We start from the raw sequence: 57,671 nt of genomic DNA, 5'->3' as shown, positions 1-57,671 counted from the left end.
AAGGCGTCTCTTTAGAGGTTCCAGAGCATCAATTTCTTACCGTGATTGGATCTAATGGCGCAGGAAAATCGACGTTGCTTGGCGCGGTAACAGGCGAGACGCCGATGATAGGTGGTCAGGTGATCATTGATGGCAAAGACGTCACCAAGCAGACGGTTGCCCAGCGTGCGACGCAATGCGCACGAGTGTTTCAAGATCCATTGGCCGGAACCTGTGGAGAGCTAACGATAGAAGAGAACATGGCTTTAGCGTACATGCGTGGTAAAAAACGCAGTTGGGGTTTGGCGCTTTCAGCTAAACGTCGCAAGCTGTTCCAAGAGCGAATTAGCATCCTAGGGCTTGGTTTAGAAGATCGTCTGGGCGATAGCATTGGCTTACTGTCCGGTGGACAACGACAAGCCGTTAGCCTTGTGATGGCGACGTTATCGGAGAGTAAGTTGTTATTGCTTGATGAACACACGGCTGCGCTTGATCCTCGTATGGCGGCGTTTGTTATCGACTTAACTAAACGTATTGTCGATGAGTTCGATTTAACCGTGATGATGGTGACGCATTCGATGAAAGACGCATTAGCATGTGGCGATAGGACCGTAATGCTTCACCAAGGTGAAATTGTGCTAGATGTGGCTGGAGAGCAGCGCGCTAACATGCAAGTACCAGACTTGTTGGATATGTTCTCCAAAGTGCGTGGCGAAGAGCTTGCAGATGACAGTCTCTTGTTGAACTAAGCAGTATCCTACCAGTCACTACGCCTACTAAGTGTGATCCTCCTTGGGAAAATTGGCTGATATGTCAACTCGCAAGGAGGATTTCTTGTCTCTCATTCTCCAATAACATAGTGGCATATCCGATGACGAGGAGTGCCCATAATGAACCTGCCATTTATTTTTCATAGTCAAACTATTGATGGTTTAGCTTTTAATCAAGAGCAAGTAACAGTCAGACTGAAAACCGAGACATTGGATTTTGATTCCGTATATGTGCGTCTTGAGCCGGACAATGAAGAATATCTGGTCGACATGGCTCAAATTGGAACAGCTGGGGAATTGTTACTATGGGAAGCATCGTTCCGACCAAATCGAGATCGAGATGTCACACATTATGTGTTTAAGCTCCTCAAAGACGGACAACAATACTGGCTCGATGCACGAGGCGTACAAAAGCGTATTCCACCCAAAGAGTTCCACTTTAAGTTGAATGTAAACCATCAACCACCAAGCTGGGTCCAAGAGCAAGTGTTCTATCAAATCTTTCCTGACCGTTTTTCTGCTAGTAAAAGTGAATCTGACATTCGTAAAGCTTATGCTCAGCATGATTCAGAAGCGATCATTAAATCGTGGGGAGACGCGGTGGGATCTCACAAAAATACAGGAGCAAGAGAGTTTTTTGGCGGCGATCTCAAAGGTGTAGAGCAGAGGTTGGATTACCTTGAGCAGCTCGGCGTAACAGCGCTTTACTTCAATCCGATTTTTTCTTCACCAAGTAACCACAAATACGACACTACGGATTACTTCACTGTTGATCCTATGTTTGGCACCAATGCTCAGTTTGCAGAACTGTGTGAGAAGATTTGTGGTAAGAATATGAAGATTGTCTTAGACGCGGTGTTTAACCACACGTCAGTGCATCATCCTTGGTTTGATATCCAACAAAAAGGAGAAGGGGCGTATGGCAATCCGCAGTCAAAGTTCCGCGATTACTACTTTTTCGAAGACGAAACCAATCATTATATCGGTTGGAAGGGTATTGGAAACTTACCGGTTCTGAACTTCGAAAATGAACAAGTGCGTGACTATATCTATCAAAGCGAAGAATCTGTCATTAAGCACTGGCTTAACCCTCCATACTCAGTCGATGGTTGGCGATTTGATGTTATCCATATGCTTGGCGAAGGAGAGGGAGCGAAAAACAATGCTCATTATGTTGAAGCGTTTCGCCATGCGACGAAGTCAGTCAATCCGAATGCCTATGTGCTAGGTGAGCACTTTTTTGAAGCAACGCAGTGGTTGCAAGGTGATCAAGAGGATGGGGCGATGAACTACTACGGTTTTGCTCATCCAGTTCGAGCTTTTATCGCGCAGCAAGATATTATGTATGAACCAATCAACATTGATGGTTTGGAGTTTAAAGCATGGTTGGACGAAGCCAGAGCAAAAATTCCATTTTCGAATCAGCTATCGCAGCTAAATCAACTCGATAGTCATGATACTGCTCGTTTTATCACACTGGTTGATGGTGATAAGCGTAAAATGAACATCGCACTTGCTCTGCTCATGACATACGTCGGTACACCTTGTATTTACTATGGGAGTGAAGTCGGACTAGAGGGAGGGCTGGACCCGGATAATCGTCGCTGTTTCCCTTGGAATGAAATCGAAAACTCAGCATGGCTGTCGATTTACAAGCAATGGATTTCGATACGTAAACAGTACAAGTCTTTACAGTCTGGTAGTATTCAATGGCTGCATTGTGATACCAACGTGCTGGCTTATGCGCGCGTACTTGGAAGTGAAGCGATCGTTGTTGTGATGAATCTAAGTGGCGATGAGTGTTCAATTGACTTGCCTCTGTGGCAACTTGGTTTGGAGGCTACCCATCTTTCGTCACTACTGGATGTACGCGAACTTATTGATTATAAGGGTCATCTTTCTGTCAATATACCTGCACAGAGCTTCAAATTGTGGCGACTAAAGTGACACCACACTCTATATTGATTAAACTCCTTTAATATATAAACGGTCTCAAACAGCGCGCACTCATTTGTTTGGTCTCTTGTTATCTGGTGCTGTATTGCATGCGTCACCAGATAACGAGTATCAATTTAACAGCTGTCATAAGAGACTATTGACCTTTCATATGCATGGTACCCAATGGTAAACCAAAGGCGATTTAGCCTCTCATTTGTCATCTTTTTTCCTCTGGCACTATTTGTAGTGATTTTACTCGTTACAACGAAAAATTACTATGATGCGGTTAACCGCTATATTGATTCAGAGTATGCACGTATTGATCGTGCCATGTCCCGTGGTATTAAAGTTCTCACCGCCTTAGATTACAGCTTTACTAATTATACGAATTACGCTAACCCATTGTCTGAAGAGCACAATTCTTTAGTCAAAAAGGGGATTTGTTATATTTGGCCGATAGACGTTTTGTTGCTAGAGAGTGTCTATAGTGAGGGGTTACCTGCGGTTGATCTTGATTACATGATAGTGGGCGATGAAAGCTTATGTCAGCAAGGTTCAACGATTAACCAATCAGCTGAACAAAAGGCGGGTTTTGCACCGTCATTGTCTTTTCTGCACGATATTGAATCCCACATCGTTGGTATTCATTACATCGATAAGCGTGGTTACGTTATTTCGTCTCCTGACACGTACGCGAAAAACTTCACTAGAGAGCTTTGGTCAACGCTAAAAGCGCGCCCATTTTGGCAAAAAACCGCACAAGATAAAGTGAACATCACCTTGGCCGGACCTGGGCCGACGTTGGATTCGATGGAAGGTCAAACCATTAGTTTGACAGTGCCTGTTTACGAAAAAGGGAGGCATCAAGGAGTGCTGTCCATTGATTTTGATGTCAATGCGTTGATGGCTTCGTCGCTAGGTCTTGTTGGTAAGTTTCATTTGGTTTCCAATTTACAATCCATTCCTTCAAACAGTACACGGATCAAACCAGTCGAGTTAGAGCGATTGAGTGCGAATCACAGCATGTACTACGAGTACAACCTTTGGGATGAAGCTAAGAACCTAGCGGTTTTCGAAAAATACAGCCTTATTGTTGCGCTCTCTATTTACGTTTTGAGCACAGTCGTATTGTTCTATGTGAATATGCATAGTGAGCGTCGTTATTTCAAAGATCTCGCCGCCAGAGATCCGATGACGAGTTTGTTGAACCGTCGAGGAATGCAAACCGTGTGGCGCAATAAGATGACGAAAAAACAGGTTGCATTAGCAGTGTTCGATATTGATAACTTCAAGAAGATCAATGATACCTATGGTCATGATGTCGGCGATTCTGCGATTCAGCTAGTTGCAAAATGTATACGTGAAAATATTCGCCACACCGATGTCGCCTCAAGATTTGGTGGTGAAGAGTTCGTGTTGGCGATTTACGACGAAGACTCGGAAGGCATTAAGCTAATTTTAGAGCGGGTAAAAAAAGCCATAGACGAACGCTCGACACGCGTGACTAAAGAAGGCTTTACGATCTCTGGCGGTGTGGTGTTCAGTAAAGAGAACCGAGTGGAAAGCTTTGATGAGTTATTTAAAGCGGCGGATGAAAAGTTATATCAAGCCAAGAGTACAGGCAAAAATAAGATTTGCTACGAAGATCTAAGCGCTTAAAGGGCGAGCAGTTCGCCCTTTGCAATGCTCAGATTTTATGCAACCTGAGAATTTAACTCATCACGATAACGTTGAATATGCTCAACAATCGGCGCGGCTTTGTTAAACGTTCGGATTTCTCTGAATAGATCTTTTGCTTCAGGATAGGCCTGACGTAAGTAAGAGAACCATTGTTTTACACGGTTTGGATAGTACAAGCCTTTGTCGCCTTTCATCTCAAACTTGGAGTAGTAGATCAGTAGCTCAACCACCTCGGGCCATGACATTGGCTGATGGTTGTGTTTTACCATGTTGCCCAAGTTAGGGATATTGAAAGCGCCGCGGCACACCATCAAAGAGTCAACGCCAGTCGTTTCAATGCAACGTTGACCATCTTCATAATTCCAAATTTCGCCATTCGCAATAAGCGGAATATCAAAACGTTCGCGAATTTGGTTGATGTAATCCCATTTTATCTCAGACGCTTTGTAACCACCCTGCTTAGTCCGAGCGTGAACGGTGAGTTCATTTGCACCAGCAGATTGAATGGCATCAACAATTTCAAAGCAATCTTCAGGGTTTTCCCAGCCAAGACGAATTTTTGCGGTCACAGGAATAGCCTCTGGAACAGCTTCTCGACAAGCTTTAACCACACGGTGAATTAGCTCAGGATGCTGAAGTAGAGCAGCACCGCCCTTACTTTTATTGACCATTTTGGCTGGGCAACCAAAATTTATGTCGATGCCTCTGGCGCCTAGGCTCGCCGCTTTAATTGCGTTCTCAGCCATCCAGTTTGGTTCTTGTCCTAACAATTGCACATGTACTGGCACACCTGATGCGGTTTGAGAACCTTGCAACAGCTCCGGGCATAAACGGTGAAATACATGATCGGGCAATAACTGGTCGATGACTCGAACAAATTCCGTAACACATAGGTCATAGTCGTTTATCTCGGTCAGGATTTGGCGCATCAAATGGTCTAAAACGCCTTCCATTGGGCCTAGTACAACTCGCATAGTTTGCCTAATACAGTTTGGTGATAAAAAGGAGGGCGATTGTAGCGATGTAAGCTAAGTTTGTCATTAAAAGACTCAAAGCACTCAATACAGTCAAACTCGCAACTCCCGGTTACGTGCTTTTATGCTCTGAGGTATAATGCCGCCAAATTTATGGGAAACCAGATGTCATGCAATACACATTGATTGAGAAAGGCGAAATTCACATCGATGAATCTTGCCTATTTATCGAAGGCGCAGTGCTCGCTGCTAATCTGACGACAAAACCACTCGCTCCTGAAAAGTGGTTAGAGCCGCTATTAGGTGAAGGATTCAAAGCGATTCAACCGGCAGTAGAAGAGCAAATTCACAAGCAGCACAACCGAATTCAACGAAACGAATATTCCGTGCTAGAGCTAACAGGCAAAGAACCTGAACAACTTGCTGATTTTGCCGAAGGCTTTATGTCTGTTTGGCCAATGATTGAAGAACAATGGCAAGACGTTGAGCTCAATGATGGATTGCAGCGTATGCTACAAGCATTACTGACCACTTTGATGCTGGCTATCGATGAGTCGGCAACGCAGCAACAGATGCGCGACGCCGGTATTGAAACGCCTCCAGCTCTTGCAGATTTGGTCGACCAGCTTGATTTGATGGTAGGTGAAGTGGCGTTAGGTGCGGATGAGTTGATGGTAGGCAATAAGGCTCAAAGCCTAAACCCATTCAAAGGTATCGGGCGCAATGATCCTTGTCCTTGTGAGAGCGGCAAAAAGTTCAAGCAGTGTTGTGGTCAATCACGTGGTTGAGTTAACGTGGTTAAGTTAAATAGCCGCCATGTTTACTCAGTAAAAAGCCGACCATCTGGTCGGCTTTTTTCGTTATCATTTCTCTGAAGGATTAACGAATCGGATTAGTACGTCTTACTGGGAAGAATTGTGCGATCACAATTAATGCTAAAGCGATTAAATTGCCCGCGAAAATAACTACTAACCATTGTGGCATTGATAAATCGAGGAATTGCCAAACAATCTTCGAGCAATCGCCGTATGCTTCGAACATCCAAGGAACCCACTGATTAAGCGGAGCCCAGCTAGGGAATGTTACGAATAAATCACAAGTCGCGAATGGTGATGGGTTAAACTGATAATCAACGTGCTGCTGAGCAAGCAACAGTCCTTTGTAAGAGCTTAATCCCCAGCCAATCAAACCTAGCCAACGGAAAACTGGGTTATTTGGTGCCATAAGACCAACGATTGCAGCGACACCCACTCCCATCATCGCGACTCGTTCGTAGATACACATGACACATGGTGCAAGCATCATGACGTGCTGAAAATAGAGGGCACATGCTTCAAAGAAAACGACGAATAGCAGAAGCAGCAGCCACGATAAGCGTCCCTTCGAAAACTGGTTAAGTGAATTTAAAATAGTCACGTTTTTGTTCCTGTCTGAAATAGAAAAGCTCTGAATACTCAGAGCTTTTTAACGTGGATAAGTTTCCTAATCAACTCAAATTTTAGTGACCGCCAGAGACTACGGGAGTCAGATCACCACTATGAGGTAAAATCCAGCCTGCATCGTAGAAAGAAGCCGTTGCAGGCTCTAGGAAGAACATAATGCCCATTAGCCCGACAATCGCAAGAACGATGGTGTAAGGCAGCGCCATGATAACCATTCGACCGTAAGACAGACGAATTAATGGAGCGAGAGCCGAGGTGAGTAGGAATAGGAATGCCGCTTGACCGTTTGGCGTAGCAACAGATGGTAGGTTAGTACCAGTGTTGATAGCAACTGCCAGTAAGTCGAACTGCTCGCGAGTAATGAGACCTTCAATGAGTGCTGTTTTTACTTCATTGATGTAAACCGTACCGACGAATACGTTATCCGACACCATTGATAGTAAGCCATTCGCGACATAGAACAGAGCTAACTGAGTGCCTTTATCTTCAACGGCAAGCACCGCGTCGATAACTGGTTTAAACAACTCTTGGTCGATGATTACCGCAACGATCGAGAAAAATACCGCAAGTAGTGCAGTGAAAGGCAGAGCCTCTTCAAACGCTTTACCCATGGAATGCTCTTCAATGACGCCAGTGAAAGCCGTCGCTAAGATGATCACTGAAAGACCAATTAAGCCTACTGCCGCCAAGTGTAAGGCTAATGCCACGATCAACCAAACAGCAATAAGCCCTTGAACCCATAGCTTTGCAACGTCTTGATTGGTACGCGTTTTGCGCTCTTCATTGTCAAAGTCAACGAGGATTTGACGAACGTTGTTAGGAAGTTTTGCACCGTAGCCAAACACTTTAAGCTTTTCGACTAGAGCACAAGTGATGAGACCGCAGAAAAATACGGGTAGCGTCACTGGAGACATACGGATTAGGAATTCACCAAATAACCAACCCGCCTGGTCTGCAATAATTAAGTTTTGAGGTTCACCTACCATAGTGGTTACGCCACCTAGCGCAGTACCTACACCAGCGTGCATCAACAATGAGCGTAAAAAGGCGCGGTAATTTTCTAAGTCATCACGCGTTAACTCAGTGATCGTGTCATCTTGTGTGTGGTCATGGTCACCAATCGGGTTACCTGACGCCACTTTGTGGTAGATAGAGTAGAAACCGATCGCAACACTGATAACAACGGCGATAACCGTCAAAGCATCCAAAAACGCAGATAAAAATGCAGCGGCAAAGCAAAACGCAAGTGATAGAAGAGTTTTGGAGCGAATACCAAGTAAAATTTTGGTAAAAATGAACAGCAATAAATGCTTCATGAAGTAGATGCCAGCAACCATAAATACCAGCAGCAGTAATACCTCAATATTTGCCACCAACTCGTGCTTAACTTGCGCAGGGCTAGTCATGCCGATAGCGATGGCTTCAATAGCAAGTAAACCACCAGGTTGTAATGGGTAGCATTTCAATGCCATTGCAAGCGTGAAAATAAATTCAGCAACCAGCAACCACCCAGCAACAAATGGGTTTATTAGGAAGAATACAATCGGGTTAATTATTAAGAAGGCTATAATGGCAACTTTGTACCAATCAGGCGCTTTACCAAGAAAGTTCTTGATAAAAGCGTTTCCGAGCGATATCGGCATGATAATTCTCTTTATAACAAAATTATGAATAGACACTACAATAGTGCTTAAGTATCTGTTTGTGAGACTTATTAACTAGTCTTTTAAAACAATAACTTAGTAAAACAACAATCCTTTGTTTATTGCAGTCTTGCCAAGTTACTTCCCCTGAACTCAAGCACCGCTCACTTTCGACCGCAAACTCTACACTCAGGCATTTATTAGTCAATAACAAAACGTGATGCTACCGACTAAAATGACTTTTTAAATGTAATAACGCGATCAAAACGGCGTTACTATATCATGAAAGGCTCAAAAAAATCCTCTTGGATTTTAAATGACGGTCAGTGACGAGAAAAGGCAAATTAAGAAAGAATATTAACTGTGATATACAAAGTAATTTTTCATATTTTGAATATAAAATTGTGACGCAGTAGTCTTTATTTCTCCGCAATTTGTGAGCTGTTTAATTAAACGAAAATTAAGATTTTACCGCTTTCACTCGCACGTCAGACCGTCCTAGATTGACATAACATATAGAGTATTAACTCTATATTGTGGAATCGTTTCAATTATTGATCGTAAATTTTCTCAAACCGTTAAGTAGTGGTATGATGAGTAGTATCGACCCTCAGAAATCAATATTGGATAAAAAGTAGAATGGTCATAAAGGCGAAAAGCCCTGCGGGATTCGCAGAAAAATATATTATCGAGAGCATTTGGAACGGCCGTTTTCCTCCTGGCTCTATTTTACCTGCTGAACGCGAGCTGTCTGAGCTAATTGGTGTTACTCGAACGACTTTACGAGAGGTTCTTCAACGACTAGCCCGTGATGGTTGGTTAACAATCCAACACGGTAAACCAACTAAGGTAAACCAATTTATGGAGACCTCTGGTCTGCATATTTTGGATACGTTGATGACGTTGGACGTAGATAACGCAACAAACATTGTAGAAGATTTGCTTGCAGCACGTACCAACATCAGCCCTATCTTTATGCGTTATGCATTTAAAGCAAATAAAGAGAACTCTGAGCGCACGATCAAGAATGTAATTGAATCTTGTGAAGCTTTAATGAATGCTGCTTCTTGGGACGATTTCATCGCTTCTTCACCTTATGCTGAGAAAGTCTTACAGAACGTGAAAGAAGACAACGAGAAAGATGAAGCGAAGCGTCAAGAAATCTTGATTGCTAAAACGTTCAACTTTTACGACTACATGTTGTTCCAACGCCTAGCATTCCATTCAGGGAATCAGATTTACGGTTTGATTTTTAATGGCTTGAAGAAGCTCTATGATCGCGTTGGTAGCTATTACTTCTCAAACCCAGCTTCTCGTGAGCTAGCGCTGAAGTTTTACCATCAGTTGCTAGAAACTTGTGAAAGTGGTCAGCGTGAACAACTGCCAGTTGTGATTCGTCACTATGGTATGGAAAGCGCGCTAATCTGGAACGAGATGAAAAAGCAATTACCAACGAACTTCACAGAAGATGACAGCTAAGCGCTGAGAAGTTAGATGAATGAAAAACCGCAGAACCTAAGGTCTGCGGTTTTTTTGTTTTTACCTATAGATACCAGTTACGTTCCTGTTGTGACAATTGGCACGGCACTGTATAGAGCTTATCTTGCTACAGAGAGTTTGGGCAACGGTAGATACAATGCTTCAACGATGTCTGAAAGGACGTGGTCGTAAGTATTGAAGATGGTCAACGATAAGTCTGATGTGACTCCATAAAGCTCTGCTTCTGTTAAATCGACATGACTTCCTGTCACATAGCTATTTAATGTCTGTATTGAGCGTGTGGAAGCAGGAGAAACGATACTAAGCGGAGCGATAACTGCTAATTGATTTAGCTTACGTGTCATAACCGATGCGTAATTTTTGAAACGCTCATTCCCCCCTTGCTCTCCCAAGTCTTGAATGCTAATTCTCAATTGAGTCAGGGTTTCTAAGCTATCCATGATGTTTTGCCAGTTCATGTGGTACTCATTATGTAGATCATCTCGTTGTTCTACCGCTAACCAAGCAATCGTGACTTCATCCATCAAGAACAAGCAATGACGAATTAACTTACCATGCTCCATCTGGTTCCTTGCAACACTGTGATCGTTCCATTGTTCAAGCAGTTTTCCTACTTTGATCTGCAGCACGCGATACATGGGTTTATTTTCAAAGCGTGAGGTTTCGACCAAAAGATGCAGTTTGTTGGTGAGATCGTTATGAAGGACTTCTAATTCTTGTTCGTTATTTTGTTGAAATTGAAGTGAGTAGTGCGTCGCGGCTCGATGGCGTCTCAGCAGATGAACAACATCTCTCAATAATGTTAACAGCTGATATTTACGCGCGTGTTGCTGCTCTCGTTTAGAAGATAAGTGATATATTCCGGCTAAAATAGCGATAGATAATAATGTGGAAATCAAAACAAACATAACCAACTCCTTGTTAGTGTTTGGACCTAGCAAGGAAGATTGCAGTTTTGATGCCAAACAAAAATTAAATTAAAACAATTGGTTATATTAAATGTTCTTTTTGAACGGTCGTTATTGGTGCATGGATTCACCAAAGTTGTGAATATGATCAAAAAAAATCCCTGCCAAATTGGCAGGGATTTTATAGTGTTATATTTGGAATGCGACTTACATTACACGCATGCCAGGTTGAGCGCCTTCGTGCGGCTCAAGAATCCATAAGTCGCTACCACCAGGGCCCGCTGCTAGGATCATGCCTTCTGACATACCAAACTTCATCTTACGAGGTTTTAGGTTTGCTACCATTACCGTTAGTTTGCCTTCTAGCTCTTCAGGTTTGTACGCTGACTTGATGCCAGAGAACACTTGACGAGTTTCACCACCGATGTCCAGTTGGAACTTAAGCAGTTTGTTTGCTTTTGGCACTTCTTCACAAGAGATGATACGAGCGATACGCATATCTACTGCTGCAAAAGCGTCGAACTCAATCTCTTCAGCGATTGGCTCTTTGTCTAGCTCAGTTTGGCTAGCCTTGTTCTTTTCCGCTTCTGCTTTCTCTTTCGCCGCCATTTCTGCCGCCGCATCTTCTTTAGATGCTTCGATCATCGCTTCAACATTCTTCGGATCGATACGGTTGAATAGTGCTTTGAACTTAGTGATCTCGTGGCCTGTTAGTGGCGCAGCGATGTTTTCCCAAGTCAGCTCTTGGTTTAGGAATGCTTCAGTACGTGCAGCAAGTGCAGGCATCACTGGTTTCAGGTAAGTCATCAGTACACGGAACAGGTTGATACCGACAGAACAGATGTCTTGTAGCTCCTGATCTTTGCCTTCTTCTTTTGCTACAACCCACGGTGCTTTTTCATCAATGTATTGGTTAGCTTTGTCTGCCAATGCCGTGATTTCACGGATTGCACGACCAAATTCACGTGTTTCGTAAAGCTCAGCGATACGGTCAGCCGCAGCAACAAATTCGTTGTAAAGCTCAGGCTCTGCAAAGTTGTCAGACAGTTTGCCTTCAAAACGTTTCGCGATGAAGCCTGCATTACGCGATGCGAGGTTAACGATCTTGTTAACAACATCAGCGTTTACGCGCTGAGTGAAGTCTTCAAGGTTAAGATCTAGATCGTCGATACGGCTGTTTAGCTTCGCAGCGTAGTAGTAACGTAGACACTCAGGGTCTAGGTGCTCTAGGTAAGTGCTTGCTTTTACGAAAGTACCTTTAGACTTCGACATTTTCGCGCCGTTTACCGTTACGTAGCCATGTACGAATACGTTGTTTGGTTTACGGAAGCCGGAACCTTCTAGCATTGCTGGCCAGAATAGGCTGTGGAAGTAAACGATGTCTTTACCGATGAAGTGGTACAGTTCTGCTGAGCTGTCTTTCTTCCAGTACTCGTCGAAATCTAGGTCGTCGCGCTTGTCACATAGGTTTTTGAAAGAGCCCATGTAGCCGATAGGTGCGTCTAGCCATACGTAGAAGAATTTGTTCTTCTCTCCTGGGATTTCGAAGCCAAAGTATGGCGCATCACGTGAGATATCCCATTGCTGCAAACCAGATTCGAACCATTCTTGCATTTTGTTCGCTGTTTCAGCTTGTAGCGAGCCAGAGCGAGTCCACTCTTTTAGCATGCTTTCAAACTGAGGTAGGTCGAAGAAGAAGTGCTCAGAATCTTTCATTACTGGCGTCGCACCAGAAACCGCAGATTTAGGATTGATCAGTTCTGTTGGGCTGTAAGTCTCACCACAGTTGTCACAGTTGTCACCGTACTGGTCTTCTGACTTACATTTTGGACACGTACCTTTTACGAAACGGTCCGGTAGGAACATCTCTTTTTCTGGGTCGAACAACTGAGAAATTGTGCGGCTAGAGATAAAGCCGTTTTTCTTCAGCTCAAGATAAATGTGTGACGCTAGCTCACGGTTCTCATCTGAGTGTGTGCTGTGGTAGTTATCAAAGCTGATATCAAAGCCAGCAAAGTCTTTCTGGTGCTCTTCGCTAACTGCGGCAATCATTTCTTCAGGAGTAATACCCATCTGTTGCGCTTTAAGCATGATTGGCGTGCCGTGAGCATCGTCAGCACAGATGAAGTTTACAGTGTTGCCGCGTAGGCGTTGGTAACGAACCCAAATGTCCGCTTGGATATGCTCAAGCATATGACCAAGGTGGATCGAACCGTTAGCGTACGGAAGGGCACAAGTTACCAGCATTTTCCTTGACGGAAAGTTTCTTGGATCGTTTGCCATACTTAATATTCGCTTTTCTTGATAGGTATAAATAAATTTTGATGGATAATACTACCCCATGAACTCACTAACTCCAAGGTGTCAAACTGCGGAATGCCTTAGTTTTTTTGGGGTTCTGGTTGAGGCAGGACGGTGTTAGCATGACATCTAAAAGGAGGACTTATGCATCAGTTCACTTCAAAACAAGATTTTTGTCACTGGTTTAACCAATTCCAGCATCCACAGTTGGTGGAAAATTGGGCAGATATTCATGGCGCAATTTCGATTACGGCACAAGGTTCTGTTGAGATAACGTTGCCATTCGCAAGTAATGAGCTTCAAACCATATTGCATGACTGGATTAAACAGCAACAAACCGCAGGTAAAGTGGCTGAATTCCCATTCAATATTCGCCTTGGAGTTAAAGCATTAGAAACTCAAGTGGCCAATCCGGTTAAAGGTGTAAAGAACATCATTGCCGTTAGTTCTGCGAAAGGTGGGGTCGGTAAATCAACGACTGCGGTTAACTTAGCGTTGGCGATTGCTCAATCTGGGGCAAAAGTGGGATTGTTGGATGCGGATATCTATGGACCTTCCGTCCCTATGATGTTAGGGCAAGAAGATGCAAAACCAGAAGTTCGTGATGGTAAGTGGATGGAGCCCATTTTCGCTCACGGCATCTATACTCACTCTATCGGCTATTTAGTGGACAAATCAGAAGCGGCAATATGGCGCGGTCCAATGGCTTCAAAAGCGTTGTCGCAGTTATTAACGGAAACAGACTGGCCCGATTTAGATTATTTGGTGATTGATATGCCGCCAGGCACGGGTGATATACAGTTAACGTTGTCACAACAGATTCCGGTAACAGGTAGTGTGCTAGTCACTACACCGCAAGACTTGGCGCTTGCCGATGCAAGAAAGGGAGCGGCAATGTTTAACAAAGTTCATGTCCCGGTTATCGGTGTTGTGGAAAACATGAGTTATCACATTTGTAGCCAATGTGGCGCGAAAGAGCATATTTTTGGCATGGGTGGTGCAGAAAAAATGTCGCAAGAGTTTGGCTTAGCACTGCTAGGACAAATTCCGCTTCATATCTCTATGCGCGAAGATATTGACGCTGGCGTGCCAACGGTAGCAAGGCGTCCAGAAAGTGAGCATGCAGGGTATTACAAGCAGCTTGCCGATCGCATATGTAGCACGATGTTTTGGCAAGGCAAAGCAAAACCAGATGCGATTAGCTTTACAATGGTGAACTAAGTTTACTATGCCTGTTGGTTGATAATTGCACATTTTAACGTTTGCTCGGAGGTTAATCCTCTGAGCAGGCAGAAACTTATGACTAAACCCTAATTCCAGCTAGTAACTATGGGGTGAACTCCCTATAATCAGGCAGTTTATCTTTTTATGTGACTAGAAATCATCATCGGGTGCAAACTAATGTCTGATAATAATCAATGCGTCATCGTAGGTATTGCTGGCGCTTCTGCTTCTGGAAAAAGTCTGATCGCGAGCACTATTTATAATGAGCTTCGCGCGAAAGTAGGCGATCATCAAATCGGTGTCATCACGGAAGATTGCTACTACAACGACCAAAGCCACCTAAGCATGGAAGAGCGAGTAAAGACGAACTACGATCACCCGAGTGCGTTGGACCACGACCTACTGTGTGAGCACCTTGAAAAATTGGTACGTGGTGAAGCAGTAGAAGTACCTGAGTACAGCTACACTGAGCACACAAGAACAAGTAACACGACCACAATGACGCCTAAAAAGGTGATCATTCTAGAAGGCATCCTTCTTCTTACTGACCCTCGTCTTCGTGATTTGATGCACGCGACAGTATTTATGGATACACCGTTAGATATTTGCTTGCTTCGTCGTGTTAAGCGTGACGTGGAAGAACGAGGCCGAACTATGGAATCTGTTCTCAAGCAGTATCAACAAACAGTACGTCCGATGTTCATGCAGTTTATCGAACCTTCTAAGCAATATGCGGACATTATTGTTCCTCGCGGTGGTAAAAACCGTATCGCAATCGATGTATTAAAAGCTCACATTGCAAGACTTTTGAAAGCTTAAGCCTTTAGACGGCTATATCGCTTTATTTTTAAGAGAAGAAGTGGCACCTTAAGTGCCACTTCTTTTTTTGTTTTTAAATTAGTCAGTTGCAGGTTAAAACCAGACATTTTTCACGCTTTTGTGGAACTGTCAGCGGTAAATGGAGTCTGCGCTTATAATTGTAAAAACACTCGAGCAAGGAAAAACAAATGAAGAAACTGCTCTTAATTCTAGCAATACCGATTGTGGTCATTTTGGTCGCAATTTTAGCGTTAACCATCTTCGTCAATCCTAACCAGTTTAAGCCCCTTATTGTTGAGCAAGCGCAAAAGCAAACCGGTTTAGAGCTAGTGATTGAAGGAGATATCAGTTGGCAATTTTTCCCATCGATCGGCTTTGAGTTGGGACATACAGAATTGCGAAACCCACAAGGCTTTAGTAAACCCAATTTATTCAAAGTTGATACCGTTGGTGTAGACATCTCTGTCATGCCACTTTTTAGTCAGCAGCTTGAAATTGGAAACGTCACGCTTGATGGGGCTGAGTTCTATATCGAAACCAAGAAAGATGGCAGCAAGAATATTGACGCATTGACGAAAGCCCAAACACAACAAGCAGAGCAAGCGAGCGATACTGCGCCTACGCAAAATGGTGAAACGCAGCCTTCTGGCTCTGATTGGAGCATTAATCTTGCTGGTGTTACGGTTTCTAATGGTTCATTAGAAATGCAGGATAAGCAAGCCGGTAGTTACACCAAACTTTATGATATTTCATTAAACCTTTCCGAATTCGCTTTTGACAACTGGACAACGGCTGATTTTGGCGTGAAGGGCGAAATGAATGACCAAAAGTTCACCGCGAAAGGTCAGGTCGACTTTAAGCTAGAAAAAGGTTTGGCAAACTACGCGCTAAAGAACATCAACTTCGATGCGACATACTCTGACCCTGCCAATAAGATTGAATCGGCAACGATCGGTTTAGATACATTTGAATTCGATAAAGTAAATAACCTGACTTATGCCTTGAAGGGCGACGCTGGTGGTATGAAGTTAGATATGCAGGGTGCTGGTCAACTTGGTGTAGACAAGGCTATCAGCAAAGTGCAGTTGGATAAGTTAACTCTTAAATCGATTTTTGAGGGTGATGCATTACCTCAGTCACCGATGAAAGTCGACATGGTGTCTGATCTGTCTTTCGACCTGACGAAAAACCACCTGAGTTTTGTCCTAGAGAAGTTAACAGCGAATGCTATTGCCTTAGATGGTAAAGCAGATGTGACACTTGGTGATATTCCTAAAGTACGATTTGCTCTCCATAGCCCAAATATCGATCTTGATGAGTTCTTAGGGTTAGATAAGCAAGCTGCTGAAGGTAATAAGCCTGCTTCTGGTGGCGAGAGTGCTCCTGCCGGACCTGAGGTTGAGCCTGATTTGTCTGCGTTGAAAACGTTAGATGTAAAGGGTGACATTACCATCGACAAATTCAAAGCGGCAAATGCGAAGATGGAAGCGGTAAAAGCGAGCTTCACTGTAAATCGTGGCGTGTTTGAGCTTACATCATTTAGTTCGAAGTTGTACCAAGGCTCAATCTCAGCGACAGCGAAGTTAGATGCACGCCAATCACCAGCGACTTACAGTGTGAAAAAGTCAATCAAAGGCGTGAAAGTTCAACCGCTACTTATAGACGTTGCTGAAAACGACAAACTTGAAGGGACAGGTAACATTGATGTGAATGTTACCGGTAAGAGTCTCACGCCTACCGGTATCAAGAAGAATCTTTCTGGTACGGTTGTTATCAATTTTGCTGACGGTGCGGTAAATGGCATCAACGTTGCTCAGTTGATTCGTGAAAACTACGCAAAATTTAAAGGGCAAAAAGTCGAAGGCACCAATGAAGTTAAGAAAACAGACTTTAGTGCGATGACGGCGACATTGAAACTCAACAAAGGTGTAGTATCAACGGATAATATGCAAGCTCAGTCTCCATTGTTACGTGTTCGTGGTAAAGGTACCGCAAACTACATCAATGAAACAGTCGACTTTACTATCAGCACGTCAGTTGTAGGCAGCCTAGAAGGCCAAGGCGGCAAAGATATAGATGAGCTGAAAGATATCACGATTCCAATCAATGTGTCTGGTAAGTGGGCGGCTCCTAAATTCAAGCTCGTATTCGATGATGTTCTGAAGCAGAAAGCTCAGAAAGAAATCGATCGTGGCGTAGAGAAGCTAACGGACAAGATCAAAGACGAAAAAACCAAAGAAGCAGTCGATGGTTTGATAAAGAATCTATTCAATTAGATTCGAGCCAAAGCAAAAAGGGTTGGCATTAGCCAACCCTTTTTTAATTCTGCTGGTGAGCTTTACCAGTCGACACCTTTCAGCGCTTTGACGCCTGACTCAAATGCATGCTTTACATTCTTCACTTCAGAAACGGTATCAGCCATTTCAATCAGAGTGCGATGAGCGCCACGACCAGTAATGACAACCGACTGCATTTTAGGGCGGTTGTTCAGCGCTTCAACGACCTCGTCTAAATCAATGTAGCCGTAGCTTACCATGTACGTCAGCTCGTCAAAAAGAACCACATCGATAGATTCATCTTTGAGCATGCGCTTACATTCTTGCCATACGCCTTGCGCTGCTTCGGTATCAGCGGCTTTGTTTTGAGTTTCCCATGTAAAGCCGGTCGCCATTACTTGGAATTCAACGCCGAGTTTCTCAAGTAGGTTGCGCTCACCATTATCCCAAGTACCTTTAATAAACTGCGCGACAGCACAATTCAAACCATGACCCACTGCGCGTGCTATCGTACCGAACCCTGATGTCGATTTACCTTTACCATTTCCGGTAATGATCAGTAGCAGACCTTTTTCCTCTTGAGCAGCAGCAATTTTTGCGTCTACCTGTTCTTTGACTTTTTGTTGGCGAGCCTTATGGCGTGCTTCTTTATTTTCTTCGATAGACATAATACTTCCTCAATTCCTTTTCGTGCTGTGCCCAAGCTAATTTGGGTTCATTGATTTATCTCGCTATGATAGAACAACATATCGTGAAGAAAAACCACCGATAATTCAGGGAATAAAATGAAGAAAATACTTGTTGTTTGTATGGGAAACATTTGTCGGTCACCAACCGGAGAAGCAGTGTTAAGAGCGAAAGCTCAAGAGTTGGGTATTGCCGTGGAGGTTGATTCGGCAGGTGCGATTGGCTACCACGCAGGAAACCCACCGGATTCAAGGGCAATGGCCGCAGGAAAGCAGCGAGGTTACTCTTTTAAAGGAATGCGTGCGCGTCAAGTTACCATTGATGACTTTGAAAAGTTTGACCTGATATTAGCCGCAGATAAAGCAAATTTAGCCGATTTATTGGATATTTGTCCGTTGAAGTATCGACACAAAGTATCGTTATTTTTAAGTCATTCTGGGTCAGATTACGATGAAGTCCCAGACCCATATTACGGTGGAAAAGATGGCTTTGAACTGGTGCTTGATTTAATCGAAGAGGCATCAGAGGAGATTTTGAAGAAGCTATAATCGCCGGGCTTAAAGATAATAGGAAAAGGGATGAGCTGAGCCCATCCCTTTTTATTTGTATTAACCCGCTAAAATGTCGGTTGCCACTTTGTAGCTTGGGTCTTCCTTCACATTGATTTCAACCAAGCTGCCCGCTTTATCTAAAAGCTTGCGGCAATCTGGACTTAGGTGGCGAAGGTGCAGCGTTTTACCTTGAGAGTTGTAACGCTCTGCTAGTGTTTCAATCGCTTCAATTGCGGAGTGATCCGTCACGCGAGAGTCTGCAAAATCGACAATCACATCTTTTGGATCTTCAGGCGCGTTAAACAACTCCAAGAAGTTAGCGGCAGAACCAAAGAAAATAGGACCGTGAATCTTGTACTCTTTTGAACCTTCCTCGTTTAAGCACGTGTCGGCATAGATGTGCTTAGCGTGTTGCCATGCAAACATTAATGCAGAAACGATAACACCAACTGCTACGGCAACAGCAAGGTCAGTAAGAACAGTAACAACGGTCACAAGAACAATAACGAAGAAGTCTTGCTTCGGTACGCGGCGCGCTAGCTTAAATGTTGCCCATTCGAATGTACCAATTACAACCATGAACATCACACCAACCAGAGCAGCGAGTGGGATCATTTCAATTAGCGAAGAAGCGAATAAGATAAACATCAATAGAGCGATAGCAGCAACGATACCAGATAGACGACCGCGACCACCTGAGTTTACGTTGATCATCGACTGACCAATCATTGCACAACCACCCATAGCCCCAAACACAGAACAAGTCATGTTTGCCATACCTTGACCGATACATTCGCGGTTAGATTGACCACGAGTGTTCGTCATCTCATCTAAAACTGTCAGCGTTAGCAGAGATTCAATTAGACCAATGGCCGCTAGAATGATCGCGTATGGAAGAATGATTTGTAGAGTTTCTAGCGTAAATGGCACCGCCGGAATAGAGAAGGTCGGCAGTGAACCTGCGAGTGTTGCCGCTTCATCACCAGACATTGTACGCAAGAAGTCAACAACAGTGCGAGTTTCCAGATCCAAACCAACCACTAAAGCAGTCACCGTTACGATTGCAACAAGTGAAGAGGGTACAGCCGTTGTGATTTTTGGTAGAAAGTGAATGATTGCCATAGTTAGCGCAACCAAACCAAGCATTAGTAGCATTTGGTCTTGTGGTAGCCAAGTAAGCATGCCGTTGATATCTGGCGCTTTAAACTGACCCAACTGAGCTAGGAAGATAACAATAGCCAGACCGTTCACAAAACCAATCATCACAGGGTGAGGCACGATACGGATGAACTTACCCAATTTAAACATACCAGCGGCAATTTGAAGTATACCAGCGAGCATGATGGCTGCGAATAGGTACTGGACACCGTGAGTCGCGACAAGCGAAACCATTACGACTGCCATGGCACCTGTTGCACCAGAGATCATGCCGGGGCGACCACCGAAAATGGAAGTAATAAGACCAACGATGAATGCAGCGTAAAGACCGACCATCGGATCTACGCCTGCGACGAACGCAAATGCGACAGCTTCAGGAACCAATGCTAGCGCAACGGTTAAGCCTGATAGCACATCATTTTTTACGGAGTGCTTAGAAAATTGGGGAAATTCGAACATGTTTGTTTTTAAGTTCTCTTTGCAATGAGTTAAACCCGACACATATTCGTATTTGCACAAGCCACTGAGTGGTTGATTTCTAATCAAATATTGCAGTGTAAACCGTAGTATTAAAAGAGCAGCATCAGAATGGTGTCGAAAACTTGAGTCGGCGCATGCTACCGAAAAGTGTGATTAAGTTCAAGAATGATACGAATAATGGCGTACAAATGTGATCACGAATTGGTATTTATATGAACAATTTATTGGGCAAATATGAAGATAAAAAAAGGCTACCATCTGGTAGCCTTTAATTTATTTATGCCGTTAAGCAGTTGAACGTAATGATTTAGCCTAGTTAAAGTTAGGCTTTGTCATCTCTGCCGATGCGCGGTTTTTAGCCACTTGGCTACCCGCACCTTTAGCTTGGTAACGTTCGGTTTTGAACGGCGCTGCTGCAACCGTGATTTCGCGTAGCTCTTGAGGGCCAGGTGCTTTCGTCATCGGTGCGCTAGCGTTTAGCTTAGCCGCAACTTTAATGGCTTCGACTTTAGGCTCTGGTTTAGCTACTGGCGCTTCGGCTGCAATCTCTTTTGCTGCTTCAACCACAGGCTCTTCAGCTGGTGCCGTTTCTACAATGGCATCAACCGGTTCAGCATGTTCAGTTGCAGGAGTTTCAACGATAGGCTCTACAGAGGCTGTTTCTACTACTGCCGATTCAGTTTTTTCTGCGATTACTGCTTCCACAACAGGTGCTTCTACTGCTGGAGATTCAACTTTCGCTTCAACTGTTTCTTGAACCTTTGATTCAACAACTGGTGCTTCTGTTACAACAGGTTGCTCGCGGCGAATAATCACTTTACCCATAGCCATTTCTGGGCAAGCAAAACCACCTTGCATTGTAGGTACTGCTGCTACTGCTTCTTCCTTAACTTGCTCTTCTTTCTTAGGTGCTGGTTTCGGAATGTAGCGTGGCATTACTTTACCCATAGCCATCTCAGGAGAAGCTACACCACCTTTACGCAGGCGGAACGGGTTAGGACGGCGATCGCGACCACGGCGACGGCGCTGACCGCTTGCACGCAGGTGACGTGGCGAACGACGGTTACGACGTTGCTTAGACTCTGCTTGCTTGTTGTCTTGCTGTGCTTCTACCGCTGCTTCTGTTGGCTTCTCAACTTTGGTTTCAACTGTTTCTTGAGTCTTAACCGCCGTTTCTTCTGTTTTCTTCTCAACCGCTTCTTGGTCTTTAACGCGTACAGACTTGTTCAGTTTGCGACGTTGGCGACGCTCCTTCACTTTTTCTGCTTTCGTGTTTTGTTGCTTTGGTTTGCTCTCTTCTGGTTTTGTTTCAGTTCGAGCTTCCGCTGCTAGCTGCAGACCTTTTTCCGCTACTTTTGCATTTGCTTTTTGCTCTTGGGCTTTGTCTGCTTGTTGAGCTTTAGGCTTACGCTTTTGGTTGCGGTTTTGCTGTTTATTGGTTTGTTGTTGCGCTTCGTTTTGCTCATTCGCTTGCTCATCACGAGGCTTACGACGACGTCGGTTATCACGGTTATCACGATTGTCGCGGTTCTCACGATTATCGCGTTGGTTGTTATTGCGACGACGATCATTGCGATCACGTTTGTTGCGTCGATTATCGCGATTTGGCTTTTTCTCTTCCTGAGGTTTCGGTTCTTCTTTTACTTCTTCAGAACCGCCGAATAGGAAACTACCAAGTGCTTTAAACAAACGGCTGAACAGTCCAGGTTTTTCTTCTTGTTCAACTTTCTGTTCTTTCTTCTTCGCCTCAGGGGCAGGTTTAGCTGCTGGTGCAGGTGCCGTTTGAGAAGGAGCCGCAAAGCCTTTAAGAACAGGTTCTTCGATTCGTTTAGGTTTTACGTCAACTTCCGCTGGCTCTTTACCTTCCGCTTCTTTCATTGCTTCCAGTTTTTTAGGAAGTAGGTAAGAAATCAGATCGAATTCTTCACCTTCACGAACACGGATAACTTCGAAGTGCGGCGTTTCCATGTCAGAGTTTGGAACAACCGTAATCTTCACTTCTTGAATGCGTTCGATATGGTTAACTGAACGACGTTTTTCGTTCAACAAGTAAGAAGCGATAGGCACAGGTACAACTGCGAGAACTTGCGCTGTATTGTCTTTCAGTGCTTCCTCTTCGATTAAACGAAGTACAGAAAGTGCTAGAGATTCGTTGTCGCGAACGACTCCAGTACCGCTACAGCGAGGACAGATGTGGTGGCTTGCTTCTGCTAGAGAAGGGCTTAAACGTTGACGTGACATCTCCAACAAACCAAAGCGAGAAATACGACCGATTTGTACACGAGCGCGATCAAGACGAACGGCTTCACGTAGACGGTTTTCTACTTCTCGTTGGTGGCGAACAGGTGTCATATCGATAAAGTCGATAACCACTAAGCCACCCAAGTCACGTAGACGTAACTGGCGAGCAATTTCGTCGGCTGCTTCTAGGTTCGTGTTTAGAGCTGTTTCTTCAATATCGCCGCCCTTGGTTGCACGAGCAGAGTTGATATCGATAGACGTTAGTGCTTCGGTTGGGTCAATAACAATAGAACCACCAGATGGCAGACGCACTTCACGTTGGAAAGCTGATTCAATTTGGCTTTCGATTTGGTAGTGGCTGAATAGCGGAACTTCGCCTTCATATTTCTTAACGCGGTTAAGGAAATCAGGGCGCACCAATTGAATGTGCTCTTTTGCACGTTCGTAGATGGTGTTGCTGTCAATTAAGATTTCGCCAATATCACGACGTAAATAGTCACGGATTGCACGAACGATAACGTTACTTTCTTGGTGGATTAAGAATGGAGCAGGGTTAGAGTCCGCTGCACCTTTGATTGCACCCCAGTGGTTAAGTAGTACATTCAAATCCCACTCAAGTTCTTCAGCACTCTTGCCAACGCCAGCAGTACGTACAATTAGGCCCATGCCCTGAGGCAGTTCCAAAGTACTTAATGCGGCTTTTAGTTGAGTACGCTCGTCACCTTCGATTCGGCGAGAAATACCGCCTGCGCGAGGGTTGTTAGGCATCAGAACAAGGTAACTACCAGCAAGAGAAATGAAAGTAGTAAGAGCTGCGCCCTTGCTTCCACGTTCTTCTTTTTCCACTTGAACGATAACTTCTTGGCCTTCCGTTAGCACTTCTTTGATGCTTGGACGACCTTGGTAGGTGTAACCTTCAGGGAAATATTCGCGGGCAATTTCTTTGAGAGGGAGGAAACCGTGACGCTCGGCGCCGTAATCAACAAATGCGGCTTCTAAGCTTGGTTCGATACGTGTGATACGTCCTTTGTAGATATTCGCTTTTTTAGATTCATGACCTGGACTCTCGATATCAAGATCGAAAAGTCGCTGGCCATCAACCAGAGCGACACGCAACTCTTCTTTTTGAGTTGCGTTAATTAACATTCTTTTCATTGAAAATTCTCGTTGTCTTTTCTTTTATATCTTTCTTGTCGACTTGCCACTGTTTTTTCGCTCTTTCACGGTGCCTGATCCCATGGCTTGTATTTTGCAGCCTCCCGGCTGGAAGGGGATGCTCTCGGGCACTTCAGTCATCACAAGCCTCTTGCGGTTTCTGTTGGAAACGTAGACTTGTGACCCGCTATTTGGGCGGTAGGTACTCAACGTGAATATGCGAGGAGTAGGGTGGCAAGAGTGTTGAATTCGATGTGTCTCACGCCAATGCTGCACTCGACCTTCAACGATCTACTCACATTGCTTGAGGATAAATGATTGGTAATGAATAAAATGTAACCAAACCTTCCTTAGCAGCTGTGAACTATAGCAGTGCGCGTGGCTATCAGCAATCTGCTTTCACGCAAACGATAGAAAATTTGCCGCTAAACTCAAAATTTCTAATTTATAACTGGCTGTTTCATAAGCAATTGAGATGTGTAAACTGATCAAGACAGAAAACAAATTGAGAACTCGATTGAGAGTTTTAATAATTTAAACAAAAGCTTGGCGAAATTTAGACCAGTTCGTACTACCAAGTGTTTCTTTTACGACAAGAATAATGTGAAGTCGCGCGAAATTGAGTTTACAATACCGCCCATGAGCGAAATAAGAACAAAAGTCCAGTTCGTCGACATTGACGAAGATATGGCGGGTCAGCGCATTGATAATTTTTTGCGCAACCAATTAAAAGACATCCCTAAAAGCATGATTTACCGAATCGTGCGTAAGGGCGAAGTACGTGTAAATAAAAAGCGTATAAAAGCAGAGTACAAGTTAAAAGCAGGCGATCTCGTTCGTATTCCACCGGTGACAGTCGAGAAAAAAGATGACGATGTCGCGCCAAGTACGAAACTAAACAAAGTCGCAGAGTTGGAAGATATGATCATCTTCGAAGATGATCATATGTTGATTCTAAACAAACCATCTGGTACCGCTGTGCATGGTGGCAGTGGCTTAAAGTTTGGCGCGATTGAAGCGCTTAGAGCTCTGCGTCCTCAAGCTCGCTTTCTTGAACTTGTGCATCGTATTGACCGTGATACTTCAGGTATCTTGCTGGTTGCTAAGAAGCGTTCTGCACTTCGTCACTTGCAAGCCCAGTTTCGTGAAAAGACAGTGAAGAAGTTTTACTTAGCTCTTGTCATGGGACAATGGAAAAGCAGTTGTAAGGTTGTGAACGCGCCACTGCTTAAAAACGAAGTGAACAGTATTGTTCGTGTTAACCCTAACGGTAAGCCGTCTGAAACGCGTTTTAAGATTTTGGAAAAGTTTGAACAAGCAACATTGATTCAAGCGAGTCCGATTACTGGTCGAACTCACCAAATCCGAGTTCATACACAATATACGGGCCACCCAATCGCTTGGGATGATCGCTACGGTGACCGCCGCTTTGATGCTTACACAGGTCAAGTTGGTTTAGATCGTTTGTTCCTACACGCGGCAAACATCAAGTTCCAACACCCATCAAATGATGAGTGGATGGAAATCAACGCACCGATGGAACCGAAGCTAGAAAAAGTGTTGGCGGGTTTAAGAAACGCGTAACCATGTTTTCCTCGCGGATGCAAGAAGGGAGCCTGTGGCTCCCTTTTATCATATTTTGATCAAAGGACATCGAGTCCTTGAACATGCAACATATCAATCAAATCAATCAATGGTAGTCCGACAAGTGTGTTCGGGTCTTTCCCCACTAATTTGTTAAACAAACAAATTCCCATTCCTTCGCTTTTAAAACTGCCTGCGCAGTAAAAAGGTTCTTCCCTGTCGACGTAGCGCTCGATTTGTTCAAGCGTCAAATCTCTAAAGTGTACTTCGAAAGAATCAAAGCCGACTTCTGTATGGTTTGTGACGGTGTTATGTACCGCAAGACCAGTATAGAAAGTGATGACTTTTCCACTTTGAGACAAAAGTTGATTTATTGCGTTGTCTCTATTTAAAGGTTTGCCAACGATTTCACCATTAATGACACAAACCTGGTCACTGCCGATAACTAAACTTGCTTTATCCGTCTGGCAAGATGTTGCTTTCTCTTGGGCCAATCTTTGCACCAGTTCAAGAGGCGTTTCCTGGTCAAACGGTGTTTCATCGCAATCAGGTGATAAACAAATGAACGGTAGTGAAAGCTTTTCAAGCAGTTGTTTACGAAAAGGGGAGGTTGAAGCTAAAACCAGTTGGTAATTTTTCATTTTGAATTACAATTCGTGGGAGCATTTCCGATAGGATAATCGATCAAAAATGATTCTGGCTAATGCTCTGTATGTTAAGCGTAAAAAAGTACAACTTTTTTGCCTTTTTCTTTGACTAATTTTGATTTGGAAGATAATATTCGCGCCCTATGCAAAAGGTAAAAATACCGCGAACGGTTGACCCAGCGAAAGCTGCACAGAAACGATTAGATTACGATGGAATCATCCAAGCTAGTCTTTTCAAGCGCTTAGCGGAAACAACTGAAGGCGTAAAACGCGACGCAGAAGTCTCATTGTCATTTGGGATGGATGAACAGCGACTCGTTGTTATCTCTGGTAAAGCTAACATCGAAGTCGATTTAGAGTGTCAGCGTTGTAATGAGGTATTCGCACATGAGTGCGAAGTTGAATTCCTTTCTACTCCTTACTACGGTGAGAAAACGGAACAGGAAGCACCAGAAATTTATGATTTGGTAGATCTAAATGAATATGGTGAATTAGACCTTATACAACTGGTTGAAGACGAGTTCATCTTAGCATTACCTCAAATTGCGATGCACGATGAAGCGGATTGTAGCGTTGATTCAAATAACATGGTTTTTGGTGAGATTCCTGAAGAAATTGAGGAAGAAAAACCGAATCCATTCGACGTTTTGAAAAGTCTGAAAAAGTAATAGGTGTGGTAACCGATTCTTCTTCAGGTTTTTAACCCAATAGTATAGGAGTAGGGTCAATGGCCGTACAGAAAAACCGTAAAACTCGTTCTAAGCGCGGTATGCGTCGTTCACACGATGCGCTAACTACAGCTGCTCTATCTGTAGACGCGACTTCTGGTGAAACTCACCTACGCCACAACGTAACTGCTGAAGGTTACTACCGTGGTCAAAAGGTTATCAACAAGTAAGGTTGAACCTTTGCAAAGTATTACCGTTGCACTTGATGCAATGGGCGGGGATTTCGGTCCACGCGTAACAGTGCCTGCCGCCGTGCAGGCACTGTCTCATTTCCCAGAGCTAAAAGTGATTCTTATAGGTGATCAATCTCTGATCACGTCTCAATTATCTCAACTCGGTACCTCGACCAGTTCCCGCTTGACTATTCTTCATAGTGAGAAAGTTATCTCGAACTCAGAAAAACCTTCATTGGCACTACGTAATAGCCAAAATAGTTCCATGCGTATGGCTATCGATTTGGTTTCTGAGCAGAAGGCGGATGCTTGTGTTAGTGGTGGCAACACCGGTGCATTAATGGCACTATCGCGTTTCATTCTTAAGTTACTTCCTGGTATTGAACGTCCTGCTTTAGTTTCAGCTTTACCGACGATTACTGGAAAGCGTACTTGGATGCTAGATCTAGGTGCGAATGTATCGTGCGATGCTGATAGTTTGTTCCAATTTGCTGTAATGGGCAGTGCATTAGCAGAAGAACACTTAGGTTGTCCTCCTCGCGTTGCTGTACTCAATATTGGCGCAGAAGAGATTAAAGGTAACGATTTAGTCAAACGTTGCGCAGAAATGCTTTCTCAGACCGACGCGATTAACTTTGTTGGTTATATTGAAGGTAATCAAATTTTGCATGATGTTGCAGACGTCATTGTATGTGATGGGTTTGTCGGCAACGTATGCTTAAAAGCCAGTGAGGGAACAGCTCAACTTTTTATCGAAAAAATTAAAACCAGTATGATGGCGTCAACGATAAAGGGTTGGATTGCTAGAAAGTTGTTTTCTCGGCTATTTAATGAACTAAAAACACTGAACCCCGACCAGTATAACGGCGCAAGTTTGCTAGGATTGCGCGGCATTGTCATAAAAAGCCATGGAAGTGCGGATGTATCTGCGATTGTCAATGCACTTGGCGAGGCAGTACACGAGGTCAAACGACAAGTACCAAGCCGTATTAGCGATCGTTTGGAAGCGGTTTTACTCGAGAGGCATTATTAGTCTTCATGTATAGCAAAATTTTAGGTACTGGCAGCTACCTGCCATCTCAGGTGCGTACAAACGCAGATCTAGAGAAAATGGTAGATACAAGTGATGAGTGGATCGTTGCTCGCACGGGTATTAAAGAGCGTCGAATTGCTGCAGAAAATGAGACTGTAGCGGACATGGCATTCTACGCAGCTGAAAACGCTATCGATATGGCGGGTATTGATAAAAACGATATCGACCTGATTATCGTAGCCACAACGAGCAGTAGCCATACTTTCCCTTCATCTGCGTGTCAGGTGCAGGCAAAGCTTGGCATTAAAGGTTGTCCAGCTTTTGACTTAGCCGCTGCTTGTTCTGGTTTTGTGTACGCATTATCTGTTGCAGACCAACATATTAAATCGGGTATGTGTAAAAACGTACTTGTTATTGGTTCAGATGCTTTGTCTAAAACGTGTGATCCGACAGACCGTTCAACCATTATCCTATTTGGTGATGGTGCCGGAGCCGTTGTCGTAGGCGCTAGCCAAGAGCCAGGTATTATTTCTACCCACATATACTCGGATGGTCAATTCGGTGAGCTACTAAGCCTACCTGTACCTGAGCGTGGTCAAGATGCTGACAAATGGCTTCATATGGCAGGTAACGAAGTATTCAAAGTCGCTGTCACTCAGTTATCGAAACTAGTAAAAGATACGCTTGAAGCCAACAACATGCATAAGTCTGAACTAGACTGGCTAGTACCGCATCAAGCGAACTATCGAATTATTTCGGCAACAGCGAAAAAGCTTTCAATGTCTTTGGACCAAGTCGTGGTGACACTAGACCGACACGGGAATACTTCTGCGGCGACAGTACCGTCTGCGCTGGATGAAGCTGTGCGCGATGGTCGCATTAAACGCGGGCAGACTTTATTGCTAGAGGCGTTTGGTGGCGGTTTCACTTGGGGCTCTGCTCTGGTGAAGTTTTAAGTTTCACGAGAATTCAAAATTTAAGGTGCACTTGGTGCATCTTATTTCTTTTTACTTTGCTTAAAGGAAAACAACATGAGCAAGTTTGCTATCGTATTTCCAGGTCAAGGTTCTCAAGCTGTAGGTATGCTTGCAGAACTTGGCGAACAATATGAAGTAGTAAAACAAACATTTGCAGAAGCATCTGACGCACTAGGTTACGATCTATGGGCGCTTGTTCAAAATGGACCTGCAGAAGATTTAAACGAGACTTTCCGCACTCAACCAGCTTTGCTAGCTTCATCTGTTGCAATCTGGCGTGTATGGCAGGAGCTCGGTTTAGAGCAACCAGCAAACCTAGCTGGTCACAGCCTAGGTGAGTATTCAGCACTTGTATGTGCGGGTGTGATTGACTTTAAAGAAGCAATCAAGCTGGTTGAATTACGCGGTAAGCTAATGCAAGAGGCGGTACCAGCAGGTACTGGCGCTATGTACGCGATTATCGGTTTGGCTGATGATGCGATTGCAAAAGCGTGTGAAGACGCAGCGCAAGGTGAAGTGGTCTCTCCAGTAAACTTTAACTCGCCTGGTCAGGTAGTTATCGCGGGTAGCAAAGATGCAGTAGAGCGTGCGGGAGCACAATGTAAAGAAGCTGGTGCGAAACGTGCGCTTCCTCTTCCTGTTTCAGTGCCATCACACTGTGCGCTTATGAAGCCAGCAGCGGAAAAACTTGCAGTAGCTCTTGAGTCTATCGAATTTAACTCACCACAGCTTCCAGTTATCAACAACGTTGATGTGGTCGCTGAGACAGATCCTGCAAAAATCAAAGATGCGCTTGTTCGTCAGCTACATAGCCCAGTTCGCTGGACTGAAACAGTCGAGCTTATGCACGAGCAAGGGGTAGAACAGCTTCTTGAGCTTGGTCCTGGTAAGGTTTTAACAGGTCTAACAAAACGTATCGTGAAAACGCTAACTGCAGCAGCAGTGAATGATGTTGCGTCGCTAGACGCGGCGAAGTAATCCATCAAGCGATAAAACTTGCGATAAGAAAAGGAAACACAACATGATGAATCTAGAAGGTAAGATCGCGCTAGTTACCGGCGCAAGCCGTGGTATTGGCCGCGCGATCGCGGAACTTCTTGTAGAGCGCGGTGCGACGGTTATCGGTACGGCTACTTCTGAAAATGGAGCGGCTGCTATCAGCGAGTATCTTGGTGATAACGGTAAAGGTCTAGCTCTTAACGTGACCGATGTCGAGTCTATCGAAGCGACACTAAAAACGATCAACGAAGAATTTGGTGTGATCGATATTCTGGTGAATAACGCTGGTATTACTCGTGACAACCTATTGATGCGTATGAAAGATGATGAGTGGAACGACATCATCGATACCAACCTAACGCCTATCTACCGCATGTCTAAAGCGGTTTTACGCGGCATGATGAAAAAACGTGCGGGTCGTATCATCAACGTAGGCTCGGTTGTTGGTACCATGGGTAACGCAGGTCAAACTAACTACGCAGCAGCGAAAGCGGGCGTGATTGGTTTTACTAAATCAATGGCTCGTGAAGTTGCGTCTCGTGGTGTAACAGTGAACACTGTTGCCCCTGGTTTCATCGAAACTGACATGACAAAGGCACTAAATGATGAGCAACGTGCGGCAACGTTGTCGAACGTGCCAGCTGGTCGTTTAGGTGACCCACGTGAAATTGCATCAGCAGTAGTTTTCCTTGCTTCTCCTGAAGCAGCGTACATTACTGGTGAAACTTTGCATGTAAATGGTGGCATGTACATGGTTTAATGAGACAGTTTGTGCAAAATAAGCTATTTTACATTGTGAAAAATAGCCTATAGTTGCAGTTAACTGTCATGAACTTGTCATGCTTATGCGCAAGATTTGTGCATGATTTAAGTCAAAAATGTATTGAAATTCGGTTAAATTCGCTAATTTTGTGGTTTGACCAGCAAGGACCCCCTTGCAACTTTCAATAGTTCGAATAAACTACGGAATCATCGCATTAGGCGAAATCTGTAAAGGAAAAGAAAAATGAGCAACATCGAAGAACGCGTAAAGAAAATCATTGTTGAACAGCTAGGTGTAGACGAAGCAGAAGTTAAAAACGAAGCTTCTTTCGTTGACGATCTAGGTGCTGATTCTCTAGACACTGTAGAACTAGTTATGGCTCTAGAAGAGGAATTCGACACTGAGATTCCTGACGAAGAAGCTGAGAAGATCACTACTGTTCAAGCTGCAATCGACTACGTAAACAGCGCTCAGTAATTAGCTCTCCCAGGCGGTCTCCTAGACCGCCTGTGTTCTTTCTAACTTCTTCTATCCTCTCATAGAAATATTCAATTCCCGGAGAATTATATCGTGTCCAAGCGTCGTGTAGTTGTCACTGGCATGGGTATGTTGTCACCGGTAGGCAACACAGTAGAATCATCTTGGAAAGCCCTGCTAGAAGGTCAAAGTGGTATCGTGAATATCGAGCACTTTGATGCTACGAACTTCTCAACTCGTTTTGCAGGTCTTGTTAAAGATTTCGATTGCACAGAGTACATGTCTAAAAAAGATGCTCGTAAGATGGATCTTTTCATCCAGTACGGCATTGCAGCGGGTATTCAAGCTCTTGATAACTCTGGCTTACAAATTACCGAAGAAAATGCGGCTCGAGTTGGTGTTGCTATCGGCTCAGGCATTGGCGGTCTAGATCTGATCGAAACAGGTCACACTGCATTAGTAGAAAAAGGCCCTCGCAAAGTTAGCCCATTTTTTGTTCCTTCGACCATCGTAAATATGGTTGCAGGTAACCTATCTATCATGCGTGGTCTTCGTGGTCCAAATATCGCGATTTCTACAGCATGTACTACTGGCCTACATAACATCGGTCATGCTGCACGAATGATTGCGTACGGCGATGCAGATGCGATGGTTGCTGGTGGCGCAGAAAAAGCGTCTACGCCTCTTGGCATGGCTGGCTTCGGTGCAGCTAAAGCGCTATCTACTCGTAATGAAGAACCTCAAAAAGCGTCTCGTCCATGGGATAAAGGCCGTGATGGCTTTGTTCTAGGCGATGGTGCTGGCATGATGGTGCTTGAAGAGTACGAACACGCGAAAGCACGTGGCGCGAAGATTTACGCAGAACTGGTTGGTTTTGGTATGTCTGGTGATGCTTACCACATGACTTCTCCAAGCGAAGATGGCTCTGGTGGTGCACTTGCGATGGAAGCGGCAATGCGTGACGCGAACATCACAGGTACCCAAGTAGGTTATGTGAATGCTCACGGTACATCTACTCCTGCTGGCGACGTTGCAGAAATCAAGGGCGTGAAACGTGCTCTTGGTGAAGAAGGTGCGAAGCAAGTACTTGTATCATCAACTAAGTCTATGACTGGTCACCTATTAGGTGCAGCAGGCTCTGTTGAAGCAATTATCACGGTTATGTCTTTGGTTGACCAAATCGTTCCACCAACGATTAACCTTGATGATCCAGAAGAAGGTCTAGACATCGACCTTGTGCCGCACACTGCGCGCAAAGTTGAAGGTATGGAATACGCTATCTGTAACTCGTTTGGCTTTGGTGGTACAAACGGTTCTTTGATCTTCAAAAAGTTCGCTGAGTAACACTATCTAACCTTATTTAGATAAGCGAAACTTGTATTCTAACGGCTCGATGCTTAGCATTGAGCCGTTTTGTTTTATTTGTTGTCTGCTAATTTGAAGGTACGCGAATGTTTTGGGTAAATGGAGTTCCACAAACGCATGTAGAACTGGGTGATCGCTCATTCCAATACGGCGATGGAGGCTTTACCACCATCCTGACCCAAAACGGAGAGTTGGTTTACTGGCAAGAACACATTGAGCGTATGAAGTCCTGCCTTGACGTATTGAAGATCTCTTCCCCTGACTGGCAAGTTGTGCGTGATTGGGCAAGCAAAGCGGTTTTATCTGATGCACAAGCTGGGGTGAAAATTCACGTTAGCCGTGGTATTGGTGGGCGAGGGTATAGTCCTAATGGGATTGAAGGCCCTATCGTGACGATCTCCAATTTTGCATTTCCTTCTCATTACTCTTCTTGGCAAGAAAAAGGCGTGGATTTGGGCGTTTGTGAGACTCGTCTCGGGATCCAACCTTTACTTGCTGGACACAAGCACAACAACCGTTTAGAGCAGATTCTCGCCAAGGCTGAAATCGACGATACCGAGTTTGCAGATGCAATAACGTTAAATGTGCAAAACCATGTCATTGAAACTACAATGGCCAACCTTTTTTGGGTTAAAGGTAATAAAGTATTTACACCGGAACTGACCTTATCTGGCGTTGCGGGCGTAATGCGTCGTAAGGTGCTTGAGTTACTAAAAGTAAGTCATATTGAAGTCATCGAGGGACGTTTTATACTTCCAGATTTGCTGAGCGCAGACGAGGCTTTCATGTGTAACTCAATATTAGGTGTCGCACCAATTCGCAGCATAGTGGCATCTAACTCTAAGACTATATTTCCGATAGGAAAATTGACTCAACGACTGCAAGGGAATTTAACTACGTGATTAAAAAACTGTTGGCTTTTGTTGTGCTGATCGCAGTGATAGGCGCAGCAGCTGTTTTTTATATAATTTCACAGGCTAAACAATACGTTGAAAAGCCTATTCTATTGGAACAACCTCAGCTGTTTACTGTAGAAAGTGGTACAAGCTTTCATCATGTCATGCGCGCCTTAGTTGAAGATGAGGTAATTGAAACGTCGGAGTACATCCGTTTAATACCTCACTTATATCCAGAACTGTTGCAAGTACGAGCGGGCACTTATCAACTAGAGCCTGGTATGTCGCTTTCGCAAGCATTGGAGCACCTGAACACCGGAAAAGAATACCAGTTTGCGATCACTTTTGTTGAAGGCAGCCGCTTTTCTGAGTGGGTAGAGCAATTGAAAAGTGCTCCTTATTTAGAGCATGACTTAACCGATCTACCAGAAAAAGACATGGCAGCAAAGTTGGGTATTGAGCGAGAAAAGCTTGAAGGACTGTTTTTAGCAGAAACCTACCATTACACGGCGGGTGCAAGTGAAAGCCAATTATTAAAACGAGCGCATCGAAAACTTAATAAGATTCTGGATGCTAACTGGGAAGCTCGTCAAGAAAAGCTGCCATTGCAAGACAAATATGAAGCCTTGATTCTGGCGTCTATCATCGAGAAAGAGACGGCCATTGACTCTGAGCGTGAGCGCGTCGCTTCTGTGTTTATCAACCGATTGAACAAACGCATGCGTTTACAAACGGATCCGACGGTTATTTATGGTATGGGTGATGCTTACGACGGAAATATTCGTAAGAAAGATTTGCGCACGCCGACACCATATAACACCTATACCATCAATGGCTTACCTCCAACCCCAATCGCGATGGCAGGTGAAGCCTCTATTGAAGCGGCTTTGAATCCAGAAAGCAGTAACTATTTATATTTCGTAGCAAGTGGAAAGGGCGGACACGTATTTTCGAAATCCCTTGCAGAGCACAATCGTGCTGTTCGAGCCTATTTAAGAGAACTAAGAAAGAACAAATGATGAAAGCAAACTTTATTGTCGTTGAAGGCCTAGAAGGCGCGGGTAAAAGCACTGCGATTAAAACCGTTTTAGATACGCTAAAAGCGGCAGGTATTGAAAATATCGTAAATACTCGTGAGCCAGGAGGCACGCCGCTAGCAGAAAAGATGCGCGCTCTGGTGAAAGAAGAGCATGAAGGCGAAGAACTTAAAGACATGACGGAGTTGCTTCTTCTATATGCTGCACGTGTCCAGTTGGTTGAGAACGTGATCAAACCAGCTTTGGCGAACGGTCAGTGGGTGGTGGGTGACCGCCACGATATGTCGTCGCAGGCTTATCAAGGTGGTGGCCGTCAGATTGACGCGTCGCTAATGAAAAACCTTCGAGACACAACGCTTGGTGATTTTAAACCTGCTTTCACTCTCTATATGGATATCGACCCTCGCGTTGGGCTTGAGCGTGCGCGTGGGCGTGGTGAGCTCGATCGTATCGAGAAGATGGATATCAGCTTCTTTGAACGTACACGAGAGCGTTATTTGGAGATTGCTCATGCTGATCCTTCTATCATTATCATTAACGCTGAGCAGGCGATCGAAGACGTGTCGCGTGATATTCGGGACGCTCTTAACGAGTGGTTAGCTCGTCAATAATAAGTGAAACTTAAATTTAGGTGACTCATGTTAAATGATTATCCATGGTTGCAGCCATTATGGGATAACCTCAAAGTAGGGCTAGAGTCGGACAGAATACCAGGTGCGCTTTTATTGCAAAGCGAGCAAGGCTTAGGCATCGAAAAACTTATCGAGTTTTTTAGCCAAGCACTTCTTTGCCAAAATTACGCCAGTGAAGCGTGCGGTTTTTGTCATAGCTGTCAATTAAATCAATCACACAACCACCCAGATTTACACTGGATCAAACCAGAAAAAGAAGGAAAAGCGATAACGGTGGACCAAGTTCGAGCTTGCAACCGTCTTGCTCAGGAATCATCACAGCTTAATGGTTATCGCCTATTTGTTATAGAGCCAGCGGACTCTATGAATGAATCGGCATCGAATGCATTGTTAAAAACGCTAGAAGAGCCTGGGGCAAAGTGCTTGTTTTTGCTCGTTACCCACAATCAGGAGCGCCTGCTTCCAACGATTCGTAGCCGTTGCCAACACTGGGTTGTTGCGCCGCCGTCAACGGAACAAGCGATGCAATGGATGCGCGAACAAGGGGCGCAGCAAGTTCCTGCTTACGCCTTAAAACTGAATATGGGCTCTCCGATAAAAACATTGGATGCGTTAAATAATGGCGATCTCGATGCTTACTTGGCTTTTGAGCGCACTTTTATTAAGGCGATGTCTTCTCCTGCCTCAGACATTTCTGAGTGTGCTTCTTTAATGGCTAAACACTCGGAGCAATCACTAGACTGGGCGTGGTATTTACTGACAGACGCTCAGAAAGCGCAGTTTGGTGTATCAGAAGCACAAATGCTTCCTGGCGCTATAAAGTTTCAGCCGAACAACTACAACGGTTTGTACTCATCAGCGAAGGCGCTGATGGACCTCAAAGCTCAGGTGCAAGCCTTTCCTGGTCTAAACCTTGAGCTACTATCAATGAACTGGTTAATTGAATCACGAGAGGTATTATGTTCGTAGATTCTCATTGTCATTTAGACAAATTGAATTACGACGATCTCCACATCAATGTGGAAGACGTTATTAACAAAGCTAAACAAGCAAAGGTAACCGAGCTGCTTTCTGTGGGAGTTACGCTGGATTCTTTCCCTAAAATGATGGAAATGATTGAGCCTTATGAGAATGTTTATGCTTCGTGCGGTGTACACCCACTTGATGTTGAAAGCGACTTTTCGATGGACGTGCTACGTCACCACGCATCGAATGAAAAAGTCGTTGCCATTGGTGAAACAGGCTTGGATTATCATTATAAGCCAGAAACGGCAGCGTTACAGAAAGAGCGTTTTGAGCAACACGTTGATCTTGCGGTGGAGCTTAACAAACCTTTAATTATCCATACTAGAAACGCACGTGCGGATACTCTAGATATTTTGCGTAAGGGTGGGGCGGAGAAATGTGGTGGTGTTATCCACTGTTTTACAGAAGATCTTCCATTTGCTGAAGCTGCACTTGAGCTGGGGTTTTATATTTCTATCTCGGGGATTGTCACTTTCCGTCAAGCTACAGAGTTGAAAGAAGTGGTGAAGACTCTACCTCTAGAGAAGCTTCTCATTGAGACAGATTCTCCTTACTTGGCTCCAGTCCCTCACCGAGGTAAAGAGAATCAACCTGCTTATGTTGTCGAGGTGGCTTCTTATATTGCGCAACTCAAATCGTGCTCTCTTTCTGAAGTGGTACAAAAAACCACCGAAAATTTCCGAAATCTTTTTTTGCGATGAAAAATCAATAAGAGCATAAAAAAGGAGCGTACGCTCCTTTTTTGTTGATAAAAACAACAGATATACTCATGAGTTTAATGTTTACTAAAAATGTTGATTTAATAACATTCAAAAATCACAAATGTAATTTTGTTACTAAAAATAACATTGGAGCGTATTTTATTTACGCCTTAAAATTAATTATATAAATAATAAACTCTTTATAAAACAGTAATATAACTGCAATGCAAACCTTTTCATCAGCTGTTTTTGGGTGTGATCCAAGACTTGTTTTGAAACTAAATTTCGTAACTGTGTGGAAAGTTTGAGGGTCATCAATATATATTTAGAGCCGGAAAATATAATGCAGTTGTGGTTACATTTTCATTGGGTGCTAACCTTTAGGCTACGGGGGTGTGCCGTTAGTGCCCAAATAATACTTATAAATTTATCAGGAGCATAAACATGTTTAAGAACCTTTTTGCTAACCTGCAAAAAGTTGGTAAGGCGCTGATGCTTCCAGTATCAGTTTTACCAGTTGCAGGTATTTTATTAGGTGTGGGTGCTGCCCATCTAAGCTTTATTCCAGAGATCGTTTCTAATCTTATGGAACAAGCTGGTGGTTCAGTATTCGGCCAAATGGCACTTCTATTTGCAGTAGGTGTAGCTCTAGGCTTCACTAATAACGACGGTGTTGCTGGTCTTGCAGCAATCGTTGGTTACGGCATCATGACTGCAACGCTAGGTGTAATGGCGGGTGTTATGGGTGTTGAGAAAATCGATACAGGTGTACTAGGTGGTATCCTTGTCGGTGGTGTGGCTGCTTGGGCATTCAACCGTTTCTTCAAAATTCAACTTCCAGAGTATCTTGGCTTCTTCGCTGGTAAGCGTGCAGTGCCTATCATCACTGGTTTTGCAGCGATCATCCTTGGTGTTATCCTTTCTGTAATTTGGCCACCAATTGGCGGTGCAATCTCTGCATTCTCTGATTGGGCTGCGCACCAAAACCCACAACTAGCATTCGGTATCTACGGTGTTGTAGAGCGTTCTCTAATCCCATTCGGCCTACACCACGTATGGAACGTACCGTTCTTCTTCGAAGCTGGTTCTTGTGTTAACGCTGCTGGTGAAGCTCAAAACGGCGTACTAACTTGTTACCTAGTTGCTGATGAAGCATCTCGTGCTGCTGGTAATGGCTTCGGTCAGCTAGCGGGTGGTTACATGTTCAAGATGTTTGGTCTACCAGCTGCAGCAATCGCAATTGCTCACTGTGCTAAACCAGAAAACCGCGCAAAAGTAATGGGTATCATGGCGTCAGCTGCACTGACTTCATTCCTAACTGGTATTACTGAGCCTATCGAATTCTCATTCCTATTCGTTGCTCCACTACTATACGGTATCCACGCTCTACTAGCTGGTTCTGCATACATTGTTTCTAACACTCTAGGCTTTGTACACGGTACTTCTTTCTCTCACGGTCTGATCGACTTCCTAGTTCTATCTGGTAACGCTCAGAAGATGGGTCTAATGATTGCTGTTGGTCTAGTATACGCAGTGATTTACTACGTAGTGTTCCGTGGCGTAATCACAGCACTTGACCTAAAAACTCCTGGTCGTGAAGATGAAACAGAAAGTGCGGCAGCAACTTCTGGCTCTGACATGGGTGGTGAACTGGTTGCAGCGTTCGGTGGTAAAGCTAACATTACTGGTCTAGACGCATGTATCACTCGCCTACGTGTCGCGGTTGCAGATACAGCAGCTGTTGACCAAGACAAACTGAAACAACTTGGCGCTGCTGGTGTTGTAGTTGTTGCAGGTGGTGTACAGGCTATCTTCGGTACTAAGTCTGACAACCTAAAAACTGAAATGGATGAGTGGATCCGTAACCACGGCTAATCACCGTCATTCATAACAATGAATAAAAGGAGGCTTCGGCCTCCTTTTTTAGTTCCTCTCCCATTGCTAAAAGTGCTTTCTGAGTGTGATCCTAAACTCATCTTTACTTTTGCCAGTCTTTTCATACATCGCGCTTACTCATCGTTGACATATTGAAACACCACTATGTTTGAATAACGCATGATGTTTTTTTAATAATTGATAACGTGTATGAAGAGCAAATTAATTTTATTAGCAGGACTAGTTTCTAGTACCGCAATGGCGGCAAATGAGCCAACGAACTTGTCTGTTGGTATGGCTGTCGATCAACAGTTGAGTGTTGTTGTTGAGTTAGATAATAAGTATCGCGGCATTATCGGTAACGATGGTATGGCGTTTGATTACATAGCTAAACGTGGAACATTCGATCAAAACATGCCTGTGACCTGGTATGTTGGCGTTGGTGGTTGGTATGAATGGGATGATGAGTTTGGCGTGCGTGTACCTCTCGGTGTGAACTGGGATTTATCACGCGGCTGGGATCTTTATGGTCAAATACACCCAGAGCTAGATCTTTACAAAGGTGCTGACTTACAACTTGGTGGTGCCGTTGGCATCAAATACAGTTTCTAGAATAAAAGAAACATAAAAAAACGCCGGTATTTACCGGCGTTTTTTGTTTGGAATGCAATACTGCTATTGTTTATCCATGGCTCGCTTGATACAAACGGCCGCGCCGCCCCAAGTGATACCTAAACCAATAACCATCATAATAATTGCGCTGATTGTCATTTCGCTGTCTCCTTGCGATTCACTGCGTTAATCACTAGACCAAAGATAAATAGTGCGGCGATAAGTGCCCAGCCTACAGTTAGATCATAACCACCGTAGCCTTCAGTAAATAAAGCATAAAGCTTAGTCGCTAAGATAATGGCGAGCATAATCGGTGTTACGAAGCGTAAACAGATCTCAAACCATTGACCAATAGAGAAATCAGAGCGCTCATTTACGTAATTACGTACTTCAGGTACGCGTTTCAATAGCCACGCCATCAATACAATCTCAACCAAGCCGCCTACCATAATGCCAACGTTGTTTGCGAAGTGGTCTACTAGGTCTAGCAGCAATAGACCGCCATTTGTTGCGAACGCCATAGAAACCACAAAACCAGTTCCGATTACAACGTTTGCAGCTTTTTTTCGGCTCCACTTTAGCTTATCGATGATGGCGGAGGTTACGGCTTCCATGATAGAAATGTGCGAACTTAGACCAGCAACCACCAGTGCAAAGAAGAACAGAGGACCAAGAATATATGGTGCGGGTAATAAGTTAATTGCCGCAGGTAAAGTAACAAAAGCAAGGCCAACGCCTGCAGATACCACTTCTGTTAGCGGTTTACCTTGTTCTTGAGCCATGTAACCCAAGACAGAGAAGATCATAATACCAGCTAGGATGGAGAAGCCACAGTTGATCAACACGGTCATAAACGCGTTATTCGTGATGTCTGATTTTTCTGGCAGATAGCTAGAGTAAGCCAGCATGATCGCGAAGCCGATGCTTAGGGTAAAGAAGATCTGACCGTACGCAGCTGCCCATACTTTCACATCCCAAATTTTGCTGAAATCGGGTTCAAACATGTAGTTAACGCCATCCAAAGCTCCTGGCAAGAAAACCATACGTCCGATTAAAAAAATCACCATCAAGAATAGTATTGGCATCATGATTTTAGATGCGCGCTCAATCCCTGATTTCACGCCTTTGGCAATGGCGGTATAAGTAATGGCCCAAGCAATCACCATAGATAAGGCTATCTTCCATTGAATACTGCCTAAGTTTGTTGGTGAGTTGTCACCTAACTTTAGGTACTCGCTAAAGAAAAATGCGTTTGTATCGGTTCCCCAACCTTGAGTGAACGACAACCCAAAGTAAGAAATTGACCAACCGATAACTGCAACATAGTAAACGGCGATAACTGCTGCAACACCAACTTGGAACCAGCCAAGCCATTCAAATTTAGAATGAATTTTCGCTAGCGTTTTTGGTGCTGAGCCTCGGTACTTTTGTCCCATACTGAACTCAAGGATCATAAATGGAATACCGGCCGTGATCATGGCGAAAATGTAAGGAATAAAAAATGCGCCGCCACCGTTTTCATAGGCCATATATGGAAAACGCCAAATGTTTCCCAAACCGATAGCAGACCCGACTGCTGCTAAGATGAATCCCGCTCGGGATCCCCATTGTTCTCGCTTCATATTTGACTCCTATACGACTCCCTGAGGAATGAAGCTCTCTCCGTAACACAGTAATATTTGCGTAAACTGTTGGAAGAAAGGACCGCTGTTATCTATCAGCTTTTCTATCCTTAATTCTAGCTTATTATAATTTTCTAGAGCTATATTCTGGTTACTGTGAGAGAAAGTAGATTATTAATCTTAAAGTTTTGATGTGTGTTTGATAAAACTGAAATATTTATCTGTTTTCACTAATCAGACTAACTTCTAATAATACTTAGCGCAATAGAATCTAAATGTTAACTTAGATGCGTTATCTAGTTTTAATCTTGTTAAATTTGAGTTTGATTATGGTTTTGTGTGGGGGATTGGTTGGTTGTATGGAATAAATGACTAGAATCCAATAATCGACTTGGTGTTTAAAACTATTTTGATGAACTAGGGCGTACGGCTATCTTTTGCGCGCCCCGCTAGAGAATGCTTCGTTACTTTTCTAAGCGATGATGTCTAAATGATATTTTCTATCTGCTTTGTGTAGGACTCGCCCAGCACTCTTTGTGGCGAGTCCTACGAAGTGAAGTGTACAAAAAATTAGAAACGGAAACTAAAACCAATATTTGATTGGAATTGGTTCATCCAATCGGTATCGAACTTAATGATGCAGTTTGAGCCGTCATTAGGTAGGGTACAGGCTCCAGAGGTATCGTTATCAACGACCGTTCCTAACCATCTCAATTGGGCTGTCAACGCAAAGTTCTTTGAAAACTCATATTCCAGCCCTGCAAAAGCGCTAGCCGAAAATCCGTATTTTTTGTCTACCCAATCAACATCGGCGTAAGAGGCTCCCAAGCCAACACCAATATAGGTTTGCCAGTTTTCTGCAACAGGGTAGTACATGCTGCTTTGAAATTGCAGGTAATGGATGTCTGCCGAATTTGATAACTTTTCAAGTTCTGTTGATTGGTTGGAGTAAAATAATCCAATTCTTCCTTTCTCAAAAGGCGTCTCGATTGAAAGCGCGTAGTTCACTGCGGGATCGAGGTCGTATGTATTGCCACTTTCGTCTTCTACTTGACCGCCACCTGTATAGCCTATGAATGGAGTAACGATAATATTGGCTTGTGCACTTACCGCGGTGCTGAGCAGTATGCTTCCTACCAGCCAGCTGAGTTTTTGGTTCATGTCCTATCTCCTTATTATGACTAAGCTAATTGTGATGGGTTAGTCAAAATTGCGCGACTAAATTAAGCAAATCTTGAACATATTTCACACTGGTGTTATTAATTTGTTACATATTAAGGAGGTGTTTATGGAACACGATCTAAAATCCGCATTAATCATCGTGGTGACTGTTTTTGCAGTACTTTTGTCGTTTGGCATCATTGCGATTACAACGGCTTAAGATAACTACTTTTACCAAGTGTTTTAACAAAATGGCGTGAGCCTATGATACGTAACAGCGGTATAATCACAGAAAGCCATACTGAGCTTGATGTCAAAGTTTATGAGCATTTCAGGCATGGAAAAACTGCTTTAGTCACGCAAGGTGGAGGGCAGAGAGGGATTTTTACCGCTGGCGTATTAGACGCATTTTTACTTTCCAACTTTGATCCTTTCGATGAATTCTACGGTACCTCTGCTGGGGCACTCAATTTATGCTCTTACTTATGTCGTCAACACGGTATGGGCAAAGCTTTTATTACCGAGCTGACAACGTCTCCCGAATTTTTTAATCTGTTTCGTTATATTCGAAAGCAGCAGTACTTGGGTTTAGAGTGGGCGTTAGAGCGGATTCAAGATTTCCCTTACAAGCTTGATCTTGATTTAGGCCGCAGTGCACTAGGAGGACGAGGTGCGTTTGCAGCGGTAACAAATGTGGAGACGCTATCGGATCAATATTTACCAATCTTGGGTGACACGTGGTTTAACACCATGTTAGCAACATGCGCGATTCCTAAGTTGTACCACGGACCTGTCGACGTTAATGGCAATAAGTTTGTTGATGGTGGTGTGTCGGCTTCTATCCCTGTTCAAGAAGCGTGGCGTCAGAATGCTCGCAACATTATTGTCATCCGAACAGAACCGTTCTCGGAGATTGAAGCGAGAGCGCAAAGTGAAGTAGGGGATGTACCTGTCGAATGGTATCGAGAGTCTATCAATTCGGTGCAGCAATCATGGCAGCAAAAAGTGAATCGATGGAAGTTGGATTGGGCTTCGTTCTTCCAACAAAAAATTAATGCCGCCCATCAGTCGAAGCTTGCCGGAAAAATGCTATTGAATGGAGGCCGTTGGTTGTTCGGAGCTGATAATTTGTATCGTCTAAGCCATTTAATCGGTGAGAATTTTGACTCAGGTTTAGCCGACATGCTGATGATTCACTATCAAACATTTGAGCTCACTCAGGCCTTTATATCTGCTCCACCTGACGACACTTTCATTTTACAAATCGCGCCTAAAGAGGGGCTTCGTTCTTCTTCTTTGTTAAGTGACCAAGAATCACTAGAGCATGATTATCAACTCGGACTTCAGGCGGGGTTTAATCTGGTTCAACTCTATGACCAACTGAATATTGAAATTGATGGCAGAGAGAGTGCATAACCTTTTGTATTAACGACATACGCTAAATACAAAGTGAAGTGTAAATAAATGAGGCTCCGTTTCGGAGCCTCATTCGTGTGCGTACCTAATCTCTGTGGTTAATAGGGTTAGGTATAAAGGTTATGCTTGCAGAATTCGCATGCAGTTGGTTGAACCAACGACATCCATTACATCGCCTTGAGTGATCATGACTAAATCACCCTTGTGCAAGAATCCTTGTTCTTTAAGGCTGGCAATCGCAGCTTGAGCTGTCGGTAAACCTGCATCACTTTTTGACTCGAAATATACCGGTGTCACGCCTCGGTATAATGCAGCTCGATTGAGCGTGGATTCATTACGTGATAAGGCAAATATTGGTAAGCCAGAGCTTAAGCGAGACATCATCAACGCTGTTCTGCCAGATTCTGTTAACGAGATCATCGCTTTAATTCCTTCCATGTGATTCGCAGAGTACATGGTTGCCATTGCGATGGTTTCTTCAGCGGTTTCGAAGGTGCGATCTAAGCGATAAGTGGATAGGCTTGCCTCAGACATCTTTTCTGCGCCCACACACACCTCGGCCATGGATTTGACCGTTTCTACAGGGTATTTACCTGCTGCGGTCTCTCCAGACAGCATCACTGCGTCAGTGCCGTCTAGAACCGCATTGGCCACGTCCATCACTTCAGCACGCGTCGGCATCGGGCTAGTAATCATGGACTCCATCATTTGTGTCGCAGTAATTACGATGCGGTTTAAGCTGCGTGCTCGGCGAATCAGCTTTTTCTGGACGCCAATAAGTTCAGGATCGCCGATTTCTACCCCCAGATCGCCACGCGCAACCATCACCACATCGGATGCGAGAATAATATCGTCAATAGACTCATTAGTCGCGACGGTTTCTGCTCGTTCGACTTTGGCCACCAGCATGGCTTCGAGGCCCGCATCTCTGGCTAGGCGTCGAGCGTAATGCATGTCTTCGCCGTTACGTGGGAACGAAATAGCAAGGTAGTCCACTTGAATTTCTGCGGCGGTAAGAATGTCGGCTTTATCTTTCTCTGTGAGCGCATCGGCTGACAGTCCGCCGCCTTTTTTGTTGATACCTTTATTATTAGATAGTGGGCCACCAACAATCACACGTGTATGAACTTTATTGCCTTCGACGCTGGTGACTTGCAGTTGAACGCGTCCATCATCGAGTAACAGAATGTCGTTTGGTGACACATCTTGCGGCAGTTCTTTATAATCTAGCCCTACGGACTCTTGGTTGCCTTCACCTTTTGGTAAATCACTGTCTAATGTGAATTTATCGCCCACATTTAACATGACTTGGCCGTCTTTAAAGGTCGATACGCGGATTTTAGGGCCTTGCAAGTCACCAAGAATTGCGACCTGACGCCCAAGTTTTGCCGCAATAGTACGGACTTTTTTGGCGCGTTGAATGTGGTCTTCACTGGTTCCATGTGAGAAATTCATACGGACAACGTTTGCACCGGCTTTGATGATCTCCTCAAGTACATTGTCCTTATCCGTTGAAGGACCAAGCGTGGTGACAATTTTTGTTCGTCTTAGTTTGGAAGTCATAGATTCTCCGATGAATGTATGTGTAAAGGTAACTTGAACTCTATCCTTACTTTCCTCAATCGCTCTCAAGGTCTGCCTCGTTGCTGAGCCCACACCTTAAAGCTGCTTGAGTATAAGTATATGCACAGAATGTTTACATTAAGAGTAATCCCGGTAAAACAGACAGATAATCCATAGGTTTCAGCCCCTATTGATGAGAATGCGCTGGTGTAACAGGAGTTACTTCATAATTTAGTGAATAAAAATAAGTTATTTTTCAAACAATTTAACAGGAGTAGATTCTTCGTTATTTGATTGAATACACAAACAAACAGGTTTATACGTGATGCTTGTCACGGGGATTTATTAATTCACTTCACAATTAGTTCGCAAAGTAAAAAAATTGTCTCGTTATAGAATTTCGGAGTGCAAGATGTACATGGCTCAACCGGGCCATATTGATCATATCAAACAGGTCAATGCTGGTCGTGTATATAAACTAATTGACCTAAAAGGTCCTATTTCTCGAATTGATTTGTCCAAGCAGAGTGAGCTTGCTCCTGCCAGTATCACCAAAATCACTCGAGAATTAATTGAAGCGCACTTGATTCATGAAACCACAGTACAAGAAGCGACGAGTCGTGGTCGACCTGCCGTCGGTTTGCAGGTCAACAACGAAGGGTGGCAATTTCTGTCAATGCGTTTGGGGCGAGGTTATTTAACTATTGCTCTGCATGAGCTAGGTGGCGATGTGTTGATCGATACTAAAATCGAGATACACGAACGTGACCAAGACGATGTGCTTGAGCGTCTGCTCTACGAAATTGATGAATTCTTCCAAACTTACGCGGATCAACTTGACCGTGTTACCAGTATTGCAATTACGCTGCCTGGCCTTGTGAATTCAGAGCAAGGTGTCGTGCTGCAAATGCCTCATTACAATGTCGAAAATCTTGCTCTTGGACCAGAGATATATAAAGCAACGGGCTTGCCAGTTTTCATTGCCAATGACACGCGAGCTTGGGCATTAGCAGAAAAGCTTTTCGGCCATTCTCAAGACAATGACAACTCCGTTCTTATCTCTATTCACCATGGTTTAGGTGCCGGCATCATTCTGGATGGGCGAGTTTTGCAAGGCCGTCACGGCAACATTGGTGAGCTTGGGCATATTCAAATCGATCCAAATGGAAAACGTTGTCATTGTGGCAACATTGGTTGTTTGGAAACCGTTGCCAGTTCTCAAGCGATTCGTGAAGAAGTCGTAAGACGAATTGCTGATGGCGAAGACTCTATTCTTGCTGAGCAAGAAGAAATGAGTATTGAGAGCATTTGTGAAGCGGCAGCGAACGGTGATCCGTTGGCAGTTGATGTGATTGAAAAGCTTGGACGCTATTTAGGCTCTGCAATTGCTATTGTGATCAACTTATTTAACCCTGAGAAGATCTTGATCGGTGGTGTGATTAACCAAGCAAAAGATGTACTTTATCCTGCGGTGCGTCGCTGTATCGAAGAGCAGAGTTTACCAGTTTATCACCAAGATCTTGAGCTGGTGGAATCTCGTTTCTATAAGCAAGCCACAATGCCTGGTGCCGCGTTGATCAAGCAAGCGTTGTACGATGGTCAGTTATTGATGAAGGTTGTGGAAGGCTAATTGCTTCAAACATGATGAAGTGATTAGGTGTCGAGCCTATACATTTTTAGATGATTTAGGGTGAGGCTTAACAGCTCACCCTTTTTGATCGCCTATTACTAGAAGGTGAATTTGAGTTGTGCTGCATTGCTATATCTGCGCCATTCATGTAATTTCCTAAAAAGCTCAAGTAAATAAACCCAAATGGCTTTCAATGTGTAGAGTGACTTTGTGTCTGATACAAATAGAAGGGAAGTAATGCGCTAAAACCGTTGTACTTTCAAGCCATGCTCGAAAAACAAATATCTTAAGGTTACTTGGGCTTAGAACCTTAATGTGTCTGTATTGATTTCGAGTAAATAAGAATTATCCATAATTTAGGTAGTAGTATGTCCGGAGTGTTAAATACGGTTGACCAGCGTACAAACTTGGTTGGTGAAAACCGACTAGAGCTTCTGCTGTTCACTTTAAATAGTCGCCAATTGTTTGCGATTAATGTGTTCAAAGTGAAAGAGGTCATCAAGCTGCCACCGTTAACCAAGCTTCCTGGCTCACACTACAACATTCGTGGGGTCGCTTCTTTACGAGGTGAAGCAGTGCCAGTGATTGATTTGCGTGGCGCGATAGGTTTCCCAGCTTTGCGTGGTGAAGCGGAAGAAGAAAATTTGATCGTGACAGAGTACAACCGCACGGTGCAGGGCTTCTTAGTCGGTCCGGTCAAGAATATTATTAATACGGCATGGACTGAAATTCAGCCGCCTCCTTCCACGTCTGGTCGCTCGAATTACCTCACAGCTATCACGCAAATCAAAGAGGGGGATGTCTCTCAAATTGTCGAAATTATTGACGTTGAAAAAGTTTTAGCAGAGATCGTGCATTACGATGTCACGATTTCAGCGGACATTCTGGATCAAGAACTTGCCCAAGCAATGGTCGGGCGTAATGTTCTGATTGTGGATGATTCATCTACAGCTCGTAATCAAGTTCGCGATACGCTTTCTCAATTGGGTATGAATATCATCGAATGTCGTGACGGGCTAGAAGCGCTAACGGTTTTAAAACGCTGGTGTGATGAAGGGAAAGACGTAGAAAAAGAGCTGTTAATGATGATTACGGATGCTGAAATGCCTGAAATGGACGGTTATAAACTGACTCATGAAGTGCGCCAAGATCCACGTATGTCTAAGTTGTTTATTACGTTGAATACTTCTCTGAGCGGCAGCTTTAATGAAGCCATGGTACAAAAAGTAGGCTGTGACCGCTTTATATCTAAATTCCAACCGGATCTGCTGGTTGAAGTTGCTCAAGACCGGTTACGCCAGATGCTTTCTAAAAGTGCATGATTAGATATAGTGAAATCAGAGGGGGAGCAGCTCTCCCTCTGATTTTTTAACGCCTCGCTTATTAATATCTCTGTACTAATGAAAGTCGCGAGATTTACTTTGTAGATTATTCAAATAGTGCGTGCAATCAATCAACTTGCCAGCAATAACGTGCGTGACTTCCCCCTCTCTTTCAAGAATGCCTTTCACCATTAATACTTTAGCGCCTAAATACGCTTGCTTTTGGGCTCGTGCTGTCGCTTGCCAAACGACCACATTAATGTTGCCTGTGTCATCTTCTAACGTAAAAAATGTCACGCCAGCGGCGGTGCCTGGAGATTGTCTTCCCGTTACCACGCCTACCACTGTGACCAATGACCTATGCGGTTTCTCTGCCAATTGCCTCATGCGGGTAAAATGAGGGAGTTTGCCCGTTTCTTCTAATAATTTAATCGGGTGGCGGCTAAGAGATAGTCCTGTGCTCGCGTAATCCTCAATTAAATTTTCATATTCAGAGGGCTGAGTTTGGTAGCTAACACCGGGTTCTTCGACCTTGTGAAACAATGGTAGGTCAGATAAGGAATCCATTGCTGCCCAGCGTGCGTTATAACGATTCCCCGATAGGATCTGAAATGCATTGGCTGAAGCCAGTAATTCAATGTCACTTCGGCTTCTTAATATCTGCTTTACTTCTTGAATCGAGCGGTAACCATTAAGTGGTTTGCGCTCAATAAGCCTTTGCGCACTTTCTGCGTTAAAGCCTTTCACCAAGCGAAAACCAAGTTGCACGCCGAGCCTGCCATTCGGGCGTGAGACGAGATGATGCTGATATTTTGAGTGATTGACGCACACCGGCAATACTTCGACGCCATGTCGGCGGGCATCTTGTACTAATTGCGATGGGCTATAAAACCCCATTGGTTGGCTGTTCAACAGTGCTGTGTAAAATTCTGCTGGGTAATAATATTTTAACCATGCAGAACAATATGCCAGCACTGCGAAAGACGCTGAATGACTTTCAGGGAAGCCGTACTCACCAAAGCCGCAAATCTGATCGAAAATGCGCTCAGCAAACGCTAAGTCATAACCTCTCTCTTGCATACCATTGATCAGTTTTGGCCTGAATTTAGCGAGATCGCCATTCTTTTTCCATGATGCCATCGCTCTACGGAGTTGATCGGCCTCGCCGCCGCTAAACCCAGCTGCTACCATGGCTAGCTTGATGACTTGCTCTTGGAAAATTGGGACGCCCATAGTCCGCTCAAGAACGCTTTTTACTTCTTCCGATGGATAACTGACAGGCTCTTTGTGATCACGCCGTTTTAAAAAAGGATGCACCATATCACCCTGAATAGGGCCTGGACGAACAATCGCAATTTGAATCACTAAATCGTAATAACAAGCGGGCTTTAAGCGAGGGAGCATGCTCATTTGTGCACGAGATTCAATTTGGAATACGCCTATCGTGTCGGCTTTTTGGATCATGCGGTACACGTGTGGATCATCTTGTCGGCGAGTGATCTCAGAAATAGAGAGGGATCGCTGGTGGTGTTTCTCGACCAGTTGAAAGCACTTTCTGATGGCGTTTAACATGCCGAGTGCGAGCACATCGACTTTTAATAGCTTCAAGCTTTCTAAATCGTCTTTGTCCCATTGAATGATAGTGCGATCTTCCATCGAGGCATTTTCAACAGGTACCAACTCATATAAAGGGCCAGATGAAATTACAAAGCCACCCACGTGCTGAGATAAGTGGCGTGGGAAGCCAATGATCTCGTTGACCAATTGGATAAACTGCTGCCCTTTGAGAGATTCTGGTTGTAAGCCAAGTTCAATAATTTGAGCTTGCCAGCCTTGGCTGCGATCTCGGCGATTAACGTTCTTAATGAAAAAATCTAGTTGGGTCTCTTCAATCCCTAGCGCTTTACCGACTTCACGCACGGCACTTTTAAAGCGATAGCTGATCACTGTTGCAGAAAGTGCTGCACGCTCACGGCCATATTTTTTGTAAATATATTGGATAACCTCTTCACGGCGCTCGTGTTCAAAGTCCACATCAATATCCGGTGGTTCCTTACGTTCTTTACTGATAAATCGTTCGAATAAGACTGCGATTTGTCGAGGGTCGACGGCGGTAATTTCCAGGCAATAGCACACCACAGAGTTTGCGGCGGAACCTCGACCTTGGTAAAGAATGCCTTGTTGTTTCGCGAACATTACGATGTCGTGGATGGTAAGGAAGTAGTAGTGGTATTTCAGCTCTTGAATAAGCGCAAGTTCATTCTCGATGGTTTGATTGACTTCTGCTGGCACGCCTTCAGGAAAACGCAGCTTTTTACCACGCTCGACTAACATACGTAAGTAAGAGTCGGGTGTATAACCATCTGGGATCAGCTCGGTAGGATATTCGTATTTTAAATCGGAGAGCTTAAACTCGCATAAATCGGCGATGTAAGTACTTTCTTCCAGCCATTCTGGTTTGTAAATCCGAACCAGTTTTTTAAAAGGACGAAGCGCTCGTTCTGTATTCGAAATACGATCAAAACCGAGTTTATCGACGCTACACCCATGCTTTATAGCGGTAAGTACATGCTGTAATGGCAAGCGTTCAACATCATGCATGAGAACGCCTCCGCAGGCAGTTATAGGTAATTGAAATTCATGTGCTAACTGCTCGCAGTGCGCAATGTACTCAGTATCGTTGTTACTCAAATGGCGCTGAATCGCTACCCACAAACGATTAGCGTGGTGTTGATTGAGCCAGCGTCCCCAATAGTGGTCACTCTCTTGATGTGTGGGCAGCCACAATACCAAGCAATGTCGAATCGACATCAAATCCCATTCGAACAGTTGATAGTTGCCTTTTTCACTTCGTCTTCTTGCGTTTGTGATGATACGACACAACTCGGCATAAGCCTTGCGACAAGGGCAAAGCAGTACGATTTGGCATTCATCATTTAACCAAAACATACTTCCAACGATTTGTTTGATATCGAGTTTATGTTGTTCGATGGTCGCATGGGCTTTGACAACGCCCGCGACCGAACATTCATCAGTTATGGCTAGAGCTTGATAGCGATGGAAAGCAGCTTGGAGTACCAGTTCTTCTGCATGAGAAGCCCCAGTCAAAAAAGAGAAGTTAGACTGACAAAATAGTTCCGCGTAACTCATAATGATCCAACAAAAATAACTGTCGATTTAACAAAAATAGCCATGAAGAAACCAGTGCTTGTGCTGATCGCGAAATATCCATAACCAGCGGCCTTGCTTGGTGTGTGCAATGTAGTAATCACGCATGATCTCATCACCATCCCACCATCCAGAAACGATTCGCTCAGGTCCGTGGACCAAAGAGACTTGCTCTTGCAATGCAATGGGAGTGGGCAATTGCATTGCGGGGCGTAGTATGGATGGTATGGCGTGCTCCTTTTCATCTGGAGCATCAGCAGGGCGATACTGACTGGCCTTTTCTGGTCTAGGATCGCAAGCGATGTTGGGTTTTAACACGGCACTTTTCCCCAATTTAGCTTGCAGTAAAGAGAGCAGTTCTAAAGCATTCATGTTCCCTTTTTGCCCAGCAAAGAGATCGCGTGATGCACTAAGAGGCTCACCTTGACGGACGACTTTTAACGTTAGCCCTGTGACTGGGCCATTGAGCGAGAGTGACTCTAAGCTTAAACTCGCTAACTGCTGCCAACGCTGACATAGGTAATCACCTTGCGCAGAAGTGAGTTGAAGGTGTTGCTCTTGTTTCTCACGCTGGTGGAGTGTTAAACACAGCTCAAAAGCGACTTTATCTCTTAATTTAAGAAAGGTTTCGAGTTGACGAAGTAACTTGGCCAGCGGCTTTTCAATCCACTGGACGTTTTCGAGCTCAAATAACAGCTCTAAATAAACTTGGAAGGATTCGGTCGGGTGATAAAAGTCTACAGGATGCTTGAACTGCCCTGTCAGTCGACCAACGTAGTTCACCAAATCGATATCAAAGCGTCGTGCGATGTCTTGCAATGGCAGTTCAAGTAACCCTTTTAAGGAAGTAACGCCCACGCGGTGCAGCTTTTCAACCATAGAGATCGATAAATCGGTTAGAGGCAGAGGTAATGGGAATAACATTTGTTCGATAAGAGATTTGTCGTCACTAAGAACATTTGCTCCTGCCAATGCCATTAACTTGGCTGACAAAGGTGAAAAACCACAACCAAATTGAAAGCTTAACTGCAGTTTAGTTAAGTGAGCACTGACTTTATTCCAGTAATTGTCCAACCCTTCATATAGGGTGAGCATCGGTGTGGCACGCAGCAAAATGCCTTGGTTTGGCATCAACACAACGTCAGATGTGATCAAATACAACCACTGAGCTACCTCTTGTAATTTATTTAATTCGGTTTGTGGATGATAAGGATGCACTTGTAAATCTCGACACAAGGACGCAGCACTGCCTAAGCCCATACCAGGCTTAATACCTTGTTGCTCGGCAATGCCGTTGTATTGAATGATCTGACAACGTTGGCTTTCTACAATCACCACGGGTTGATTTTGGTTATCACCAAAGAGTGCGTCTAGCTGTAGGCGAGGGAAGTGCAAGTAAATCCATAAAGCCATACCACTAACCTTGGTTCGCCAATGGGAAATTGACCACCGTTGATGGAATGTGAGTCGTGCTTGGCATTACCAGTTGCGGGTAATGGTGTTGGAAGCCGATACTAACACTACCTCTATTCCAGCCTCCTTTCCTTTTTAGTACTTCAACATTAATCCCTTGCTCGTCACCTTTCAGTTTTAAACTGAGTGATACAGGCAAAGACAAGCGGTTGATAGTCTCTGTTTTAAGCATAAAAAGAGGGCAAGTACCTTGTTCACTCGCTACCTGTAAGCGTTTCACTTGATGTATTTCAAGCTCTTCTTGCCATAACAAAACATTACTGCATACCCCACTTTTCAGACATTGCTCTGCAGCCCAAAGAGCATCTTTGGGGTGAGTTGGATTAACGACCCACACTTGGTTTATATTCAAACCGATGTAGTGTAAGAACAGAGAATTCACTAACGCGGGAGGTTGAATAAATGCAGTCACACCATTGGTCTGAGTGGCTTTTAAATAAGGAGCGAGCAAACGCAATTCACCAATACTACCAATAGATTCCATCTCCACTACGCCATGAGGTGGAAAGCCTCCGCCGAGCAAATCATCTAATTCAGAAAACCCGGAACTAGTCCGCAACTGCTGAGGATCTGTTTTCGTTAAATTTGCTTGCCAAACAAGGTGCTGGCTTTTTAAGTGCTGAATAATATCGTGCATAATAAATACCTGTATATATGTACAGTATATTTCTATGGCAGAAAGTCGCAAGATTTTTATGAAGAGAGAAATGAAAAAAGGCAGCGTTTGCTGCCTTTTCAATCGATTATGTGAGGTAACCTGAATTCGTTATTTACGCTTAGGTTGAGCGTCGATGCACTGACCATTCACATCGGTAACCGCTGGATCCATTAAGTGCAAATATAGCGGCATGAGATCCAATGGCGTTTTGAGAGTATTTGCATCTTCACCCGGGTATGCTTTTTCACGCATGCGAGTACGAGTTGCACCAGGGTTAATTGCGTTAACACGGATCGGCGTATCACTCAGCTCGTCAGCCAAAACTTGCATCATGCCTTCTACGGCAAATTTAGAGATAGCGTATGGCCCCCAGAAAGCGCGACCAGAGTGGCCGACGGTCGAAGAGGTAAAGATAATACGCCCAGCTTCTGATTTACGCATCACAGGCAGTAGTGCTTGAGTCATTAACACTTCTGCTTTCACGTTGATCTGCATGATATCGTCGAAATCTTCCTCTTTGATTTGATCAAATGGACACAGCGAACTCAAGACACCTGCGTTGTGTAATAGGCCATCCAAACGACCAAACTGTCCTTCGATTGTCTCTGCCATATCAATGTAATTTTGCTTAGTTGCGCCCTTGAGATCCAGAGGAATGATAGCAGCTTGTGGGTAGCCAGCGGCTTCAATCTCATCATAGATAGATTCAAGGTTTTGCACATTTCTACCCAAGAGAATAACAGTTGCACCGTGCTCGGCATAAGAAAGTGCGGCTTGACGGCCGATGCCATTACCAGCGCCAGTAACAAGAATGACTTTACCTTTTAGAGCATCAGCTGAAACGGAGTAGTTCACGGCGATAAATCCTTATTATTGTAAGAGGGTCCATGATAGTTAATTGACGCTAAAAAACGCCTGTTTCTCAATGGAAAATCTTGGTAATCGTGACAAGATGGTTACAATACACCAATTCATGTGTTATACCAATTCCAGAACTTTCGTTAGGTATGCTATCAATCAGAACAAGTGGTTACAAACCGCGCTGCCTTCTCGCTGATGTTTCTGCGTAACATACTAACGTCATCTGAAATGAGATAAAGGAGCTCTCGTTGGAATTTTTATTAGATTATGGTCTGTTTCTGGCCAAAATTATCACGGTGGTTGCTGCGATAATTGTTCTGCTCATTATTGCAAAATCGGCTGGTGGCAAATCGGGTGCGGCGAAAGGGGAGTTAGAGATTACCAACCTTTCAGAGCAACACAAACAATCTGTTGAGCAGTTAGAACATCATTTACATGACGATGCTTTCATCAAGGCTCGAGATAAAGCGGTCAAGAAAGAAGAGAAAGAGAAAAACAAATCTCGTGAAAAAGAGATCAAACAAGCGAGCAAAGACGGTTCATTAGATAGCAAGCGTGAACCACACCTATTCGTTCTTGATTTCAACGGCAGCATAGACGCAAAAGAAGTCGCGTCTCTACGTGAAGAGATCACTGCTATTTTGGCTGTCGCACGTGAAGGTGATGAAGTATTACTTCGTTTAGAATCTGGCGGTGGTATGGTTCATGGTTACGGCCTTGCCTCTTCTCAACTGGACCGAATCAAAGCTGCGGGTCTTCCTCTGACCATCTCTGTTGACAAAGTTGCGGCAAGTGGCGGTTACATGATGGCATGTGTCGCAGATAAGATTGTTTCTGCACCGTTTGCAATTGTGGGCTCTATTGGCGTTATCGCGCAAATTCCTAACTTCAACAAACTGTTGAAGAAACATGACATTGAGTACGAACAACTAACCGCGGGTGAATATAAACGCACGCTAACGATGTTTGGTGAGAATACCGATAAAGCGCGCGATAAGTTTAAGCAAGAGCTTGAAGAAACACATGTCTTGTTTAAAGACTTCATTCGCGAGCGTCGTCCTAGTTTGGACCTAGACAAAGTAGCCACAGGTGAGCACTGGTTCGGTACACAAGCGAAAGAGCTTGGTTTGGTGGATGATATTAGTACATCTGATGATATCGTTGTTGCGGCATGCAAAGATAAAACCGTACTTTCTGTGCATTATGTGCAGAAGAAAAAACTGGCAGACAAGCTAGCAGGTGTCGCGGGCAAAGTTGCTGATAGTGTGATCTTAAAGTTAGCTGAGCGTGGCCAAAAACCGATTGTTTAATCGAACCTAAGATCATGACATTTAAAACGGCGAGGGTGGAAGCTCTCGCCGTTTTTGTTGAACCTTATGTTTATTGATGAATCCAATTGCGCATTAGGTGTAATGCTTTACACGACATTTTTCCTCGCTCCAAAAGGCGATTACCCGTATAATGCGCGCCTCGAAAACCGAGCAAATTGCTGAAAAGAAACTATAGGTGGAGAAGAACATGTCCTCTCAAACTCCGGTTGTAACCGTAGATGGACCTAGTGGTGCAGGTAAAGGCACTTTATGTATGTTGCTGGCGAAAAAGTTGGGTTTCCAACTCTTAGATTCTGGCGCAATTTATCGTGTACTTGCACTCGCTGCGATTCACCACGGTGTCGACACAGAGTCAGAAGACGCACTTGTCCCACTGGCAACACACCTAGACGTTCAATTTATCGCAGAGGGTGACTTAGTTAAGGTCGTTCTAGAAGGCGAAGATGTGTCAGGGGAGCTTCGCAAAGAAGAAACGGGTATGGCAGCATCTAAAGTTGCGGCTCTGCCACGTGTTCGTGAAGCATTATTACGTCGTCAGCGTGCATTTGAGGCCGCTCCGGGCCTAGTGGCTGATGGTCGTGATATGGGCACAATTGTATTCCCAAGTGCACAAGCGAAAATCTTCCTTGATGCGAGCGCAGAAGAGCGTGCAAATCGACGCCTTAAACAGTTGCAAGAGAAAGGGTTAGATGTTAAATTTGCTGACCTTTTAAGCGAGATCCAAGAGCGTGACGACCGAGATCGTAACCGCCCAGTGGCGCCATTACGCCCAGCTGAGGATGCGCTTGTGCTAGATTCTACGTCGATGACTATCGACGAAGTAGTAGAAAAGGCACTACAATATATCGAATCGAAGCTAGCTGAGTAATGATACTCGGCTAGACTAAGAGCGTTGGTCGCAAGGATGATGACTGGCGAATTTAATAACCCCATGCGGTAGGATACCCGTGGAAGTTTAATTTATTGAAGATTAACTAAATGACTGAATCTTTTGCTCAACTCTTTGAAGAGTTTCTAAACGAAACAGAATTCCAACAAGGCAGCATCGTTAAAGGTACTGTAGTAGCTATCGAGAACGGTTTCGTTCTTGTTGACGCTGGTCTTAAGTCTGAATCTGCTATCCCTGCTGAACAGTTCAAGAACGCTGCTGGCGAACTTGAAGTTGAAGTTGGCGCTGAAGTAGACGTAGCTCTAGACGCTGTTGAAGATGGTTTCGGTGAAACTCAACTTTCTCGTGAGAAAGCTAAGCGTCACGAAGCTTGGATCGTACTTGAGAAAGCTTACGAAGAAGCTGAAACTGTTGTTGGTATCATCAACGGTAAAGTTAAAGGCGGTTTCACTGTTGAACTAAACGGTATCCGTGCTTTCCTTCCTGGCTCTCTAGTAGACGTACGTCCAATCCGCGACACTGCTCACCTAGAAAACAAAGAGCTAGAGTTCAAAGTTATCAAACTTGACCAAAAACGTAACAACGTAGTTGTTTCACGTCGTGCTGTTATCGAATCTGAAAACAGCGTTGAGCGTGACGAGCTTCTAGAAACTCTACAAGAAGGTTCTGAAGTTAAAGGTATCGTTAAGAACCTTACTGACTACGGTGCGTTCGTTGACCTAGGTGGCGTTGACGGTCTTCTACATATCACTGATATGGCTTGGAAGCGCGTTAAGCACCCATCTGAAATCGTTAACGTTGGTGACGAGATCCAAGTTAAAGTTCTTAAGTTCGACCGTGAGCGTACTCGCGTATCACTAGGTCTTAAGCAACTAGGCGAAGATCCATGGGTAGCAATCGCTAAGCGTTACCCAGAAGGTCACAAACTAACTGGTCGCGTAACTAACCTAACTGACTACGGCTGCTTCGTTGAAATCGAAGAAGGCGTTGAAGGTCTAGTTCACGTTTCAGAAATGGATTGGACTAACAAGAACATCCACCCTTCTAAAGTTGTTAATGTTGGCGACGAAGTTGAGGTTATGGTTCTTGAAATCGACGAAGAACGTCGTCGTATCTCTCTAGGTCTGAAACAGTGTAAAGCTAACCCATGGCAGTCATTCGCTGAAGCACAAGCTAAAGGCGACAAAGTTACTGGTAAGATCAAGTCTATCACTGACTTCGGTATCTTCATCGGTCTAGAAGGCGGCATCGACGGTCTAGTTCACCTATCTGACATTTCTTGGAATGTTGCTGGCGAAGAAGCTGTACGTGAGTACAAGAAAGGCG

General features: G+C 44.2%; 49 protein-coding genes (2 of these 49 only partly in view). 32 read left to right on the top strand and 17 right to left on the bottom strand.

The window, feature by feature from the left end; all coding sequences use genetic code 11:
- The 3 genes from F7Y48_RS05670 to F7Y48_RS05660 form a co-directional block, all read left to right on the top strand.
- A protein-coding gene (locus tag F7Y48_RS05670) for an ABC transporter ATP-binding protein (RefSeq protein WP_182036422.1) crosses the window boundary here: on the top strand, window positions 1-728 show its 3' portion. Its footprint begins 67 nt before the window's first position; only the last 728 of its 795 coding nucleotides appear in the window; its start codon lies off the left edge, out of view; its stop codon occupies window positions 726-728.
- Between the two features lie 141 nt (window positions 729-869).
- Complete coding sequence (gene malZ / locus F7Y48_RS05665; RefSeq protein WP_316682208.1) at window positions 870-2,696, top strand: maltodextrin glucosidase; 1,827 nt, start codon at window positions 870-872, stop codon at window positions 2,694-2,696.
- 174 nt (window positions 2,697-2,870) lie between these two features.
- Entirely contained in the window at window positions 2,871-4,346 is a 1,476-nt protein-coding gene (locus tag F7Y48_RS05660) for a sensor domain-containing diguanylate cyclase (protein ID WP_248381370.1), read from the top strand.
- A 35-nt stretch (window positions 4,347-4,381) separates the two neighbouring features.
- Here F7Y48_RS05660 and dusC read toward each other — a convergent pair whose 3' ends face one another.
- Window positions 4,382-5,341, bottom strand: a complete 960-nt coding sequence (dusC, locus tag F7Y48_RS05655; RefSeq protein ID WP_006742820.1) for a tRNA dihydrouridine(16) synthase DusC — start codon at window positions 5,339-5,341, stop codon at window positions 4,382-4,384.
- 170 nt (window positions 5,342-5,511) lie between these two features.
- Between dusC and F7Y48_RS05650 the strand changes: the two genes are divergently transcribed.
- On the top strand, window positions 5,512-6,129 hold the full coding sequence (locus tag F7Y48_RS05650; RefSeq protein WP_005396626.1) for a YecA family protein: 618 nt from the start codon (window positions 5,512-5,514) through the stop codon (window positions 6,127-6,129).
- Between the two features lie 91 nt (window positions 6,130-6,220).
- On the opposite strand, the gene dsbB is transcribed toward F7Y48_RS05650, so the two are convergent.
- Both dsbB and nhaB read right to left on the bottom strand, forming a co-directional pair.
- Window positions 6,221-6,757, bottom strand: coding sequence for a disulfide bond formation protein DsbB (gene dsbB, locus F7Y48_RS05645; RefSeq protein ID WP_047010053.1), 537 nt, complete (start codon window positions 6,755-6,757; stop codon window positions 6,221-6,223).
- An 82-nt stretch (window positions 6,758-6,839) separates the two neighbouring features.
- Complete coding sequence (nhaB, locus tag F7Y48_RS05640) at window positions 6,840-8,426, bottom strand: Na(+)/H(+) antiporter NhaB (RefSeq protein WP_005396952.1); 1,587 nt, start codon at window positions 8,424-8,426, stop codon at window positions 6,840-6,842.
- Window positions 8,427-9,065: 639 nt separating this feature from the next.
- Here nhaB and fadR point away from each other — a divergent pair.
- The gene (gene fadR / locus F7Y48_RS05635) at window positions 9,066-9,905 is read left to right on the top strand and encodes a fatty acid metabolism transcriptional regulator FadR (protein ID WP_005396954.1); all 840 of its coding nucleotides are present in this window, start codon (window positions 9,066-9,068) and stop codon (window positions 9,903-9,905) included.
- Window positions 9,906-10,024: 119 nt separating this feature from the next.
- On the opposite strand, the gene F7Y48_RS05630 is transcribed toward fadR, so the two are convergent.
- Window positions 10,025-10,834, bottom strand: coding sequence for a hypothetical protein (locus F7Y48_RS05630; protein ID WP_182036424.1), 810 nt, complete (start codon window positions 10,832-10,834; stop codon window positions 10,025-10,027).
- 207 nt (window positions 10,835-11,041) lie between these two features.
- On the bottom strand, window positions 11,042-13,117 hold the full coding sequence (gene metG / locus F7Y48_RS05625) for a methionine--tRNA ligase (RefSeq protein ID WP_134647364.1): 2,076 nt from the start codon (window positions 13,115-13,117) through the stop codon (window positions 11,042-11,044).
- Window positions 13,118-13,279: 162 nt separating this feature from the next.
- On the opposite strand from metG, the gene apbC reads away from it, so the two are divergent.
- The 3 genes from apbC to F7Y48_RS05610 all read left to right on the top strand — a co-directional run bounded on the left by apbC (window position 13,280) and on the right by F7Y48_RS05610 (window position 17,454).
- Window positions 13,280-14,356, top strand: coding sequence for an iron-sulfur cluster carrier protein ApbC (gene apbC, locus F7Y48_RS05620; protein ID WP_182036425.1), 1,077 nt, complete (start codon window positions 13,280-13,282; stop codon window positions 14,354-14,356).
- Between the two features lie 180 nt (window positions 14,357-14,536).
- Window positions 14,537-15,178 (top strand): uridine kinase, encoded by a 642-nt coding sequence (gene udk, locus F7Y48_RS05615; RefSeq protein WP_005396962.1) that lies wholly within the window; start codon window positions 14,537-14,539, stop codon window positions 15,176-15,178.
- A 188-nt stretch (window positions 15,179-15,366) separates the two neighbouring features.
- Window positions 15,367-17,454 (top strand): AsmA family protein, encoded by a 2,088-nt coding sequence (locus F7Y48_RS05610; RefSeq protein ID WP_182036426.1) that lies wholly within the window; start codon window positions 15,367-15,369, stop codon window positions 17,452-17,454.
- 62 nt (window positions 17,455-17,516) lie between these two features.
- On the opposite strand, the gene cobO is transcribed toward F7Y48_RS05610, so the two are convergent.
- Window positions 17,517-18,122 carry a cob(I)yrinic acid a,c-diamide adenosyltransferase gene (gene cobO / locus F7Y48_RS05605; protein WP_005396966.1) on the bottom strand — a complete coding sequence of 202 codons (606 nt, stop codon included), beginning with the start codon at window positions 18,120-18,122 and terminating at the stop codon, window positions 17,517-17,519.
- Window positions 18,123-18,239: 117 nt separating this feature from the next.
- Here cobO and F7Y48_RS05600 point away from each other — a divergent pair, with 117 nt between their 5' ends.
- Window positions 18,240-18,689, top strand: coding sequence for a low molecular weight protein-tyrosine-phosphatase (locus F7Y48_RS05600; protein WP_164666428.1), 450 nt, complete (start codon window positions 18,240-18,242; stop codon window positions 18,687-18,689).
- A gap of 60 nt (window positions 18,690-18,749) precedes the next feature.
- On the opposite strand, the gene F7Y48_RS05595 is transcribed toward F7Y48_RS05600, so the two are convergent.
- Window positions 18,750-20,309 carry a SulP family inorganic anion transporter gene (locus F7Y48_RS05595; protein ID WP_005396973.1) on the bottom strand — a complete coding sequence of 520 codons (1,560 nt, stop codon included), beginning with the start codon at window positions 20,307-20,309 and terminating at the stop codon, window positions 18,750-18,752.
- A 333-nt stretch (window positions 20,310-20,642) separates the two neighbouring features.
- Window positions 20,643-23,726 carry a ribonuclease E gene (rne, locus tag F7Y48_RS05590; RefSeq protein ID WP_150919140.1) on the bottom strand — a complete coding sequence of 1,028 codons (3,084 nt, stop codon included), beginning with the start codon at window positions 23,724-23,726 and terminating at the stop codon, window positions 20,643-20,645.
- Between the two features lie 639 nt (window positions 23,727-24,365).
- On the opposite strand from rne, the gene rluC reads away from it, so the two are divergent.
- Window positions 24,366-25,310, top strand: a complete 945-nt coding sequence (gene rluC, locus F7Y48_RS05585) for a 23S rRNA pseudouridine(955/2504/2580) synthase RluC (RefSeq protein WP_005396975.1) — start codon at window positions 24,366-24,368, stop codon at window positions 25,308-25,310.
- Between the two features lie 59 nt (window positions 25,311-25,369).
- Here the strand turns inward: rluC and F7Y48_RS05580 are convergent, their stop codons facing one another.
- Complete coding sequence (locus F7Y48_RS05580; RefSeq protein ID WP_005396976.1) at window positions 25,370-25,951, bottom strand: Maf family protein; 582 nt, start codon at window positions 25,949-25,951, stop codon at window positions 25,370-25,372.
- A gap of 149 nt (window positions 25,952-26,100) precedes the next feature.
- Here F7Y48_RS05580 and yceD point away from each other — a divergent pair, with 149 nt between their 5' ends.
- The 15 genes from yceD (at window position 26,101) to F7Y48_RS05505 (ending at window position 39,251) form a co-directional block, all read left to right on the top strand.
- A complete protein-coding gene (gene yceD, locus F7Y48_RS05575) occupies window positions 26,101-26,625 on the top strand; it encodes a 23S rRNA accumulation protein YceD (protein ID WP_005396977.1) in 525 nt (174 codons plus the stop codon).
- Window positions 26,626-26,684: 59 nt separating this feature from the next.
- Entirely contained in the window at window positions 26,685-26,855 is a 171-nt protein-coding gene (rpmF, locus tag F7Y48_RS05570) for a 50S ribosomal protein L32 (protein WP_005396978.1), read from the top strand.
- Between the two features lie 10 nt (window positions 26,856-26,865).
- Window positions 26,866-27,891, top strand: coding sequence for a phosphate acyltransferase PlsX (gene plsX / locus F7Y48_RS05565; RefSeq protein WP_012841590.1), 1,026 nt, complete (start codon window positions 26,866-26,868; stop codon window positions 27,889-27,891).
- A 5-nt stretch (window positions 27,892-27,896) separates the two neighbouring features.
- A complete protein-coding gene (locus F7Y48_RS05560) occupies window positions 27,897-28,847 on the top strand; it encodes a beta-ketoacyl-ACP synthase III (RefSeq protein WP_005396980.1) in 951 nt (316 codons plus the stop codon).
- 75 nt (window positions 28,848-28,922) lie between these two features.
- Entirely contained in the window at window positions 28,923-29,846 is a 924-nt protein-coding gene (fabD, locus tag F7Y48_RS05555; RefSeq protein WP_182036427.1) for an ACP S-malonyltransferase, read from the top strand.
- Window positions 29,847-29,892: 46 nt separating this feature from the next.
- Window positions 29,893-30,627, top strand: coding sequence for a 3-oxoacyl-ACP reductase FabG (gene fabG, locus F7Y48_RS05550; RefSeq protein WP_046874492.1), 735 nt, complete (start codon window positions 29,893-29,895; stop codon window positions 30,625-30,627).
- A gap of 246 nt (window positions 30,628-30,873) precedes the next feature.
- Entirely contained in the window at window positions 30,874-31,107 is a 234-nt protein-coding gene (gene acpP / locus F7Y48_RS05545) for an acyl carrier protein (protein ID WP_004406112.1), read from the top strand.
- A 93-nt stretch (window positions 31,108-31,200) separates the two neighbouring features.
- A complete protein-coding gene (gene fabF, locus F7Y48_RS05540; RefSeq protein ID WP_167426379.1) occupies window positions 31,201-32,451 on the top strand; it encodes a beta-ketoacyl-ACP synthase II in 1,251 nt (416 codons plus the stop codon).
- 107 nt (window positions 32,452-32,558) lie between these two features.
- Window positions 32,559-33,374: an aminodeoxychorismate lyase gene (gene pabC, locus F7Y48_RS05535; protein ID WP_182036428.1), complete on the top strand. Its 816-nt coding sequence runs from the start codon at window positions 32,559-32,561 to the stop codon at window positions 33,372-33,374.
- A complete protein-coding gene (gene mltG / locus F7Y48_RS05530) occupies window positions 33,371-34,387 on the top strand; it encodes an endolytic transglycosylase MltG (RefSeq protein WP_124008342.1) in 1,017 nt (338 codons plus the stop codon). Before pabC ends, mltG begins: the two co-directional genes overlap by 4 nt.
- On the top strand, window positions 34,384-35,016 hold the full coding sequence (gene tmk, locus F7Y48_RS05525) for a dTMP kinase (RefSeq protein WP_031780597.1): 633 nt from the start codon (window positions 34,384-34,386) through the stop codon (window positions 35,014-35,016). The genes mltG and tmk overlap by 4 nt, the downstream gene beginning before the upstream one ends.
- A 27-nt stretch (window positions 35,017-35,043) precedes the next feature.
- A complete protein-coding gene (locus F7Y48_RS05520) occupies window positions 35,044-36,006 on the top strand; it encodes a DNA polymerase III subunit delta' (protein ID WP_258506697.1) in 963 nt (320 codons plus the stop codon).
- Window positions 35,997-36,764 carry a TatD family hydrolase gene (locus F7Y48_RS05515; protein WP_316682164.1) on the top strand — a complete coding sequence of 256 codons (768 nt, stop codon included), beginning with the start codon at window positions 35,997-35,999 and terminating at the stop codon, window positions 36,762-36,764. The genes F7Y48_RS05520 and F7Y48_RS05515 overlap by 10 nt, the downstream gene beginning before the upstream one ends.
- Before the next feature lie 444 nt (window positions 36,765-37,208).
- Window positions 37,209-38,639, top strand: coding sequence for a PTS glucose transporter subunit IIBC (gene ptsG / locus F7Y48_RS05510; protein WP_006743155.1), 1,431 nt, complete (start codon window positions 37,209-37,211; stop codon window positions 38,637-38,639).
- A gap of 210 nt (window positions 38,640-38,849) precedes the next feature.
- Window positions 38,850-39,251 (top strand): hypothetical protein, encoded by a 402-nt coding sequence (locus F7Y48_RS05505; protein WP_005396996.1) that lies wholly within the window; start codon window positions 38,850-38,852, stop codon window positions 39,249-39,251.
- 63 nt (window positions 39,252-39,314) lie between these two features.
- Here the strand turns inward: F7Y48_RS05505 and F7Y48_RS05500 are convergent, their stop codons facing one another.
- From F7Y48_RS05500 to F7Y48_RS05490, 3 genes are all read right to left on the bottom strand, one after another.
- The gene (locus F7Y48_RS05500) at window positions 39,315-39,410 is read right to left on the bottom strand and encodes a MetS family NSS transporter small subunit (protein WP_005372963.1); all 96 of its coding nucleotides are present in this window, start codon (window positions 39,408-39,410) and stop codon (window positions 39,315-39,317) included.
- Window positions 39,407-40,873 carry a sodium-dependent transporter gene (locus tag F7Y48_RS05495; RefSeq protein WP_258506695.1) on the bottom strand — a complete coding sequence of 489 codons (1,467 nt, stop codon included), beginning with the start codon at window positions 40,871-40,873 and terminating at the stop codon, window positions 39,407-39,409. Before F7Y48_RS05495 ends, F7Y48_RS05500 begins: the two co-directional genes overlap by 4 nt.
- Before the next feature lie 570 nt (window positions 40,874-41,443).
- Window positions 41,444-42,034, bottom strand: coding sequence for a porin family protein (locus F7Y48_RS05490; protein WP_258506693.1), 591 nt, complete (start codon window positions 42,032-42,034; stop codon window positions 41,444-41,446).
- 127 nt (window positions 42,035-42,161) lie between these two features.
- Between F7Y48_RS05490 and F7Y48_RS05485 the strand changes: the two genes are divergently transcribed.
- Window positions 42,162-42,254 (top strand): YnhF family membrane protein, encoded by a 93-nt coding sequence (locus tag F7Y48_RS05485; protein WP_005372970.1) that lies wholly within the window; start codon window positions 42,162-42,164, stop codon window positions 42,252-42,254.
- A gap of 44 nt (window positions 42,255-42,298) precedes the next feature.
- Window positions 42,299-43,450 carry a patatin family protein gene (locus tag F7Y48_RS05480; protein WP_005398215.1) on the top strand — a complete coding sequence of 384 codons (1,152 nt, stop codon included), beginning with the start codon at window positions 42,299-42,301 and terminating at the stop codon, window positions 43,448-43,450.
- Window positions 43,451-43,570: 120 nt separating this feature from the next.
- On the opposite strand, the gene pyk is transcribed toward F7Y48_RS05480, so the two are convergent.
- A complete protein-coding gene (gene pyk / locus F7Y48_RS05475; protein WP_005398214.1) occupies window positions 43,571-45,013 on the bottom strand; it encodes a pyruvate kinase in 1,443 nt (480 codons plus the stop codon).
- A gap of 412 nt (window positions 45,014-45,425) precedes the next feature.
- Here pyk and F7Y48_RS05470 point away from each other — a divergent pair, with 412 nt between their 5' ends.
- Both F7Y48_RS05470 and F7Y48_RS05465 read left to right on the top strand, forming a co-directional pair.
- Window positions 45,426-46,643 (top strand): ROK family protein, encoded by a 1,218-nt coding sequence (locus tag F7Y48_RS05470; RefSeq protein ID WP_005398213.1) that lies wholly within the window; start codon window positions 45,426-45,428, stop codon window positions 46,641-46,643.
- A gap of 368 nt (window positions 46,644-47,011) precedes the next feature.
- Window positions 47,012-47,965, top strand: coding sequence for a chemotaxis protein CheV (locus F7Y48_RS05465; RefSeq protein ID WP_048625753.1), 954 nt, complete (start codon window positions 47,012-47,014; stop codon window positions 47,963-47,965).
- Between the two features lie 75 nt (window positions 47,966-48,040).
- Here F7Y48_RS05465 and F7Y48_RS05460 read toward each other — a convergent pair whose 3' ends face one another.
- From F7Y48_RS05460 to F7Y48_RS05445, 4 genes are all read right to left on the bottom strand, one after another.
- Window positions 48,041-51,115 (bottom strand): error-prone DNA polymerase, encoded by a 3,075-nt coding sequence (locus F7Y48_RS05460; RefSeq protein ID WP_258506691.1) that lies wholly within the window; start codon window positions 51,113-51,115, stop codon window positions 48,041-48,043.
- 27 nt (window positions 51,116-51,142) lie between these two features.
- The gene (locus F7Y48_RS05455) at window positions 51,143-52,546 is read right to left on the bottom strand and encodes a Y-family DNA polymerase (protein ID WP_065646083.1); all 1,404 of its coding nucleotides are present in this window, start codon (window positions 52,544-52,546) and stop codon (window positions 51,143-51,145) included.
- Window positions 52,547-52,550: 4 nt separating this feature from the next.
- Complete coding sequence (imuA, locus tag F7Y48_RS05450) at window positions 52,551-53,243, bottom strand: translesion DNA synthesis-associated protein ImuA (protein ID WP_065646082.1); 693 nt, start codon at window positions 53,241-53,243, stop codon at window positions 52,551-52,553.
- 129 nt (window positions 53,244-53,372) lie between these two features.
- Window positions 53,373-54,119, bottom strand: coding sequence for a YciK family oxidoreductase (locus F7Y48_RS05445; protein ID WP_006743161.1), 747 nt, complete (start codon window positions 54,117-54,119; stop codon window positions 53,373-53,375).
- A gap of 254 nt (window positions 54,120-54,373) precedes the next feature.
- Between F7Y48_RS05445 and sohB the strand changes: the two genes are divergently transcribed.
- The 3 genes from sohB to rpsA all read left to right on the top strand — a co-directional run.
- A complete protein-coding gene (gene sohB / locus F7Y48_RS05440) occupies window positions 54,374-55,435 on the top strand; it encodes a protease SohB (protein WP_005385819.1) in 1,062 nt (353 codons plus the stop codon).
- A gap of 208 nt (window positions 55,436-55,643) precedes the next feature.
- Window positions 55,644-56,324 (top strand): (d)CMP kinase, encoded by a 681-nt coding sequence (cmk, locus tag F7Y48_RS05435; RefSeq protein ID WP_005397113.1) that lies wholly within the window; start codon window positions 55,644-55,646, stop codon window positions 56,322-56,324.
- A 110-nt stretch (window positions 56,325-56,434) separates the two neighbouring features.
- A protein-coding gene (rpsA, locus tag F7Y48_RS05430) for a 30S ribosomal protein S1 (protein ID WP_005385817.1) crosses the window boundary here: on the top strand, window positions 56,435-57,671 show its 5' portion. Its footprint extends 434 nt past the window's final position; the window shows 1,237 of its 1,671 coding nt (coding positions 1-1,237); the start codon lies at window positions 56,435-56,437; its stop codon lies off the right edge, out of view.

The sequence above is a fragment of the Vibrio sp. 2-1-2a genome (genome assembly GCF_032648565.1).
In the GTDB taxonomy this organism is placed as follows: Bacteria; Pseudomonadota; Gammaproteobacteria; order Enterobacterales; family Vibrionaceae; genus Vibrio; species Vibrio diabolicus.
Note: the sequence above shows the minus strand (reverse complement) of the source record. Positions and strands in the feature narration are given on the sequence as shown.

Bases quoted from the DNA above. Each gene is read 5' to 3' on its own strand.
- rne (WP_150919140.1), bottom strand. From the start codon at position 23,726: ATGAAAAGAATGTTAATTAACGCAACTCAAAAAGAAGAGTTGCGTGTC.
- F7Y48_RS05465 (WP_048625753.1), top strand. From the start codon at position 47,012: ATGTCCGGAGTGTTAAATACGGTTGACCAGCGTACAAACTTGGTTGGT.
- F7Y48_RS05580 (WP_005396976.1), bottom strand. From the start codon at position 25,951: ATGAAAAATTACCAACTGGTTTTAGCTTCAACCTCCCCTTTTCGTAAA.
- fabG (WP_046874492.1), top strand. From the start codon at position 29,893: ATGAATCTAGAAGGTAAGATCGCGCTAGTTACCGGCGCAAGCCGTGGT.
- rpmF (WP_005396978.1), top strand. From the start codon at position 26,685: ATGGCCGTACAGAAAAACCGTAAAACTCGTTCTAAGCGCGGTATGCGT.
- F7Y48_RS05660 (WP_248381370.1), top strand. From the start codon at position 2,871: ATGGTAAACCAAAGGCGATTTAGCCTCTCATTTGTCATCTTTTTTCCT.
- pyk (WP_005398214.1), bottom strand. From the start codon at position 45,013: ATGACTTCCAAACTAAGACGAACAAAAATTGTCACCACGCTTGGTCCT.
- F7Y48_RS05600 (WP_164666428.1), top strand. From the start codon at position 18,240: ATGAAGAAAATACTTGTTGTTTGTATGGGAAACATTTGTCGGTCACCA.
- F7Y48_RS05520 (WP_258506697.1), top strand. From the start codon at position 35,044: ATGTTAAATGATTATCCATGGTTGCAGCCATTATGGGATAACCTCAAA.
- fadR (WP_005396954.1), top strand. From the start codon at position 9,066: ATGGTCATAAAGGCGAAAAGCCCTGCGGGATTCGCAGAAAAATATATT.
- F7Y48_RS05610 (WP_182036426.1), top strand. From the start codon at position 15,367: ATGAAGAAACTGCTCTTAATTCTAGCAATACCGATTGTGGTCATTTTG.
- F7Y48_RS05490 (WP_258506693.1), bottom strand. From the start codon at position 42,034: ATGAACCAAAAACTCAGCTGGCTGGTAGGAAGCATACTGCTCAGCACC.
- F7Y48_RS05560 (WP_005396980.1), top strand. From the start codon at position 27,897: ATGTATAGCAAAATTTTAGGTACTGGCAGCTACCTGCCATCTCAGGTG.
- tmk (WP_031780597.1), top strand. From the start codon at position 34,384: ATGATGAAAGCAAACTTTATTGTCGTTGAAGGCCTAGAAGGCGCGGGT.
- cobO (WP_005396966.1), bottom strand. From the start codon at position 18,122: ATGTCTATCGAAGAAAATAAAGAAGCACGCCATAAGGCTCGCCAACAA.
- acpP (WP_004406112.1), top strand. From the start codon at position 30,874: ATGAGCAACATCGAAGAACGCGTAAAGAAAATCATTGTTGAACAGCTA.
- F7Y48_RS05455 (WP_065646083.1), bottom strand. From the start codon at position 52,546: ATGGCTTTATGGATTTACTTGCACTTCCCTCGCCTACAGCTAGACGCA.
- cmk (WP_005397113.1), top strand. From the start codon at position 55,644: ATGTCCTCTCAAACTCCGGTTGTAACCGTAGATGGACCTAGTGGTGCA.
- apbC (WP_182036425.1), top strand. From the start codon at position 13,280: ATGCATCAGTTCACTTCAAAACAAGATTTTTGTCACTGGTTTAACCAA.
- yceD (WP_005396977.1), top strand. From the start codon at position 26,101: ATGCAAAAGGTAAAAATACCGCGAACGGTTGACCCAGCGAAAGCTGCA.
- dusC (WP_006742820.1), bottom strand. From the start codon at position 5,341: ATGCGAGTTGTACTAGGCCCAATGGAAGGCGTTTTAGACCATTTGATG.
- rluC (WP_005396975.1), top strand. From the start codon at position 24,366: ATGAGCGAAATAAGAACAAAAGTCCAGTTCGTCGACATTGACGAAGAT.
- F7Y48_RS05485 (WP_005372970.1), top strand. From the start codon at position 42,162: ATGGAACACGATCTAAAATCCGCATTAATCATCGTGGTGACTGTTTTT.
- F7Y48_RS05500 (WP_005372963.1), bottom strand. From the start codon at position 39,410: ATGACAATCAGCGCAATTATTATGATGGTTATTGGTTTAGGTATCACT.
- udk (WP_005396962.1), top strand. From the start codon at position 14,537: ATGTCTGATAATAATCAATGCGTCATCGTAGGTATTGCTGGCGCTTCT.
- F7Y48_RS05470 (WP_005398213.1), top strand. From the start codon at position 45,426: ATGTACATGGCTCAACCGGGCCATATTGATCATATCAAACAGGTCAAT.
- F7Y48_RS05630 (WP_182036424.1), bottom strand. From the start codon at position 10,834: ATGTTTGTTTTGATTTCCACATTATTATCTATCGCTATTTTAGCCGGA.
- F7Y48_RS05515 (WP_316682164.1), top strand. From the start codon at position 35,997: ATGTTCGTAGATTCTCATTGTCATTTAGACAAATTGAATTACGACGAT.
- fabD (WP_182036427.1), top strand. From the start codon at position 28,923: ATGAGCAAGTTTGCTATCGTATTTCCAGGTCAAGGTTCTCAAGCTGTA.
- malZ (WP_316682208.1), top strand. From the start codon at position 870: ATGAACCTGCCATTTATTTTTCATAGTCAAACTATTGATGGTTTAGCT.
- F7Y48_RS05495 (WP_258506695.1), bottom strand. From the start codon at position 40,873: ATGAAGCGAGAACAATGGGGATCCCGAGCGGGATTCATCTTAGCAGCA.
- F7Y48_RS05460 (WP_258506691.1), bottom strand. From the start codon at position 51,115: ATGAGTTACGCGGAACTATTTTGTCAGTCTAACTTCTCTTTTTTGACT.
- ptsG (WP_006743155.1), top strand. From the start codon at position 37,209: ATGTTTAAGAACCTTTTTGCTAACCTGCAAAAAGTTGGTAAGGCGCTG.
- imuA (WP_065646082.1), bottom strand. From the start codon at position 53,243: ATGCACGATATTATTCAGCACTTAAAAAGCCAGCACCTTGTTTGGCAA.
- metG (WP_134647364.1), bottom strand. From the start codon at position 13,117: ATGGCAAACGATCCAAGAAACTTTCCGTCAAGGAAAATGCTGGTAACT.
- F7Y48_RS05480 (WP_005398215.1), top strand. From the start codon at position 42,299: ATGATACGTAACAGCGGTATAATCACAGAAAGCCATACTGAGCTTGAT.
- F7Y48_RS05505 (WP_005396996.1), top strand. From the start codon at position 38,850: ATGAAGAGCAAATTAATTTTATTAGCAGGACTAGTTTCTAGTACCGCA.
- F7Y48_RS05595 (WP_005396973.1), bottom strand. From the start codon at position 20,309: ATGTTCGAATTTCCCCAATTTTCTAAGCACTCCGTAAAAAATGATGTG.
- F7Y48_RS05650 (WP_005396626.1), top strand. From the start codon at position 5,512: ATGCAATACACATTGATTGAGAAAGGCGAAATTCACATCGATGAATCT.
- pabC (WP_182036428.1), top strand. From the start codon at position 32,559: ATGTTTTGGGTAAATGGAGTTCCACAAACGCATGTAGAACTGGGTGAT.
- nhaB (WP_005396952.1), bottom strand. From the start codon at position 8,426: ATGCCGATATCGCTCGGAAACGCTTTTATCAAGAACTTTCTTGGTAAA.